At 29.2% G+C, this 57,671-nt stretch carries 58 protein-coding genes and 1 pseudogene (1 of these 59 running past the window's edge); 31 read left to right on the top strand and 28 right to left on the bottom strand.

What is annotated here, in order from left to right; all coding sequences use genetic code 11:
• The 3 genes from L8X27_RS00295 to groES all read right to left on the bottom strand — a co-directional run.
• On the bottom strand, positions 1-697 hold the 5' portion of the coding sequence (locus L8X27_RS00295; protein WP_263671272.1) for a DUF262 domain-containing protein. Its footprint begins 893 nt before the window's first position; only the first 697 of its 1,590 coding nucleotides appear in the window; it begins with the start codon at positions 695-697; its stop codon lies off the left edge, out of view.
• A gap of 65 nt (positions 698-762) precedes the next feature.
• Positions 763-2,400, bottom strand: a complete 1,638-nt coding sequence (gene groL / locus L8X27_RS00290; RefSeq protein WP_070256698.1) for a chaperonin GroEL — start codon at positions 2,398-2,400, stop codon at positions 763-765.
• 13 nt (positions 2,401-2,413) lie between these two features.
• A complete protein-coding gene (gene groES / locus L8X27_RS00285) occupies positions 2,414-2,674 on the bottom strand; it encodes a co-chaperone GroES (RefSeq protein WP_039626536.1) in 261 nt (86 codons plus the stop codon).
• A gap of 162 nt (positions 2,675-2,836) precedes the next feature.
• Between groES and L8X27_RS00280 the strand changes: the two genes are divergently transcribed.
• Positions 2,837-5,380, top strand: a complete 2,544-nt coding sequence (locus L8X27_RS00280; protein ID WP_263671271.1) for a hypothetical protein — start codon at positions 2,837-2,839, stop codon at positions 5,378-5,380.
• Between the two features lie 31 nt (positions 5,381-5,411).
• Here the strand turns inward: L8X27_RS00280 and hpf are convergent, their stop codons facing one another.
• The 13 genes from hpf to yajC form a co-directional block, all read right to left on the bottom strand.
• Positions 5,412-5,930, bottom strand: coding sequence for a ribosome hibernation-promoting factor, HPF/YfiA family (hpf, locus tag L8X27_RS00275; RefSeq protein WP_220566860.1), 519 nt, complete (start codon positions 5,928-5,930; stop codon positions 5,412-5,414).
• 78 nt (positions 5,931-6,008) lie between these two features.
• On the bottom strand, positions 6,009-6,689 hold the full coding sequence (locus L8X27_RS00270; RefSeq protein ID WP_263671270.1) for an endonuclease III domain-containing protein: 681 nt from the start codon (positions 6,687-6,689) through the stop codon (positions 6,009-6,011).
• Positions 6,686-9,625, bottom strand: coding sequence for a DEAD/DEAH box helicase (locus L8X27_RS00265; RefSeq protein WP_263671269.1), 2,940 nt, complete (start codon positions 9,623-9,625; stop codon positions 6,686-6,688). Before L8X27_RS00265 ends, L8X27_RS00270 begins: the two co-directional genes overlap by 4 nt.
• Positions 9,615-10,019, bottom strand: a complete 405-nt coding sequence (locus tag L8X27_RS00260; protein WP_263660127.1) for a bactofilin family protein — start codon at positions 10,017-10,019, stop codon at positions 9,615-9,617. Before L8X27_RS00260 ends, L8X27_RS00265 begins: the two co-directional genes overlap by 11 nt.
• A complete protein-coding gene (locus L8X27_RS00255; RefSeq protein ID WP_243705623.1) occupies positions 9,947-10,858 on the bottom strand; it encodes a M23 family metallopeptidase in 912 nt (303 codons plus the stop codon). The genes L8X27_RS00260 and L8X27_RS00255 overlap by 73 nt, the downstream gene beginning before the upstream one ends.
• The gene (locus tag L8X27_RS00250; protein ID WP_263671268.1) at positions 10,845-12,014 is read right to left on the bottom strand and encodes a Mur ligase family protein; all 1,170 of its coding nucleotides are present in this window, start codon (positions 12,012-12,014) and stop codon (positions 10,845-10,847) included. Before L8X27_RS00250 ends, L8X27_RS00255 begins: the two co-directional genes overlap by 14 nt.
• 1 nt (position 12,015) lies before the next feature.
• Complete coding sequence (locus tag L8X27_RS00245; RefSeq protein ID WP_263662498.1) at positions 12,016-13,383, bottom strand: hypothetical protein; 1,368 nt, start codon at positions 13,381-13,383, stop codon at positions 12,016-12,018.
• The gene (gene lptE, locus L8X27_RS00240; RefSeq protein ID WP_263665249.1) at positions 13,384-13,881 is read right to left on the bottom strand and encodes an LPS assembly lipoprotein LptE; all 498 of its coding nucleotides are present in this window, start codon (positions 13,879-13,881) and stop codon (positions 13,384-13,386) included.
• The gene (gene leuS, locus L8X27_RS00235; RefSeq protein ID WP_263661829.1) at positions 13,878-16,307 is read right to left on the bottom strand and encodes a leucine--tRNA ligase; all 2,430 of its coding nucleotides are present in this window, start codon (positions 16,305-16,307) and stop codon (positions 13,878-13,880) included. Before leuS ends, lptE begins: the two co-directional genes overlap by 4 nt.
• Before the next feature lie 8 nt (positions 16,308-16,315).
• Positions 16,316-16,657 (bottom strand): DUF6394 family protein, encoded by a 342-nt coding sequence (locus tag L8X27_RS00230; protein WP_133318707.1) that lies wholly within the window; start codon positions 16,655-16,657, stop codon positions 16,316-16,318.
• A gap of 2 nt (positions 16,658-16,659) precedes the next feature.
• Positions 16,660-17,631, bottom strand: coding sequence for a protein translocase subunit SecF (secF, locus tag L8X27_RS00225; protein WP_133318706.1), 972 nt, complete (start codon positions 17,629-17,631; stop codon positions 16,660-16,662).
• Positions 17,631-19,211: a protein translocase subunit SecD gene (gene secD / locus L8X27_RS00220; protein WP_039628546.1), complete on the bottom strand. Its 1,581-nt coding sequence runs from the start codon at positions 19,209-19,211 to the stop codon at positions 17,631-17,633. The genes secF and secD overlap by 1 nt, the downstream gene beginning before the upstream one ends.
• Positions 19,204-19,479: a preprotein translocase subunit YajC gene (gene yajC / locus L8X27_RS00215; protein ID WP_039618686.1), complete on the bottom strand. Its 276-nt coding sequence runs from the start codon at positions 19,477-19,479 to the stop codon at positions 19,204-19,206. Before yajC ends, secD begins: the two co-directional genes overlap by 8 nt.
• Here yajC and L8X27_RS00210 point away from each other — a divergent pair.
• Positions 19,449-20,771, top strand: coding sequence for an apolipoprotein N-acyltransferase (locus tag L8X27_RS00210; RefSeq protein ID WP_263671266.1), 1,323 nt, complete (start codon positions 19,449-19,451; stop codon positions 20,769-20,771). The genes yajC and L8X27_RS00210 overlap by 31 nt on opposite strands.
• Before the next feature lie 10 nt (positions 20,772-20,781).
• Here the strand turns inward: L8X27_RS00210 and metK are convergent, their stop codons facing one another.
• Complete coding sequence (gene metK, locus L8X27_RS00205) at positions 20,782-21,975, bottom strand: methionine adenosyltransferase (protein ID WP_263665254.1); 1,194 nt, start codon at positions 21,973-21,975, stop codon at positions 20,782-20,784.
• 147 nt (positions 21,976-22,122) lie between these two features.
• Here metK and sstT point away from each other — a divergent pair, with 147 nt between their 5' ends.
• From sstT to L8X27_RS00115, 18 genes are all read left to right on the top strand, one after another.
• Positions 22,123-23,349 (top strand): serine/threonine transporter SstT, encoded by a 1,227-nt coding sequence (gene sstT / locus L8X27_RS00200; RefSeq protein WP_263671265.1) that lies wholly within the window; start codon positions 22,123-22,125, stop codon positions 23,347-23,349.
• A 9-nt stretch (positions 23,350-23,358) separates the two neighbouring features.
• Positions 23,359-24,237 (top strand): aspartate carbamoyltransferase catalytic subunit, encoded by an 879-nt coding sequence (locus tag L8X27_RS00195; protein ID WP_263671264.1) that lies wholly within the window; start codon positions 23,359-23,361, stop codon positions 24,235-24,237.
• 4 nt (positions 24,238-24,241) lie between these two features.
• A complete protein-coding gene (locus L8X27_RS00190; protein WP_263671262.1) occupies positions 24,242-25,963 on the top strand; it encodes a M3 family oligoendopeptidase in 1,722 nt (573 codons plus the stop codon).
• Positions 25,956-26,402, top strand: coding sequence for a hypothetical protein (locus L8X27_RS00185; protein ID WP_133318700.1), 447 nt, complete (start codon positions 25,956-25,958; stop codon positions 26,400-26,402). The genes L8X27_RS00190 and L8X27_RS00185 overlap by 8 nt, the downstream gene beginning before the upstream one ends.
• The gene (locus L8X27_RS00180) at positions 26,399-28,462 is read left to right on the top strand and encodes an ATP-dependent helicase (RefSeq protein ID WP_263671261.1); all 2,064 of its coding nucleotides are present in this window, start codon (positions 26,399-26,401) and stop codon (positions 28,460-28,462) included. The genes L8X27_RS00185 and L8X27_RS00180 overlap by 4 nt, the downstream gene beginning before the upstream one ends.
• Positions 28,459-29,277: a tRNA pseudouridine(55) synthase TruB gene (truB, locus tag L8X27_RS00175; protein WP_263671260.1), complete on the top strand. Its 819-nt coding sequence runs from the start codon at positions 28,459-28,461 to the stop codon at positions 29,275-29,277. Before L8X27_RS00180 ends, truB begins: the two co-directional genes overlap by 4 nt.
• Positions 29,271-29,498 (top strand): carbon storage regulator CsrA, encoded by a 228-nt coding sequence (gene csrA, locus L8X27_RS00170; protein WP_012661763.1) that lies wholly within the window; start codon positions 29,271-29,273, stop codon positions 29,496-29,498. Before truB ends, csrA begins: the two co-directional genes overlap by 7 nt.
• On the top strand, positions 29,495-30,250 hold the full coding sequence (locus L8X27_RS00165) for a 4-(cytidine 5'-diphospho)-2-C-methyl-D-erythritol kinase (RefSeq protein WP_263671259.1): 756 nt from the start codon (positions 29,495-29,497) through the stop codon (positions 30,248-30,250). Before csrA ends, L8X27_RS00165 begins: the two co-directional genes overlap by 4 nt.
• The gene (gene smpB, locus L8X27_RS00160) at positions 30,250-30,705 is read left to right on the top strand and encodes an SsrA-binding protein SmpB (RefSeq protein WP_257395547.1); all 456 of its coding nucleotides are present in this window, start codon (positions 30,250-30,252) and stop codon (positions 30,703-30,705) included. The genes L8X27_RS00165 and smpB overlap by 1 nt, the downstream gene beginning before the upstream one ends.
• 12 nt (positions 30,706-30,717) lie before the next feature.
• The gene (locus L8X27_RS00155) at positions 30,718-31,335 is read left to right on the top strand and encodes a TlpA disulfide reductase family protein (protein ID WP_263671257.1); all 618 of its coding nucleotides are present in this window, start codon (positions 30,718-30,720) and stop codon (positions 31,333-31,335) included.
• Positions 31,319-31,612: an ATP-dependent Clp protease adaptor ClpS gene (locus L8X27_RS00150; RefSeq protein ID WP_220566880.1), complete on the top strand. Its 294-nt coding sequence runs from the start codon at positions 31,319-31,321 to the stop codon at positions 31,610-31,612. Before L8X27_RS00155 ends, L8X27_RS00150 begins: the two co-directional genes overlap by 17 nt.
• Positions 31,609-33,738 carry an AAA family ATPase gene (locus tag L8X27_RS00145; protein ID WP_133318694.1) on the top strand — a complete coding sequence of 710 codons (2,130 nt, stop codon included), beginning with the start codon at positions 31,609-31,611 and terminating at the stop codon, positions 33,736-33,738. The genes L8X27_RS00150 and L8X27_RS00145 overlap by 4 nt, the downstream gene beginning before the upstream one ends.
• Entirely contained in the window at positions 33,713-34,354 is a 642-nt protein-coding gene (gene aat / locus L8X27_RS00140; protein ID WP_263671256.1) for a leucyl/phenylalanyl-tRNA--protein transferase, read from the top strand. Before L8X27_RS00145 ends, aat begins: the two co-directional genes overlap by 26 nt.
• Before the next feature lie 92 nt (positions 34,355-34,446).
• Positions 34,447-34,878 (top strand): flagellar basal body rod protein FlgB, encoded by a 432-nt coding sequence (gene flgB / locus L8X27_RS00135; RefSeq protein ID WP_133318692.1) that lies wholly within the window; start codon positions 34,447-34,449, stop codon positions 34,876-34,878.
• Positions 34,879-34,888: 10 nt separating this feature from the next.
• On the top strand, positions 34,889-35,383 hold the full coding sequence (flgC, locus tag L8X27_RS00130; RefSeq protein ID WP_133318691.1) for a flagellar basal body rod protein FlgC: 495 nt from the start codon (positions 34,889-34,891) through the stop codon (positions 35,381-35,383).
• Between the two features lie 3 nt (positions 35,384-35,386).
• Positions 35,387-35,683, top strand: coding sequence for a flagellar hook-basal body complex protein FliE (gene fliE / locus L8X27_RS00125; RefSeq protein ID WP_133318690.1), 297 nt, complete (start codon positions 35,387-35,389; stop codon positions 35,681-35,683).
• Positions 35,684-35,686: 3 nt separating this feature from the next.
• Entirely contained in the window at positions 35,687-37,495 is a 1,809-nt protein-coding gene (locus L8X27_RS00120) for a peptidoglycan D,D-transpeptidase FtsI family protein (RefSeq protein ID WP_263671255.1), read from the top strand.
• 263 nt (positions 37,496-37,758) lie between these two features.
• The gene (locus L8X27_RS00115) at positions 37,759-38,067 is read left to right on the top strand and encodes a BspA family leucine-rich repeat surface protein (RefSeq protein ID WP_318529405.1); all 309 of its coding nucleotides are present in this window, start codon (positions 37,759-37,761) and stop codon (positions 38,065-38,067) included.
• On the opposite strand, the gene hemH is transcribed toward L8X27_RS00115, so the two are convergent.
• Genes hemH through L8X27_RS00100 form a run of 3 tightly spaced genes read right to left on the bottom strand, consistent with a single transcriptional unit; the run spans position 38,042 to position 40,880 of the window.
• Positions 38,042-38,947 (bottom strand): ferrochelatase, encoded by a 906-nt coding sequence (gene hemH / locus L8X27_RS00110; protein WP_263660142.1) that lies wholly within the window; start codon positions 38,945-38,947, stop codon positions 38,042-38,044. The genes L8X27_RS00115 and hemH overlap by 26 nt on opposite strands.
• 2 nt (positions 38,948-38,949) lie before the next feature.
• Positions 38,950-39,807: a Gfo/Idh/MocA family protein gene (locus tag L8X27_RS00105; protein ID WP_263661026.1), complete on the bottom strand. Its 858-nt coding sequence runs from the start codon at positions 39,805-39,807 to the stop codon at positions 38,950-38,952.
• The gene (locus tag L8X27_RS00100) at positions 39,804-40,880 is read right to left on the bottom strand and encodes a DegT/DnrJ/EryC1/StrS family aminotransferase (RefSeq protein WP_263671306.1); all 1,077 of its coding nucleotides are present in this window, start codon (positions 40,878-40,880) and stop codon (positions 39,804-39,806) included. The genes L8X27_RS00105 and L8X27_RS00100 overlap by 4 nt, the downstream gene beginning before the upstream one ends.
• A 108-nt stretch (positions 40,881-40,988) precedes the next feature.
• Between L8X27_RS00100 and alaS the strand changes: the two genes are divergently transcribed.
• From alaS to L8X27_RS00075, 5 genes are all read left to right on the top strand, one after another.
• Entirely contained in the window at positions 40,989-43,526 is a 2,538-nt protein-coding gene (alaS, locus tag L8X27_RS00095) for an alanine--tRNA ligase (RefSeq protein WP_263671254.1), read from the top strand.
• Entirely contained in the window at positions 43,526-44,068 is a 543-nt protein-coding gene (gene maf, locus L8X27_RS00090) for a septum formation inhibitor Maf (protein WP_263680944.1), read from the top strand. The genes alaS and maf overlap by 1 nt, the downstream gene beginning before the upstream one ends.
• A complete protein-coding gene (locus L8X27_RS00085; protein ID WP_263671305.1) occupies positions 44,068-45,999 on the top strand; it encodes a transglycosylase domain-containing protein in 1,932 nt (643 codons plus the stop codon). The genes maf and L8X27_RS00085 overlap by 1 nt, the downstream gene beginning before the upstream one ends.
• An 84-nt stretch (positions 46,000-46,083) precedes the next feature.
• Positions 46,084-46,977 (top strand): protein-methionine-sulfoxide reductase catalytic subunit MsrP, encoded by an 894-nt coding sequence (gene msrP, locus L8X27_RS00080; RefSeq protein ID WP_263671253.1) that lies wholly within the window; start codon positions 46,084-46,086, stop codon positions 46,975-46,977.
• A complete protein-coding gene (locus L8X27_RS00075; protein ID WP_133318682.1) occupies positions 46,977-47,549 on the top strand; it encodes a sulfite oxidase heme-binding subunit YedZ in 573 nt (190 codons plus the stop codon). Before msrP ends, L8X27_RS00075 begins: the two co-directional genes overlap by 1 nt.
• Before the next feature lie 45 nt (positions 47,550-47,594).
• On the opposite strand, the gene L8X27_RS00070 is transcribed toward L8X27_RS00075, so the two are convergent.
• From L8X27_RS00070 to L8X27_RS00055, 4 genes are all read right to left on the bottom strand, one after another.
• Positions 47,595-48,119: a DUF2165 family protein gene (locus L8X27_RS00070; protein ID WP_207920993.1), complete on the bottom strand. Its 525-nt coding sequence runs from the start codon at positions 48,117-48,119 to the stop codon at positions 47,595-47,597.
• A 66-nt stretch (positions 48,120-48,185) separates the two neighbouring features.
• A complete protein-coding gene (locus L8X27_RS00065; protein WP_263671304.1) occupies positions 48,186-50,306 on the bottom strand; it encodes a heavy metal translocating P-type ATPase in 2,121 nt (706 codons plus the stop codon).
• Entirely contained in the window at positions 50,296-50,487 is a 192-nt protein-coding gene (locus L8X27_RS00060) for a cation transporter (RefSeq protein WP_263659023.1), read from the bottom strand. The genes L8X27_RS00065 and L8X27_RS00060 overlap by 11 nt, the downstream gene beginning before the upstream one ends.
• A complete protein-coding gene (locus L8X27_RS00055) occupies positions 50,488-51,033 on the bottom strand; it encodes a GNAT family N-acetyltransferase (protein WP_263671252.1) in 546 nt (181 codons plus the stop codon). It abuts the gene before it with no gap.
• Positions 51,034-51,113: 80 nt separating this feature from the next.
• Between L8X27_RS00055 and L8X27_RS00050 the strand changes: the two genes are divergently transcribed.
• From L8X27_RS00050 to L8X27_RS00025, 6 genes are all read left to right on the top strand, one after another.
• Positions 51,114-51,821, top strand: a complete 708-nt coding sequence (locus L8X27_RS00050) for a YebC/PmpR family DNA-binding transcriptional regulator (RefSeq protein WP_133318678.1) — start codon at positions 51,114-51,116, stop codon at positions 51,819-51,821.
• 10 nt (positions 51,822-51,831) lie between these two features.
• Positions 51,832-52,314, top strand: coding sequence for a peptidylprolyl isomerase (locus tag L8X27_RS00045; RefSeq protein ID WP_263671251.1), 483 nt, complete (start codon positions 51,832-51,834; stop codon positions 52,312-52,314).
• 48 nt (positions 52,315-52,362) lie between these two features.
• Positions 52,363-52,791, top strand: coding sequence for a trehalose-6-phosphate synthase (locus L8X27_RS00040; protein ID WP_263671250.1), 429 nt, complete (start codon positions 52,363-52,365; stop codon positions 52,789-52,791).
• 50 nt (positions 52,792-52,841) lie between these two features.
• Entirely contained in the window at positions 52,842-53,447 is a 606-nt protein-coding gene (locus L8X27_RS00035; RefSeq protein ID WP_263661035.1) for a DedA family protein, read from the top strand.
• Positions 53,448-53,573: 126 nt separating this feature from the next.
• Positions 53,574-54,350, top strand: coding sequence for a threonine/serine ThrE exporter family protein (locus tag L8X27_RS00030; protein ID WP_263671249.1), 777 nt, complete (start codon positions 53,574-53,576; stop codon positions 54,348-54,350).
• Complete coding sequence (locus L8X27_RS00025; RefSeq protein WP_133318673.1) at positions 54,347-54,865, top strand: threonine/serine exporter family protein; 519 nt, start codon at positions 54,347-54,349, stop codon at positions 54,863-54,865. The genes L8X27_RS00030 and L8X27_RS00025 overlap by 4 nt, the downstream gene beginning before the upstream one ends.
• Here the strand turns inward: L8X27_RS00025 and argS are convergent.
• The 4 genes and pseudogenes from argS to L8X27_RS00005 form a co-directional block, all read right to left on the bottom strand.
• Positions 54,862-56,457, bottom strand: coding sequence for an arginine--tRNA ligase (argS, locus tag L8X27_RS00020; protein WP_263671248.1), 1,596 nt, complete (start codon positions 56,455-56,457; stop codon positions 54,862-54,864). The genes L8X27_RS00025 and argS overlap by 4 nt on opposite strands.
• A 9-nt stretch (positions 56,458-56,466) precedes the next feature.
• Complete coding sequence (locus L8X27_RS00015) at positions 56,467-56,706, bottom strand: twin-arginine translocase TatA/TatE family subunit (RefSeq protein WP_263671247.1); 240 nt, start codon at positions 56,704-56,706, stop codon at positions 56,467-56,469.
• A gap of 1 nt (position 56,707) precedes the next feature.
• Positions 56,708-57,322 carry a guanylate kinase gene (gene gmk / locus L8X27_RS00010; RefSeq protein ID WP_263671246.1) on the bottom strand — a complete coding sequence of 205 codons (615 nt, stop codon included), beginning with the start codon at positions 57,320-57,322 and terminating at the stop codon, positions 56,708-56,710.
• Positions 57,319-57,671 (bottom strand): annotated as a pseudogene (locus tag L8X27_RS00005) (highly acidic protein); the annotation flags it as partial. The pseudogene L8X27_RS00005 and the gene gmk, both read right to left, overlap by 4 nt.

The following is a 57,671-nucleotide window of genomic DNA, read 5'->3' as shown; positions in this document are numbered from 1 at the left end:
TTATGAGATTATTATAACTATCTTCTAAATCAAATTTTTTATTTTCATCATAGACTTTAGCATTCATTATTTCAAATAATGTTAAATCTTTTCCCGTTGTATTAATTCTTGTAAAAATTTCGGTTATTCTTTCTATAGAAGTATCATCAATCTCTATAGTTGAAAATTCATACGATTTTATCCAATCTCTTATTTTTTCTATTTTATGTATTTTATCTAAGTCTTTATTAAAATTATTTACCAAATCCACAATAGAAGCATTCATTAAATCATAAAAACTTATATAATTTCCCTTGCCTTTTTCTATACTGCAAATTTCTTCATTTGTTTCAAGTTTATCTAAATTAATATAGAGTTCTTTGTAATCTTCTTTTTCTATTTGAACGCCATTTATGGCAAGATATAACGAAGTCATTCTTTGTTGGCCATCTAAAACATATAAAACAAAATCACCTTCTTTTATATCATTTAGAAAATAATTACCAATTTTTTTTAATGATCTTAACCTTTCTTTGGTTTTCCACAAAATAAAACTTCCTATAGGAAATCCCTTGATTAAGCTATCAATTAATTTAGCAACTTGCTCTTTTTTCCATACAAAATCCCTTTGAAATTTTGGAATTTGATAAAAACCTTCATTTATATTTCTAATTATATCTTCATACTTTCTTGTAATAGGTTTTGGTTGAATAAGCATTTTAACCTCAGAAATAATACAAATAAAGCAAGGAAAATCCTTGCTTTTAAAAAATTAAGAATGGGTTACATCATACCACCCATGCCTCCCATACCGCCCATACCACTCATATCAGGCATAGCAGGTTTATCTTCTTTAATTTCGCTAATTGTAGCTTCAGTTGTTAAAAGCATGCTAGCTACTGATACCGCATTAAGTAAGGCTACTCTTTCTACTTTAACAGGATCGATAATACCGCTTTCAAGCATATTTACATATTCACCTTTTGCAGCATCAAAACCAGTATTTTCTTCTTTACTATTTTCTACTGTATTTACAACTACACCAGCATCAAATCCAGCATTTTCAGCAATTTGTCTTAAAGGTGCTCTTAATGCTCTTTCTACAATAGCTGCACCAATAGCCTCATCGCCTTGCAAATTCAAGCTGATTTTTGATTTTGCTTTGATTAATGCTGCGCCACCACCTATTACTATACCTTCTTCAACTGCAGCTTTTGTAGCACTTAATGCATCATCAACTCTATCTTTTTTCTCTTTCATTTCAGTTTCAGTAGCCGCACCAACTTTAATCACCGCTACACCACCGCTTAATTTAGCTAATCTTTCTTGTAATTTTTCTCTATCATAATCTGAACTTGTTTCAGCAATTTGAGCTTTGATTTGGTTAATTCTTGCATCAATATTTGCTTTTTCGCCTGCACCATTTACAATAGTTGTATTGTCTTTATCAATAATCACGCTTGAAGCTTGACCTAAATCTTGAATACTAGCACTTTCTAAAGTTCTTCCAAGCTCTTCAGAAATCACTTCACCACCTGTTAAAATAGCAATATCTTCAAGCATAGCTTTTCTTCTATCGCCAAAGCCAGGAGCTTTAACTGCTGAAATATTTAAAACACCTCTTAATTTATTTACAACTAAAGTTGCCAAAGCTTCGCCTTCAATATCTTCAGCTATAATTAAAAGTGGTTTTCCTGTTTTTTGAATTTGTTCTAAAATTGGTAATAAATCTTTTAAGTTGGCAATTTTTTTATCAAATAACAAAATAAAAGGATTTTGCAATTCAGCTGTCATTTTTTCAGTATTTGTAATGAAATATGGGCTTAAATAACCTCTATCAAATTGCATACCTTCAACTACATTTAATTCATCATTGATTGATTTTGCTTCTTCAACAGTGATAACACCATCTTTTCCAACTTTTTCCATAGCATCAGCGATTAAATTTCCGATTTTCTCGTCTGAATTTGCAGAAATTGTCGCAACTTGAGCTATTTCTTTTTTATCTTTAACTTCACGAGAAAGTTTTTTAAGTTCAGCTACTATAGCTTCGCAAGCTTTATCCATACCTCTTTTAACTTCGATAGGATTAGCACCTGCTGTAATATTTCTCAAACCTTCTTTAAAAATAGCATGCGCTAAAACTGTTGCTGTTGTTGTTCCATCGCCTGCTTGATCAGCTGTTTTACTAGCTACTTCTCTAACTAAAGAAGCACCCATATTTTCTAAAGAATCTTTTAATTCCACTTCTTTAGCTACACTCACACCATCTTTTGTGATAGTTGGAGCACCAAAACTTTTTTGGATTAATACATTACGACCGCGTGGCCCCATAGTGACTTTTACAGCATCATTAAGTTTTTTAACACCTTCATAAAGTTTATTTCTTGCTTCATCTGAAAAAAATATTTCTTTTGCCATTTTTTATCCTTTTTTATTTAATAATCCCTAAAACATCTTCAACATTAAGAACTAAATACTCTTCATTATCAAGTTTAATTTCAGTTCCACCGTATTTTGCAAACATTACTTTATCATTTACCTTAATATCTTCTATTTCTTTGCTTACTGCAACAACTTCACCATTTAATGGTTTTTCTTTAGCATTATCTGGTATAATAATCCCAGAAGCAGTAGTTTTCATTTCTTCTAAGCGTTTTACTAAAATACGCTTTCCTAGAGGTTGAAAATTCATTTTTTATCCTTTCTAAAATGTGCCATTTTTAGCACTCTTTGTTTTTGAGTGATAGAATTATACATTAAAGAAAGTTAATTGTCAATAAATTAAGTAAAATATATCATATAAGTTTAGTCTATATCACTAAATTTATATGATATATCATTATAAAGGTTTCTCATGAAAAAAATTCTTTACATTCTTTTAGGTGTAGTGTGTATAGCATTTCTAGCTATATATACATTATTATTTACAAGCATGGGTAATGGTTTTTTAAAGCCAAGAATCGAAACGATTATTGCTCAAAAAAGCGGTATGAATGTTAAATTTGAAAATTTTAAAATTAGTTTTTCACAACTTGACATTAAAGCAAATATTGATGATAAATTTTTTGCTAACATAGAAGGTGGTATATCACCTTTAAGACTAGGATTTGATTTAAACTATCTTTTAGGACTCAAACAAAATTATATTCAAGAACTTGGCTTAAAAAGCGATAAAGATTTTACATTTAAAGGTAGTGCTGTAGGTAAAAGTAGTAATTTTTCAGTAAAAGGCAATGGATTTTTGTTTGATTCTAATCTTAGCTTAGATGCAAAAATTGTTGATTTTTCTCCTATAAATCTTGAATTTATTGGCAAAAATATAGATTTGGCTCAAATTTTAGATTTTGCTAATCTACCAAGATATGCTCAAGGAAAAATTAGTATTATAAGCGATATACAAGCTAAAAATTTAAAACCAAATGGTAATGCTTTGATTAATTTTTACACAAGTTCTATCAACAATACTCTAATTGAAAAAGATTTCAATCTAAGCTTACCAAAACAAAGCTATATAAAAGGTGAAATAAGATCTTTAATCCAAAGCAATGAAGTTATTTCTAAAAGTGAAATTTTAAGTAACTTCTTCAAACTTTATACACAAAAAAGTATTTATGATATAGCAAAACAAAGCTTAACTAGTGATTTTGATATCAAAATAGATGATTTTAATCAATTTTCATCTCTAGCCAAAATGAAACTCCAAGGTAAAAGTCAAATTCAAGGTAATTTACTTTTTGCAAACAATCAATTGCAAAAATTAGATGCTAACTTACTTGGATTTGGTGGTAGCTTAAAAGCTGTTTTAGAAAATAATAATCTTAATATCAATACAACTAATATAGAAGTAGCAGAACTTTTAAAAACCATATCCATACCTGCTTTTATTAATTCTAAATTAGTTTTAGATTTAAAAACACAAGGGCTTGATTTTAAAAATTTCAATCTAAACACTAGGTTAAACAATGCAAATATAAATGTTATGGAATTTAAAAAACTAAGCAATCTTGATTTTCCAAAAACAAATTTTAACTTACAAGCTAAAGCAAATGCGAAAAATTCTTTGATTGATTATGAAGCTTTACTTGATTCAAACATAGCAAAAATACCTCAACTAAAAGGTTCATATAACCTTACAAACAAAGATTTAAACGTACAAATTAGTGCTTTTATAGATAATCTTAACAAATTAAAACCTTTAACCAAACAAGATCTCAATGGACCTTTAAATTTAGATGCCAAAGTTGATCTTAAGTCAAATCAAATTCAAAATCTTGATGCTAATATTAAAATCATGCAAGGGCTTATCAATGCAAAATCCAATGGAAAAAATTTACAAGCGAAAGTTGATAATATAAAATTAGAACAACTTTTTCCTTTGATAGGACAAAAAGTTTTAGCATTTGGTGATGTAAATGCAGATATTGACTTAAAGTCACTTGATTTTAACAATATTAATGGTGATTTTAAAGCAAATATTAATTCTTCTTTTAATGAAGTAGAATTATCCAAGCTTTTAGAGAAAAAATTTCCAAAGAATACTTCAGCAAAAATCAATCTTGATGGAAAAATTTCTAAATCAATCATTGATTTTAACGCTAAAGTTCTAAGTTCATTTGCAAATATTAATTCATTAAAAGGTAAATTTGATCTTAATCAAATGGCTCTAGCAAGCACTTATAATATATCATTGCAAGATTTTTCTAAGCTAGGATTTTTAGTTGATAGAAACTTAAAAGGCAAGGCTGATTTTGAAGGAAAATTTGATTTTAAAAACGCTTTAATAGATGCAAGTATTAATAGTAAAAATATATTTAACGGCTCATTAAATGCCACTTTAAAAAATAATATTTTTAACGCTAAAATGCAAAATACCGATCTTTCAAATTTAACTCAAAGCTTAGATTTACCTGATTATTACCAAGCAAAATCAAATTTAAGCATTGATTATAATCTTTTAAAAGAAAGTGGTGTAGTGCTAATGAATTTAGCCGATGGGCAACTTAAGAAAAATCTTATCACAGGTGCTTTAATGTTACTTTTACAAAAAGATATCACTCAAGATGTATATCGCAACGGTGAAGCCAAAATAAACATCAACAAAAATCTTATAGATTTAAATTTAAACCTAGTGGCTGATAGAAGCAATATAAATATTAGCAAAGGTAAGGTTGATACAAAAAGTACCAAATTAAATATTCCTTTTAATATCGTCATTGATAGAGCAAACTTCAAAGGTACTATAAAAGGAACAACACAAGATCCTAAAGTAAGTCTTAATACAAAAAGTGTTGTAAATTCCATTGTTAATACAATAGGCGGAAATGCTAGTGATGGTGCTAAAAATACAGGTAAAAAAGTAGATCAAGCAATAGATAAAATTTTTAACAAACTCTTCTAATAAACCTAGCCTTTAAAAAAGGCTAGGTTTTTTAAAATAAACCAAATTTACCATCTTTTTTCTTATATAACACCCTCATTTTTGCATCTATGTCATTAAAAACTAAAAATATATCTTTACTTGCTTTTAATTTTTCCAATGCTTCTTCAATTTCCAAAGGCTTATATAGCTCAAGTTCTGTTGGAACTATCTCATCTTCCTCAATCAAGCTCGGTAATACTAAATTTTCTTTTATCTCATCTTGATGTTTATGGGTAATATTTTTATCATGCAATCTTCTTAAAACCTTAGAAATTCTATCAGTAGCTAAATCTATAGCAGCATATAAGTCTTTATCTTTTTGCTTTACAACCACTGTATTAATACCGGCTAGATTAATGCTAAATTCAGCCCAAAATCCTTTCTTTCCATGCCTTTCATCAGCACTTATAACACAACGCGCAGAAATCACATCTAAGCCATATTTACTTAAAGCATCAAAGCTTTTTTCCACATACTCTTTTATAGACTCAGTTAGCTCAAATTGCTTTCCAACTATACTTGTATTCATTACTTCTCCTTTTTATGAAGTTAAATACATTATAGCACTTTAATCGTAAAAAAATAACTTTTTAAATAAAAAATAAATTTAAAATTTTAAAGGATCTAGAATAAGCACACCATCCTCTGAAAGTTTTTTACCTTGAAAATGTGTTTTACAAAAAGAAACAATTAAAGCATGAAAAATTTGATAAAGCTCATATAATTTACATTCTTTTTTTAATAAAACACACAATTCTTGTTGATTTTTAGCTATGTCTTTTTTTAAAAAATCTGCCAACTCATCATAACTTTGACACTCATAGCCTAAATAATTAGCTATTTTTGCACTATAAGCATCAACTACTAAAACTTCTTTTTTGCATATATAATTTAAAATTCCATCAGCACTTTCTTGACCAAAACCCTTAATATCCAAAAGCCATTCTCTATCAACTTCTTCTTTAAAAAGCTCAAAAGAATTAAAATATTGAAAATATTTTTGAGTAAAATTTTTAATATATTTTGCCTTAGTATTATAAAATCCACTTGGCTTTATTAAAAACGCTAAATCTTGAGTATTTAAATTTGATAAATCTTCTATCTTAGTAATATTTGCTTGTTTTAAATTTATCAAAACTTTCAATACATTTTTCCAATTTGTATTTTGAGTTAAAACTACAGAAATTAAAATTTCAAACTCACTTAAAGTATTATTTTCTAGCCATTCAAAATCTTTATAAACAATATTTGCATTAACTAAAGCTTTAAAAATTTCATATCCACTCATGCTTTTTCACTCTTTCTTAAATGCATCAAAATAGCCTCAATTACATCATCATCGTCTTTACTTTTTGCCTTAATGACTTCTTTACTCTCATCATCTTTTACAAAACAAATATTTTGCTCATAATTGCTCACTAATTTATAATATTTGCTAGCTAAAATTTTTATGATGATTAAATCCAAAAACTGCTTTGTGAAGATATCAGGTCTTCCAAAACGATCATTCATCTCACTTTCTATCTCATAAACTTCATTAACACTCATACACTTACTAAGTCTTCTGTAAAGTTCTAATCTCAAACGATCTTCACTAATATACTCACTATTTAAAAAAGCATTGATATTAAGCTTTAGATCTATTTTTTTCTCTTTAATTTCTTCTTTTTTACTTAATTTATTAATTTCATCTTCTAACATTTTAAGATACAAACTATAACCAATTTGTTCTATATGTCCGCTTTGATCCACACCTAATAAATTTCCACCACCACGAATTTCTAAATCATGATAAGCAAGCACGCTTCCTGAGCCTAAATAAGAATTACTCTCTAAACTCGTAAGTCTTTTTAAAGAATCTTTTGTGATTTTTTCCTTATTTTCAATAAGAAAATAACAATATCCTTGCTTAGCACTACGCCCTACTCTTCCTCTAAGTTGGTGCAAATCAGCCATACCAAAGCGATCTGAATTTTCTACTATGATAGTGTTTGCATTTGCCAAATCAATACCACTTTCAACTATAGAAGTACAAAGCAATAAATCATATTCTTTATTTTCGAATTTAATCATTTCTTCTTCAGTAATTTTTGCATCAATTTTAGAATGCAAGATTAAAATTTTTAAATTTGGAAACAAATCTAAAAGATATTTTTTACACCCATCAATACTTGCTATATGATTGTGTATATAAAAAATCTGTCCTGCTCTTCTTAATTCTCTTGAAATAGCTTCTTTAATCAAAGCATCACTACTTTCTCTAACAAAGGTACGCACATCCAAACGATCCTCAGGTGGAGTTTGTAAAACACTATATGACTTTAAAGAGCTAAGAGCTTGATTTAAACTTCTTGGTATAGGTGTTGCCGACATAGATAGAATATGTGAATTTTTACTTAGTTCCTTGAGTTTTTCTTTTTGTTTTACACCAAATTTATGTTCCTCATCTATCACGACTAAACCCAAATTTTCACACTCAACCCCTAAAAGAGAATGCGTTCCAACCACTACACAAGGCTTATTTTCTTTTAAAAATGCTAAAACTTGTTTTTTTTCTTTAGCACTAGTAAAACGATCTAGCTTAAAAACCTCTATATCAAAAGAATCAAATCTTCGTTTTAAGGTTTTAAAATGCTGGGCTGAAAGCAAAGTAGTTGGCACAAAAAATAAAGCCGTATAACCACTTTTTACACAAGTAAATATAGCGTTCATAGCAACTTCTGTTTTACCAAAACCCACATCGCCACTTAAAAGCCTATCCATCACCTGCATACTTTTTAAATCTTGAGTGATTTCTTGACAAACTTGACTTTGATCTTTAGTGTAAAAAAATCCTGCCTTATTGATAAATTCATCTTGTAATTCTTGAGAAATTTTTAATTCTTTTGCTTTTATCAAAGCTCTAGCCGCTGCTAAAGAAACTATATTTGAAGCAATGGCAAATAATTTTTCTTTTAATCTTTCCTTGATTTTTAAAAAACTTCCTTTTCCAAGCTTATCAAGTAAAGGCACGCCACCACTTGCACCGATATATTTATCAATCATATATAAATTTTCAACAGGCAATAAAAGCTTATCGTTATTTAAATACCCAAGAGCGACAAATTCTTTTTTTGCTCCTGCTATTGCAATAATCTCAAGACCTAAAAATTTAGCTACACCATAATCTTCATGCACAACAAAATCCCCAACTCTAAGTTCATCTATTACCAAACTTGCTTTTCTAACTCTTTTGTTTTTTTCTTTTTTATTTAAAGATATGATAAGCTCATCTTGAGTACTTAAATTAATTCTTTCTTGGGATATTTTTAATTTAATATTTGAAAATTCTTGTAAATTTAAAGCTTTAAACAAAGCTTCATTTTTTGCCAAAATAGTAATTTTTTTATCTTTGTGAAAAGTGAAAAAATCATAATTATAAGAACTTACCAAATCTTTATAAAATTTTGGTTCAGGTAAAATATTTTGATTGATTTTACTAATATCTTCTTCAAAATCATTTACATCAAATTTTTTTATGCTTACAAAATTTAAATCTAAATAATCACAAAAATCATCAACACACCAAAAACCTAAAGAATTAACATCGTTTATAATACTTTGGCTTTGGAAATTTTGAATTTTTTCTTGTAAATTTTCATATTGTTCTTGACTAAAAGCACTCAAAAAAGGACAAATTTCTATATTAGAGAGTTCAGCAGGGATTGATTTTTGCGTATGTATATCAAAATATCTTATACTTTCTATCTCATCTGAAAAAAGTAAAATTCTAAAAGGTTGTTCTTCGTTAATCGCAAAAATATCTATAATATCCCCGCGCATTGAAATTTCACCCTTATCTTGAACTATATCTACAAACTCATATCCACTATGTAAAATTTCTTCTTTAAATTTCTCTAAAGCAAGAAGTGAATTTCTTTTAAGAATAATGTTTTTTAGATGCTTTTTACCTGGTAACTTTTGCAAAATTGTTTTTATAGGAGATATTAAAATTTTATTTTCATTTTCTTTATGATAAGCATTTAATACTTTACAAATTTCAAAAAGTTCTTTAGAAAAAGAGCGTAAATCGCTACCAAATTCTGCTCTAAAATCAGGTAAAATAAAAGTTTTTAATTTTAAAAATAAGCAAACTTGAGCTAATTCATCTGCTTCTTTATCATTCTCACAAATTATTAACTCAGTTTTATTACTTAATAAATATTCATATAATTTAGCTTGCATTTTCTGAATTTTCTATACTCACATCAATAGTTGCAAGCTCTTCTTCTTTTTCAATTATTTTACTACTTCCGTTAAATTTCCCACCATTTTCAATACTTAATTGTTTAACTATGATATTACCATTAAGCACACCGCCAGATAAAATTTCTAAAGAATCAACTTGCATTTCTCCCTCAAAAACTCCATTGATTACTATCTTACTTGCCTTAACTTGTCCTTTTAAAACACCACTTTTACCTATCACTATCACATTAGAAGAATTAATTACTCCTGTAATTTCTCCATCTAAATGAAGCATAGAATCAAAATAAAATTTTCCTTCTATTTTTGCTCCGTTTGAAATGACTGTAGTTTCGGATACTGCAGCAATAGAGCCTTTATTAAAGATTGCCATGGCACTCTCCTTTCTTTTTCAAAAATTTGTTCATAGTTTTTTCGGTTTAAATCTATAAAAATCTTAGGATCTAAAAGTTTATTAATAAATCTAACCTCATAATGCAAATGCGGCCCCGTAGAAAGACCTGTATTTCCCGTATAACCCAACAAATCACCTTTTTTTACAAATTGCCCTGCTTTGACAACATCCTGACGCGTCATATGCGCATAAACCGTTTTAAAACCAAAATTATGGATCAAAATCACTGAGTAACCATAACCATTATTGCTATATGCAGCGTATTCAACCACTCCATTTGCAGGCGCATAAATAGGAGTTTTTAAAGCTGCTCTTAAATCAATACCTGGATGAAACTCTTTTTTATTTAATATAGGATGATGACGCCATCCAAAATTACCTGTGACTCCATTATCTTCTATCACATGACCATTTGGAATTTGTGTTAAAAATAAATAAGCTTGATCATTAGTAAGTTTGACTTTTTCTAATCTTTCTGGTATATCTAAACTTTCATCTTGCTTTAAGCCTAAATTATCCTCAATATCTGCAAGTTGGGTTTGGAGTTCATCATATAAGGCTGTTTTTTCTTCTAAACTTTTTTGCATACTCTCATTTTGAGAAAACAATTTAGTATTCTTTGAAGATAATATTTCTTGTTCTTTTAAAAGCTCTGAACGCTTATCTGCTAGATAATTAATATATAAAGCACCTAAAACTATAACAACAAAAACAAAAGTAGTAAAATAAATTATTACTTTTTTTATAATCTGACTTAATAAAAAATGTCTAGAACCATTTACATCTGTAATAGTTAGCGTAAATTTATCTTTCATTATAGCCTCTTAAAAATTTTTCTACCAATACAAAAGAACCAAAAACTAAATATAACTCATCTTTTTTTATTTGTTCAAATTTTTGATAAACAATATCTAATTTTTCTAAATTTTCTAGCAAAACAGAACCCGCCAAAGGTCTATCTTTACTTTCATAATCATAAATTTCAACTATTTTTATTATAGGTTTTAAAACCTTTAAAATTTTATAAGAATCTTTATCTAAAAAGCAATTATAAACTAAATGAACTTTTTTTTCCTTGAAAATTTCAACTAAAGCTAAAGCCGCCATTTCATTATGTCCTACATCAATAAAAATATTTTGACTTATTTGCTCGCACCTTCCTTTTAAATCAAGTTTTGGTAGATTTTTGATACTTTGAATTAATTCTTTTTCATTTTTAGCACAAATTTTAGAAAAAGCTTCTAAAGCTAAAAAAAGATTATCTTTTAAAAAAGTTGCAAAATTGTGCTTTTGAATATATTCTTGCACATAAGGATAAATAAAATTATTTTTTTCTAGCAAACTGATACTTAAACTAGCTCGTTTTAAATTTGCTATTTTTTGAGCCAAATTTAATACTTTTGCTTCTTGCTTATGATTAATTAAAGCTTTGGCACTCATGGCTTTTAATTTTGTTCTTGCTATTTCTTCTAAATTTTTACCTAATAAATCTTGATGATCAAATCCTATTTTAGTAAAAATACTAAAATCTATTTCAAAAACACTTGTCGCATCATACTCCCCACCTACTCCGGCTTCTAAAATCACATAATCACAATCTTTAAAAATAAAAAAAGCTAAAAAAGTAGCGTATTCAAAATAACTAAGTTTTTTCACATCTTCCAAAAAAACACTTTCTAGTTTTTCATGCGCTTTTTCTAAAAGTTCATTGCTTGCAATTTTGCCATTTAACCAAAATCTTTCATTAAATTCAAAAATATGTGGACTTGTATAATGACCTACTTTATATCCTTGCTCTAAAAGTAAAAGCGCTAAAAATCTACCCGTACTTCCTTTACCATTAGTGCCAATAATTTGGATATTTTTAGTTTTTGGAATAAATTTTTTATACTTCTCATACATGCTAAACATAAAAAATCTACTAATTTTTTGCACATACATAGTTTTTTGTGAAAGTGTTTGTTGAAATTTCATGCTAAGCTTTTTGGATTAATTCTTTTAAAATATCACCATCTGGAAATTCTTTTTTTTCTATGCAAGAAGATGATAAAATAAGTTTAACTACTTCTTCTTTATAAATAAATTTATAATCATCTATAAGCTTTAAGGCTTTTTCTATAAAAATCTGAGCACTTTCTAAATTTTTACCCGGAAGTATAACCAAATAAGAACTTTCATCTAAAATCCAAATTTCACCCATATCTTTACATAAATCTTTAAGTATCTTTTTAAACTTTCCACTAATTGCCTTAAAACTATCAACACCATAGACATTAATAACATGCTCTATATTATTAATTTTAAAAAAACATAATGCATAATTAACAGCATAAAGCTTATAGTTTTCATCAAGTTTTTTAAGTTCTTGAGCAAGACTCCACTGCTCTCTTTGCTCATCATCACTTGTAGCTTGAATTTGAGTTTTAATTTGCGCTATTTGCTCGTTTGCATATAAAAGTTTATCTTTTAGTGTATCAAAATTAATTTGAACATTACCATTTTCATCTTTAGTTAAAGCATTAATAAATTTCACATCTTCTTGGCTGTTATCATAAAGCTTTGATACCATTTCATTTAAGCTTTCTAAGTGCTGATTAAAAAAAGAAAGGTTTTTTTGTATATAATATTTATCTGTTGCTTCTTTTTTTTGCAACATTAAATAATACTCATGTGCAAATTCTTTCCTGGCAATTAATTTAGGATTTTCTTTTAAATTTTGTTTAAACTGCTCAAGCTCTTTACTTGCTCCAAACAAAGACTCCAAAGAAGCTAGTAAAAGTTCAGCCTGCTTCTCATAAGATCTCTCCTTTAACATAACAATGAGTTTTTCAACTAAAGTGTGAAAATCCAAAAACGCTCGAATATTAAATTCTTCTAATTTTTTTAAAAGCTCATAATCCTCATAAGATTTTTCAAGCTCTCTCCATTTAGCCCTTAAAAGATATATGGTTTCTAAATCCATAGCTTGAGATAATCTGTGTTGAGTAATTTTTGCTAATTCTTTGATTTTTTTATCTTTGCTAATACTAAGCTGTTGCACAATCAAATCAAGCAAAGCATAAACATCTTCATATTTTCTACTTACTTGCCTATTAAGCCTAGAAACTAAAAACATCAAAAACTCATCAATAGTTCGAATGCTTTTTCCTTTTAGCTCTTGCTTATAAATATCATCTAAAAGATTAGTATATTTTTCTATCCTTGCTTTATTAAAACTCATCACTCCCGCTTTTTTAGCACATTCTTCAAATACCTCACTATAATTTTCAGGAGTTGGATGCAACTTACGCTCTTTTAATTTTATCAATGTTTCTTTTGCAATCTCATTGATATGACTTGCCATTTATTTATAACCCCTAATAGCTATGATAGAAACAAATTCATCAAAAGCTTCACTTGATGCATTTTTAATTGCTTCAAATCTAGCTTGATCGCTAATAATAGAATTTGGATTAATATCAAAATTATAACTTCCCTTGGTATTTACAACTTCTTCTTTACCATTTTTATAACGCATAAGAAATTCCAAGTAAAGCTCTGCTTTATAATTAACTACATAACCATTTCTATCATACACTATAGGATGAAATTCTAACTTTTTCATCGTAACTATAATAGAACTATCTGCATTATGCTCATCTGTGACTTTTCTGCCAAGCTTATTAAGCATAGCTTCTCTTAAAATATCTGTTATATAAACACTATTTTCGGGATCTTGTTTACTAATATTGATTTTCAAAAATACATTTTCACCCAAAACCCTACTTGCCATTTGAGATGATGGGATATATCCACAAGATATAATAAAAAAAGCAAAAAAAGATATTAAATATTTTTTCATTTAACCACCAAATTTACCAATTTCTTATCAATATAAATTTCTTTTACAATGGTTTTTCCTTCTAGCCATTTTGCAACATTTTCTTTAGCCAAAGCTAAAATCTCATCTTCTTTAGCCTCTGAATTTATTTCAATCTGTGCTCTTTTTTTACCATTAACACTAATAGCTATATTAAAACTATCTTTTACAAAAACTTCTTCTTTTATTTTTAATACTTTAAAATTTTCACATTTAAACAAATGCTCGCTAAGCTCAAAACAAACATGAGGGATAATAGGCTCTAAAATATTTAAAATAATATAAAAAGCTTCTTTTAAAACTTCTTTATGATTTATAGCATTTAAGGCATTTAAAGCTTCCATACATGCAGCTATTAAGGTATTAAAGGCAAAACTTTCTTCATAAACTTCAAAAGATTTTTTCAAAGCTTCATATACTTTTAATCTAGCATATTTTTCTTCTTTATTTAAACTTTGATGATCAATTTCTTGTAATTTTCCACATTCTAAACTCATAGCCTTTTCATAAAGCCTATTGATAAATTTAAACGCACCCTCTAGCGCACTATCGTTCCATTCAAGTTCTTTAGCAGGTGGTGCAGCAAACAATATAAACAATCTTGCACTATCTGCTCCATATTTTTCTATAATATAATCAGGATCAACTACATTACCCTTAGATTTACTCATCTTAGCACCATCTTTAGTGACCATTCCTTGGGTTAAAAGTCTATTAAAAGGCTCATCATCTTTTAAATAACCCAAATCTCTAAGTGCTTTTTGGAAAAATCTAGCATAGAGTAAATGCAATATCGCATGTTCAATCCCGCCAATATATTCATCAACATTCATCCAATAATTAACACTTTTTTCATCCACCGCTTTTTCTTGCCATGTTTTATCATCACTTGCAAAACGCGCAAAATACCAAGAACTTTCAAAGAAAGTATCTAAAGTATCGCTTTCTTTTTGTGCTTTTTTACCACATTTTGGACAAATGCACTCTTTCCATATTTCATGCTTATCAAGTGGATTTCCCTCTCCATTTATAATCACATCTTCAGGCAAGGTAATAGGTAAATTTTCTATTTTTTGAGGAACTATGCCACAAGAATTACACTTAATCATTGGTATAGGAGCACCCCAATATCTTTGTCTAGAAACACCCCAATCACGAATTTTAAAATTGGTAACCTTTTTACCAATACCCAAAGATTCAATTTTTAAACTAATTTTTTCTCTAGCATCATTACATTCTAATTGATCAAATTCGCCACTATTAGTTAAAACACCTTCTTTTAAAGTGTAGCATTGTGCATCATTTTCATCTTTATAAATTACTTTTTTTATAGCTAAATTATAAGTTTTTGCAAACTCATAATCTCTTTCATCATGAGCAGGCACACTCATAACAGCCCCACTACCATAATCACTTAAAACAAAATTAGCTACCCATAAAGGAATTTTTTCTTTACTTAGTGGATGGATTACATGAAGATTTAAAAAATATCCTTCTTTTGGCGCAGCTTGTCTTTGGCGGGGTGTTTGATTTTGTATATTTTGAATTTTTATAATAGTATCTTGATCTAGTAATTTTTTATCAATTAATTCGTTTACTATTTCATGATCAGGTGCTAAAGCAATATAAGACACTCCATAAATAGTCTCAGCTCTTGTTGTAAAAACATTGATCTTTTTTGCGCTGATTTTATCATTTTCTTCTATATCAAAATCAAAACTAAGCCCTGTGCTTTTACCTATCCAATTTTCTTGCATAGTCAAAACCTGACTTGGCCATTTTCCTTCTAATTTTTTAAGATCTTGCAATAATTCATCTGCATAAGCGGTAATTTTTACATAATATCCTGGCATTTTTTTTCTAATGACTTCATGTCCGCAACGCCAACATTTGCCATCTTCAACTTGCTCATTTGCCAAGACTGTTTTATCATTCTCACACCAATTAACTTCAGCTTCTTTAGTATAAACAAGTCCTTTTTCATACATTTTAATGAAAAATTCTTGCTCAAATTTAGTATATAAAGGATCAGAAGTAGCAAACATTCTTTTTTTAGAAAAGGAAAAGCCCAAAGAAGCAAGTTCATTTTGCATATAATCAATATTTTCATAAGTCCATTTCTTAGGATGAATACCGTGTTTTATCGCAGCATTTTCAGCAGGCATACCAAAACTATCAAAACCTATAGGATGTAAGACATTAAAACCTTTTTTTCTATAATATCTAGCCATAGCATCACCTATGCTATAGTTTCTCACATGCCCCATATGAATTCTACCACTTGGATATGGAAACATAGATAAAATGTATTTTTTTGGTAAAGAAAAATCATCTTTTGGCTCAAAATATTCTTTTTCTTGCCAAATTTTTTGCCATTTTTTTTCTATTTTACCTGCCTCATATGCCATTTTAACTCCTAATTTTCTTCTTGACTTTTTACTGAATCAACTATAACTAAAATCATTGAAAAGATATTAGCTATCAAAGCACCAATTGCTAAAGTATAAACCATAACATTAGCCTCTGGATTAATTTGTATTAAAGCAAAAGCTGGAATTAAATGCAAATCAGCCACTAAAGAACTAGCAAATAATTCAGCTGCTAAGAAATTTCTAACTCCGATTTTCAATAAAGTAGAAATTAAATTCACACAAGCTGCAATAAATAATGCAACTTCATTTTGATCATATAAAAATCCTGCGGTTGTAGTTAAGCTCATTAGAGCAAAAAAGATATAAATAACCTTACCCCAATTCATTTTTACACCGTTCCTTTTTCATACATCGCTCTTAATTTCTCTTTTTCTTGTTTTTTCTTTACTTTTTCTAATTCTTTTTGACGATACTGCGTAACACTAAATTTAAACCATAAAAGTGCTGGACTTGCTACAAATATAGAACTTGCAGTACCTGCTACAATACCCACTATCATAGTTAGAGCAAAACCTTCTATCATAGATCCACCAAAGAAATAAAGCACTACAACAGTAATCAAAGTTAATCCCGTTGTTAAGGTAGTTCTTGATAAAGTTGCAGAAACTGATTCATTGATAATTAAATCAAGTTTTGAATTTTTACTTGTTTTAACACCTTCTCTAATCCTATCAAAAATAATAATCGTATCATTTAAAGAATATCCAAGCACGGTTAAAACAGCCGCCAAAATATCTAAATTTACATCTATTTCAAATAATGCAATAGCGCCTAAAGTAATGACTATATCATGAATTTCACACACAATAGAAGCCATAGCAAAACGCCATTCAAATCTCACTGCTAAATAAATCAAAATAGCAATCAAAGAAATTCCAACCGCCATAAGACCTTTATTACGCAGTTCATCTCCTACTTTTGGACCTACTACATCCACACGGCGCACTTCAAATTTACCTGTATCTTTTAATAAATTTGCAATACTTACTCCAATGTCACTTCCCAAGCTATCGCTACTTCCTGAAAAACGAATAATCACTTCATTAGCACTACCAAATTCAGTAACGCTAGCACCTTTTAAATTTTCATTGATAGCTAAAGCTTTGCGAATTTCAGCCAAAGGAGCTTTTTGCTCGTATTGAAGTTGTACTAAAGTTCCACCGGTAAAATCAATACCAAAATTCAAACCCTTAGTAAAAAGGATAAAAATAGAACCAAAAAATAAAATAAAAGACAAAGAGATGGCTGCAAATCTCATTCTCATAAAATCATAAACATGTTTTTGACTAAAAAATTGCATTAAGGTCTCCTATATCCAAACCATAATCTTGTATTATTGCTTTTTTCCATACGGTTCATGAACATTTCAAACATACCATGAGTTCCAACAATAGAAGTAATCATCGAAACTAAAATCCCAATACTCAAAGTCACCGCAAAACCTTTTACCGCACCTGTTCCATAAGCATAAAGTACCACTGAAGTAATAAGCGAAGTAATGTTAGAATCTAAAATCGCGCTCATTGCATGCTTATAACCATTTTCAACACTTTGCCTTATGCTAGCACCTTCTCGCAATAACTCCCTAATTCTTTCATTAATAATAACATTAGAATCTACTGCCATACCCACAGTCAGTACAAGTCCTGCCATACCAGGTAAAGTTAAAGTTGCACCAAACATAGCCATTACAGCAATAATCACTAAAATATTTGCCACTAAAGCAATATTAGCAAAAATTCCTGCTATACCATAATACATCACCATAAATGCAATAACTAATATAGAAGCACCTGCTAGGGCTATCATACTCATTTTAATACTATCAGCACCCAAAGATGGTCCAACACTTCTTTTTTCAAGCATTTTAACCGGTGCTAAAAGCGCTCCACTTCTTAAAGCAATGGCCACATCATGAGCTTCTTCTACAGTAAAGCTACCACTAATTTGGCCACTACCTCCACCTATTCTTTCATTAATTCTTGGAGCTGAATATACTTTATTATCTAAAACTATAGCTAAGCGTTTACCTACATTATTTCCTGTATAGTCTCCAAATTTTTTAGCACCTTCTGAATTTAAGGTAAAATTAATAACAGGAAGATTATTACTTTGTGCAAAACCTACTTTTGCATCTGTTAGCATAGAACCATCAAGAATAGGTATAGATTTTACTAGATATTTAATTTGAGGATTTTTTGCATCTTCAAAAATTAAATCTCCATATTCAGCAGCTTGAGCTGGAGTAAGATTATTTACCTGATCCATTCTAACATCATCTACTTCCATTAATTGCAAATGTGCAGCTTTTGCAATAAGTTCTCTAGCTCTAGCCTCATCTGCAGCAGTTTTAATACCTGGAAGTTCGACTAAAATTTTATCCTCACCTGATCTTGCTACATTTGGCTCTGCAAGACCAAATTGATCAAGTCTATTTCTAATTGTTTCTACAGCTTGCAAAATAGCTTGTTCATGAGTTAATTTAATTTCTTCTTGGGTTAAAGAAAGTGTGTAGTGTAAATTTTCGTGTGTAATAGCCAAGCCTTTAATGTCTTTTAACAACAAATCAACCTTAGCTACATCATTTTCATCCAATAAACTAAATTCAATACTAGTATCATTTACTTTGATTTTATCAACAATAATATCTTCTTTATTGATAGAATAACTAAGAGAAGAGGCTATGGATTTAACCTTTGACTTAACTGCCTCTTCCACTTCTACACCTAATAACATATGCAAACCACCTTGCAAATCAAGTCCTAGGTTAATCTTAGCACCACTTTGGGTTTGCATAAAAGAAGGTATAGAAAAAACAAGCCCTATAAGAAAAACTACAAAGAAAATAATACTTCTATAAGTAATTTTTCCACTACGCATCAATTTTCTTTGCTATAAAATCTCTAGAAATTTTTACAACTACATTTTCATCATTAAGCTTAACTTTGATAAAATCCTCTTCTGGTTTTACCACCTCGCAAATTATCCCACCATTTGTGATGATTTTATCTCCTTTTTCTAAAGATGAAACCATCAATTTATGGTCTTTTGCTTGTTTTTGTTGTGGTCTAATAACCAAAAAATAAAAAATCGCAAAAAGCACAATGAGAGGCAACAATGAAGTCCAAATATTTCCGTTTTCTGCCATTTCTTCCCCTTTTTTTTAAGTTCATAAATTCTAATTCTACCACTTTTAAAATAATAAAAGCCTTTTTTTCTGCACTTTTATTGTCAAATTTTATTTATTTTTCTTTTTTTGAAAATTTACTTTTCGAATTTATCTCACCATTTTTAAGCATATATGGTTTAATTTTATTACTAAGAAACAAAAGTAAAGCAGGATATTTTTACACCGGTTTTTTTATAGGAATTTTATGGTTTTGGTGGATAGGTTTATCATCAATTTATTTTAATTTAGCTTATTTAATTCCTTTAGAAATTATCTTAATTGGATTAATTTATGGATTTTTGTTTTTTATATGTTTTTTTCTTAAATATGATTTTTTAAGGCTTTGTGGAATTTTTTTACTTTGTTTTATTCATCCTTTTGGCTTTGATTGGCTAAATTGGGGTGTTTTAAGTGTATATGGAATCTTTGATGCAAGTTACCAAGGTATTATAGCTATGTTTTTGATTGCTTATTTTTATTATGAAAAATATATTTCAAGATATTATAAAATAGCAATTATTCTAATCCTTATTCTAATCGGAGCTCAATATAATCAAAAACAATCACAAACACTAAAATTAGACTATAAATTAATCCAAACTAATATCTCCCAAGATCAAAAATTCATACAAGAAAATTTACAAACTCATTCTAAAGATATATTTTATCAAATCAACAAGGCTATAAAAGAAGGTAAAGAAGCAATTATTTTTCCTGAAACTGCTTTTGCTTTTGCATTAAATAAAGCACCAAGTTATTTACAAGCCTTAAAAGATTTATCAAAACAAATCATCATCATCACAGGTGCTATAAGCACTACACCTAATCATCTATACAATAGTACTTATGTATTTAATAATGGCAACATACAAGTTTTTAACAAACATTATCTTGTACCTTTTGGAGAAGAAATTCCTATATTTAAAAACTTTTTTAAAAAATATCTTTTAAATATTGATGAATTTTCAAAAGGAAAAGAATTAAATCAATACACTCTAAATAACCAGCTCATCACTAATGCTATCTGCTTTGAAGCTACAAAAGAAAAACTTTACAAACACTCAAAAATCATCATCGCTATTTCAAACAATGCTTGGTTTAATTTTTCAAGTGAGTATAAATTACAAAATTTTCTAATGCGTTTTTATGCAAATAATTATAATGTAAGTATATATCATGCAGTTAATGGAAAAGAAAATGCGGTAATTAAGCCAAAAGAAGTATTGATTTTAAAGATAAAAGAAAAACTTTTAAAGCAAAATGAAGCTTAAAAGCTTCATTTTATAATGCCTTAAATTCATCAAGTGCGTCTAATTTTTCCCAAGGATAATCAGCTTGACCCACTTGACCACGAGCAGCTACATCAGCATACATGAAAGTATCTTTACTTGGTTTATCAAGATTGAATTTATTTTTAATCCAATTTGGAGTTAATGGGAAAGTTTTCATCACAAAATCACTTAAAATATCATCATCTAATCTTGTATTTGTTCCCATGCAATCCACGCTTACAGAAGTTGGTTTAGCCACACCTATAGCATAAGAAAGTTGCACTATACATTTTTTAGCAAGCCCTGCTGCTACGATATTTTTAGCAAGCCATCTTGCAGCATAAAGTCCACTTCTATCAACCTTAGTATAGTCTTTAGAAGATTGTGCACCACCTCCTATTGGAGCATAGCCACCAAAGCTATCTACTATGAGTTTTCTTCCTGTTAAACCACTATCATGTAATGAGCTGTGATTTACATATTTTCCCGTTGGGTTGATTAAAATTCTTGTTTTTTCTGGGCAAAAAAGCTCTTTTGGTAAATTTGAATCCAAAATCAAATCCATCACCAAAGCTCTTAAATCTTCTATTTTCATACTTTCAACACAAGGAGCTGAAACTACAATAGTATGGATACTTTGAGGTTTGCAATTTTCAAAATTTTCTTTATTTGCATAATCAATTGTAACTTGAGTTTTAATATCTACTCCAAGTTTATCAGGATTGTTTTTTGCAAACTCATATACTTTATCACAAAGCATTCTAGCATAAGAAATAGCTGCTGGCATATATTCTTTTGCTTCATTGCTTGCAAAACCAAACATTATACCTTGATCACCTGCTCCAATCTCTCCATCTTCTTGATCAACACCTTGATTGATATCAGGACTTTGCTCATTTAAAAATACCATTACATCTAAATCATCAGGGTGTAAACATTGTTTTTTGCTAAAATGCGGATTTCCATTGTAACCAATATCTGCTAGAGCTTTTTTTACAATATTTTCATAATCTTGTTTTTCTAATTTATATTTTGATTTAATCTCACCACCAATTACTACTTTATTTCCTGCTACAAAAACCTCACTAGCAACCCTTGAGTCTTTATCATGAGTTAAAAAAGCATCCACTATAGAATCAGCTATAATATCAGCACATTTATCAGGATGTCCTGCGCTAACAACTTCAGAAGTAAATAAATACATATTTTATATTCCTTGCATCATCTTTTTCGTTAAATTAAAAATTTTCTAAAATATAATAACATAAGCTAACTTAAAAATCAAAAAGCTTATTTAAGCTTTACTTTGCTAGAATAAATTTAAATTTATCACTACAAAAAAAGGTAAGAAATGAATTTATTTTCTTATGCAATCAAACGCTATAAAGATGGAAATCTTATTTTACAAATTTGCATAGGTATTGTTTTAGGAATTTTAGTAGGTATTTTTTCTAAAGATTTAGCTATTTTTGCAAATATTTTTGGTGCTTTATTTACAGGAGCGTTAAAAGCTATAGCGCCAATTTTAGTTTTTATTTTAATTTTAACAACCATTTGCACAAAAGAATTTAATCATGGAAGTGAGAAAATAAAACACATTATTTTCTTGTATATTTTTGGAACCTTTTTAGCTTCTTTAAGCGCAGTTAGTATAAGTTTTATCTTTCCTGTAGAATTAGTATTAACCGATATTGAAAAAGCTTCCACTACAAGCCCTGCGCATATAGGCGAAGTATTTAAAACCTTACTTTTTCAAGTAGTAGATAATCCTATCCACGCTTTATCTTCAGGAAATTATTTAAGCATATTAGCTTGGGCTATTGGTGGAGGTTTTGCTCTAAGACATTGCTCTAATGATGCAAAACAACTTTTTACTGATATAAACGAGGGTGTATTAAAAATCGTTAAATTTATAGTCAAGCTTGCTCCTTTTGGAATTTTTGGACTTGTGGCTAATTCAGTTGCTCAAACAGGAGCAGCAGGACTTTTAAGTTATATTAAATTATTAATCATTTTAGTTTTAACCATGTTTTTTGTAGCCTTTGTAATTAATGCTTTAATTGTCTTTGCTTATACGAAGAAAAATCCTTATCCTTTGATTTTTATTTGCTTAAAACATAGTGCTGTTTTTGCATTTTTTACAAGAAGTTCTGCAGCAAACATCCCTGTAAATATGGCACTTTGCTCTAAATTAAATATCAACAATAATCTATATAGCATTTCTATTCCACTAGGAGCTACGATTAATATGGCAGGGGCAGCTGTAACTATAGCTATACTAAGTCTTGCAGCAGCTCATACAGTAGGTATTGAAATAAATTTTTTACAAGCTATGCTTTTGAGTGTATTAGCTGCATTTGCAGCTTGTGGAGCTAGTGGGGTTGCCGGAGGTTCGCTTTTACTCATACCGCTTGCTTGCTCTTTGTTTAATATCGATTATGATATAGCTATGCAAGTAGTTGCGGTTGGATTTATCATAGGGGTTATTCAAGATAGCGTTGAAACAGCTTTAAATAGCTCAACAGATGTTTTATTTAGTGCTATTTGTTCAGATAATGAACTTAATTTAAAAATTTAAGGAGGACTTATGAGGCATTTAATTACTACAAAAGATTTTAACAATGATGAAATCTTGACTTTATTTAAAGAAGCAAAAGAATTTTTAGATGAAAAACCGCGTACATTTTTAGAAGGAAAAAGTGTCACAACAATTTTCTTTGAAAATTCAACACGCACTCAATCAAGCTTTGAAACAGCCGCAAGAAGACTAGGTGCTAAAGTTTTAAAATTAGATGTTTCAAGAAGTAGTTCAAGCAAAGGTGAAACACTTTTTGATACTGCTGCGAATTTAGATGCAATGGCACCAAGTGCTATTGTAGTTAGACACAAAAACTCAGGCGTACCTCATACTTTAGCAAATTATACTCATTGTCCTATAGTTAATGGGGGTGATGGCAAGCATGCTCATCCTACCCAAGCTTTACTTGATCTTTTTACCATAATGGAGCATTTTGATTATAATGTTAAAGGTAAAAAAATAGCAATAGTAGGAGATATTAAAAACTCACGCGTTGCTGCTTCAAATTTAGAATTATTACCTCGTTTTGGTATAGACATTACCCTAGTGGCCCCGCCTCATTTTATGCCAAATTATCCTATTAAAAAAACAAATAAACTAAAAGAAGTTATTGATGATGTAGATATTATCATGAGTCTTAGAACACAAACTGAAAGACACAATATTCCAACCTATGCATCGCTTAAAGATTATGCAAATGATTTTTGTATTAGCAAAGATTTAATAAAAGATAAAAATCTCATTATCTTACATCCTGGTCCTGTACATAGAAATATCGATATTAGCGATGAAGTAATGGCTGATAAAAGATGTAAGGTTTTAACTCAAGTTAAAAATGGTGTTGCCATTAGAATGGCTGTATTAAAAAAACTCATTTTAGAAAGCTAAAATCATGCAAAATTGGAACTTAAGTACATTATTTAAAGATGAGCAAGAATTAAATCTTTTTTTGCAGAAAACCCAAGATGAAGCTTGTGAATTTAAAAAACAACATGAAAATAATCTTCATAGTTTAAGCAATGAGCAATTCTTGCAAGCTTTAAAAAACTATGAAGAATTAATCTTAAAACTTTCTCACATACTAACCTATGTGTATTTAAATTTTGCTCAAGATACTACCAAAGGTGCTTTTTATGCAAAATATGAAAATTTAAGTAAAAAAATAGAAGAAAATCTTTTATTTTTTGAACTTGAATTTTGTGAGTTAAAAGAAGAAAAAAGTAAAACTTTCATCACATTTTGCAAAGATTATGAGTTTTATTTAAATAATCTTATCAAACACAAAAAACACAATCTTTCTAAAAAAGAAGAAAGAGTTATCCTAACTCTATCAAGTACAGGTTCAAATGCATTTGCAAGATTATTTGATGAAACCTTTAGTGCTTTAAAATTTAATTTTGAAGGACAAAAATTAAGCGAGGAAGAAATTCTAAGCAAGCTTTATGATAAAGATAGAAGCATTAGAAAAAAAGCTTCAAAATGCTTTAGTAAAACCTTAAAAAAACAAAACAAGCTTTTAGTATATATTTTTAATATGATTAAAAGCGAACTTGCTAGTATTTGTGAGTTAAGATCTTATGAAAACCCAGAAACTCCAAGGCATATAAGAAATCAAATTTCTAAAAAAAGTGTTGATGCGCTTATTAGTGCTAGCGAGAATAGCTTTGATATTGTTTCTAAATTTTATAATGCAAAGAAAAAAATTCTAGGGTATAAAAAGCTAAAAGATTATGATCGTTATGCACCTATTGGAAAAGAAATGCAAGTTGATTTTGATCAAGGAAAGGATATAGTTTTAAAAGCCTTTGAAAAATTTTCTAAAGATTTTTACATGATAGCAAAAGAAGCTTTTGAGAATAATTGGATCGATGTTTATCCTAAAGAATTTAAACAAAGTGGAGCATTTTCTCACTCAAGCACGCCGCTAAGCCATCCTTTCATACTTTTAAACTATACCAACCAAAGACGCGATCTTTTTACCCTAGCTCATGAGCTAGGCCACACTATACATCAAAAACTTTCTTATAAAGTAAGTTTTTTAAATCAAGATACACCTCTAACTACAGCAGAAACTGCTTCAGTGTTTGCAGAAATGTTGATTTTTGATTACATTAAAGAAAATTTAGACAAAGAGGAGCTTTTATCTTTATATGCAGCAAAAATCGAAGATATTTTTGCTACTCTTTATAGACAGATTAATTTTACTACTTTTGAACGCAGATTTCATGCTAAAAAAGAAGAACTAAGCGCTCAAGAACTAAGTGAAATTTGGCTTGAAGAATCAAGAAAAATGTTTCAAGATAGTGTAGTTTTAACCAAAAACTATGGCCTTTGGTATTCTTATATACCACATTTTATACACTCTCCATTTTACTGCTATGCTTATGCTTATGCACAACTTTTAGTTTTAGCACTTTATGGTCTATATAAAAGTGGCAAATGCTCTAATTTTACTTCAATTTATATTGAGTTTTTAAGTAGTGGGGGAAGCAAAAGCCCAAAAGAACTTGTAGCTATGTTTGGCTTTGATATAGAAAGTGATAAATTTTGGAATATAGGCTTAGAGCAAGTTAGGATACTAGTAGATGAATTTTTAAGGCTAAGCAATGATTGATAAAATTTTAAATAATAAAAATTTTATAACTTTAATGCAAAAAAGCATTTATGAATGTTTGCAAATTTTAATCCAAGAAGATATTGAGTTTAATATCATTGTAAATACTAAATTTGTTACACTCGAACCTCCTTTACCACCAGAATTAGATGTAGTGAGCAAAAATCCTTATTGTCTTTTTGCACTTGGTGGTTATACTTTTAAATCCATAGTTTTAACAAATGAGCATATAGAATTTCACGCAGGTTTTGGACCTGATGATTTTGCAACCTTTGTGAAAGTGGATTTAGGGGCAATTACTCAAATTCAAGTTGAAGATAATATCATTTTTGTCAATTTTTCAAACTATTTTAAAAAGCAAAATGATCAAAAGTTAAAAGAAAAATCCATGAATGCTTTTTTAAACAATCCCAACAATAAAGATTTATTTAAAAAATGAGTTTTTTTGAAGGTTTAAATGATAGCCAAAAAGAAGCTATCATGCATATTGATGGAGCTATGCTAATACTAGCAGGTGCAGGTAGTGGAAAGACTAAAACCATTACCACTAGACTTGCCTATTTAATCGATCATGTAGGTATTCCTGCGCAAAATACCCTCACGCTAACCTTTACAAATAAAGCTGCTAATGTAATGAAAACAAGAGCCTTAGCACTTTTACAAGATCAAAATTTACATAATCCCCTTTTATGTACTTTTCATAAATTTGGTTTGTTATTTTTAAGACTTTATAGCGAAAGAATTAATAGAGCAAATAATTTTGTCATTATTGATACAGATGATAAAAAGAAAATACTAAAAGATTTAGCTAGCGAAAATTTGCAAAGCTCTTTAGCAAGCATAGGTGCTTATATTTCAAATTTTAAAAATCAAAGCAAAAGCGCTCAAGAAATACGCAAAGAATTAGAATTTTTAAAAGATGAAAAAAACAAAAATTACGAAGAAATCATTCATTTATATGAGCAATATGAGCATTTTTTAATCCAAAATAATTTCATGGATTTTGATGATTTACTCATGCTAACTAATAAAATTTTAGAAGATGAACAATTTGCACAAGAGCAAAGTCAAAAATATACTTATATAACAGTAGATGAGTATCAAGATACTAATGCCTTACAATATCAAATTCTAAAAAAACTTTGCACGTCTCATGAAAATATTTGTGTGGTGGGTGATGATGATCAAAGTATTTATGGTTGGCGCGGGGCTAAAATAGAAAATATCTTAAATTTCAAAGAACAATTTAACAATGTAAAATTAGTCAAATTAGAGCAAAATTATCGCTCAACTAGCGCTATTTTACAAGCTGCAAATGAGCTTATAGAGCATAATAGAAAAAGACTAGGAAAAACTTTGATTTGTACCAAAGATGAGGGCGAAGAAATTACAATTTTACAAAATGATGATGAAAAAATTGAAAGTTTTAAGGTTGCAAGAGAAGTTTCAAAACTTTTAAACTCGGGGATTAATCCTAGTGAAATAGCCATACTTTATAGAGTAAATGCCCTATCTCGTGCTCTTGAAGAAGCTTTTAGCAAAGAAAAAATTCCTTTTAAATTGCTAAGTGGAATTCGTTTTTATGAAAGAGCTGAAATTAAAGATATTATTTCTTATTTAAGATTACTTTCAAATTTAAATGATGATTATTCTTTTAAACGCATTATCAACCGCCCTAAAAGAAACTTTGGTAATGCAAGTTTAGAAAAGCTAGAAAATTATGCCAAAGAAAATCATTTGTCTTTATTTGAAAGTCTATGTGCTTTGCAAGGAAGTGGTTTTTTTAGTAAAAAAACAGACAAAGAGTTAGAAAAATTCATACTAAGCATACACAAAATCAAAGAAAAAGATGATTTGCTTGCAATGATTTTAGCCTTAGAAGAAGAATTTAAAATCAAAGAATTTTACAAAGATAATCCAGAGGGTGAAGATAAACTTTTAAATATAGATGAACTTTATGCTAATTTAAAAGATAAAATTACTCATGGAAATTATAATGGCTTAGATGATATTTTAAATGAAATTTCTTTACTTAATGAGCAAGATGGACTTGATAAAGAAAGTATTTGTATTATGAGTATTCATGCAAGCAAAGGACTTGAGTTTGATTATGTTTTTATCATAGGTTTAGAAGAAGGATTTTTCCCACTCACTAGCGAATCAAGCAATATAGAAGAAGAAAGAAGACTTGCCTATGTAGCAATCACTAGAGCCAAGAAAAAACTTTATTTAAGTTATGCTAATTCTAGATTTTATAAGGGAAGTCGCACAAGATTAGAAAAAAGTAGATTTTTTGGCGAGAGCAATGTAATCAAAAAAGAATTAACACTAGATCATCAAAAAAATTGCTACAAAAAAGGCGATTTAATCAAACATAAAATTTTTGGCATAGGCAGAGTCACTGGGGTAAGTAAAATAGGTGCTGAAGAAAAACTCACGATTAATTTTGGAGGCATAGAAAGAATAATAATGTCAAGTTTTGTGGAAAAAGTAATATGAATAAACTTTTTGTAGCTTATAAACCAAGCGGTATGAGTTCTAATGCTTTTTTAGGCAAACTCAAGAAAAAATATAAAAATAAAAAAGCAGGTTTTTCAGGGACACTTGATCCTTTTGCAAAAGGTGTTTTACTCATAGCCTTTGATCAATACACAAAACTTTTTCGTTTTTTTGATAAAAATCCAAAAGTTTATAAAGCAACACTTTGGCTAGGCGCGCATTCACTAAGCCTTGATAATCAAAATATCAAAGAAATCAATCTTATAAATGCTTTTGAAGAGAAAGTTTTAGAGCAAATTAAAAATGAACTTTTAGGTAAAATCACCTACACCCCACCCGCATTTTGTGCAAAAAAAATAGATGGGGTGCGCTCTTATGAACTTGCAAAAAGAGGTTTTGAAGTCAATTTAAAGCCTTGTGTTATGGATATTTTTTATACTAAAATTTTACACTATAACCACCCCTTTTTAACCATAGAAATAGCAGTTAGTGAGGGTTCTTATATACGCTCTTATTGTGAATTATTTGCTAGAAAACTTGGTATTAAAGCTACACTAAGCTCATTAGAGCGTTTAAGTGAGGGAGGGTTTTTTTATGAGAATGAAAAAGAGTTAAATCCTTTAGCTTATTTAAATCTTAGAAAAAATACGATAAAATATCCCCAAAAATTACACAATGGACAAAAAATATTTTTGGACGATTTGGAAATTCAAGAAGAAGGTAGCTATATTTTAGAAGAAAAAGATTTTTTTTCTATCATTTCTATCCAAGATAATCAAGTGCAATATTATTTAAATAAGGTATTAAAATGTTAATTTTATCAAGAAAAGAAAATGAAAGTATAAAAATCGGAGATGATATAGAAATCAAAGTAGTTCAAACAGGCAAAGGCTATGCTAAAATAGGCATCGAAGCTCCAAAGTCTTTAATGATACTACGCAAAGAGCTTATCGAGCAAGTAAAAAGTGAAAATTTACATGCAATTAGTGATGAAACGATAAAACTTGACGATCTGAGTAAAAAGCTTAAAAAATGAAAGCTTACGCAAAAGCTAATATTTTTTTAAAAATCATAGGAATTGACTCAAGATCTTATCATTTATTACAATCACGCTTTGTTTTATTAAAAGATATTTTTGATGAGTTAAGCTTTAGTGATGAAAAAACCAAAGAAGGATTTGAAATTATTGGAAATTTTACCCAAGATACCATCATACACAAAGCTTATAAAGAATTAGAAAATTTAGGTTTTTCTAATGAATTAAATGAATTTTTTAAAGACAAAAGTTTAAAGCTTATCAAAAACATTCCCATAGGTGGAGGCCTTGGTGGAAGCAGTACCGATGCGGTTGTATTTTTATTAATGATCAACGAAGCTTTAAATTTAAAACTCAACCAACAACAACTTGAACAAATCTGCCAAAAACTTGGCTCTGATTTAATCTTTTTTTTAAGCGGATATGATAGTGCAAATGTTAGCGGGTGTGGCGAGATTGTAGAATATTTTGAAGATGATTTTACCCAACTTGATTTTACTTTTCCAGCTATTGAATGCTCAAGTGCAAAAGTATATAAAGCATTTGATGAAAGTTCATATGATTTAACAGCGAATTTAAATTTAGCCAAAACACTCAAAACACTCAAAACAAGTGAAATTTTAGAGTATAAAAATACTGATTTAAACGACTTATTTGCTCCTTGTGTAAAAATTTATCCTAAAATGCAAACTTTTCTTAATGAGGCTTATTTTTTAAGTGGAAGTGGAAGTGGAGTTTTTAAGGCTAAATGATGAAAAAAACTATAGTAAAAAACAAAAAAGCTTTTTTTGATTATGAAATTTTGGAAAAATTTGAAGCAGGTATTGTTTTAAAAGGTTCTGAAGTAGTGGCATTAAGAGCTAGTAGAGCAAATTTGAAAGATTCTTTTGTGCGTATTATCAAAGGTGAAATTTTCTTACTTAATGCTCATATTTCTCATCTTAGCACTACACATTCTTTTTATAAGCATGATGAAAAAGGTGTGCGAAAACTTTTAATGCATAAAAAGCAAATCGATAGGCTTTTTGGTAAAATTAGCACCCAAGGCTTTACTATAGTGCCATTAGAACTTTATTTTAATGAAAAAAATAAAGCAAAAGTCTTAATAGCCTTAGCCAAAGGAAAAAACTTACACGATAAAAGAGAAAGCTTAAAGAAAAAACAAGCAGATCTTGAAGCAAGAGCTGCTATGAAAAATCATTATTAAAAAAGGATTTTGATGAAAAAATTTACTTATTTGTTTTTTACATTTGCTTTTGCATTTTTAATAAATGCTTGCTCAAGTGAAGAAAAAATCGAAAATGAATTTGCATTTGCTGAGTATAAAATGGGTGATGAAATTCTTTTAAAAAGTGTCAATGGTGGCGAGAAAACCCTAGTAAGAACACAAAATGGTTTTGTAGTAAAAGGTGAAGAGGGTAAAATTTTAATGTTTGATTTTTTTGGAACCTTTTGCACACCTTGTCAAGAAGAAGCCGCTCATCTAACAAGTTTGTGGCAAAAAAATGCTGACAATTTTATCATCATAGGACTAAGTCATTTTGAAAATGTTAGCGATCAAGCTGTAAAAGATTTTGCCATTAAATATGGGGCGTATTATTTCTTAAGCAATTCTAAAGAAAATGATAGAATTGTTGCACAAGCATTAAAAGATATCAACTATCAAAGCATGGAACAACTTCCTTTTAAAGTAGTTTTAAAAGATGGAAATTATCAAGATCTAACAGATTTTTGGAATAAAGACTCAAAAAGTTATGTGAAATATTATCTTGGAAAAGTTTCTACTGAGATTATGCAAGAAGATATTACTAGGATATTAAATGAGTCTAAAAAATGAAATTTTAGAACAACAAAAACTAGCAGAACCTAAAATGTTTAAGGTTTTGCTTTTAAATGATGATATTACCACCATGGATTTTGTAATTGAAATTTTAATGAATATTTTTCATCATGATTTTGAAAAAGCAAGCGCAATTATGCTTGAAATCCATCATCAAGGAAGCGGAGTTTGTGGTATATACACAGAAGAAATTGCACTTAGCAAAAAACAGCAAGTTGACATGGCGGCAAAAAATAATGATTTTCCACTCCAAACAAGGATAGAAGAACAATGAAATATAAAGAATTGATTGACTCATTTATACCAAATGCAAGACATTTAAGCTTTATCAATCATCATGAATTTATCACTTGTGAGCATTTGCTTTTTGCTTTAGTTAAGCTTAGCAATGATTTTAAAAATCTACTTGAAGAAATCGGAGATGGTGATTTACAAGGCTTTGAAAATGAATTAAAAAATTATCTAGCTAAAAATAATGAAATTTTAAAAAAAGAAATAGAACCTATTTTTTCTGTGATCTTGGAAAATATATTACACAAGCTAAATGCAAAAAATCAAACAAGTGTGATTGATTTTATCATTGCACTTTGCAAAGAAGAAAAAGCTTATTCTTATAATATCTTAAAAAAACACCTAATAGAAGAAGAAAAAATAAAAGAATTGTTACAAAATGCTGAATTTGAAAATTTAAAAACCCATACCATAGAGCTAGTTGAGCTTGCAAAAAAAGGCAAAATAGATCCTGTTATAGGTAGGAAATTTGAACTTGAAAGAATGATGCAAATTCTAAGCCGTCGTAAGAAAAATAATCCTATTTTAGTTGGTGAACCAGGTGTTGGTAAAAGTGCCATTATAGATGGGCTAGCACTAGCCATAGCTGAAGAAAAAGTGCCAAAACATTTAAAAAACTCAAAAATTTATAGCCTTGATATGACAAGCTTGCTTTCGGGGACAAAATATAGGGGTGATTTTGAAAAAAGGTTAAAAGATATCATTAAAGAATTAGAAAATATCCCTAATGCTATTTTATTTATAGATGAAATTCACACCATAGTAGGAACCGGTGCAAGCAATGAAAGTCATGCAGATATGTCAAATTTATTAAAACCTGCATTAAGTAATGGCAACATCAAATGCATAGGTGCAACTACTTTCATAGAATACAAAAATACCTTTGATAAAAACAAAGCTCTAAGTAGAAGATTTGCAAAAATTGATATAGATGAGCCAAGCGAAGAAGAGTGTTTTTTGATCTTGCAAGGCTTAAAAAGCAAATATGAAAATTTTCACAAAATCAAAATCAGTGATGAAATTTTACAAACAAGTATAAAACTAGCAAAACAATTTTTACATGATAAATTTTTACCCGATAGTGCAATTGATTTAATTGATGAACTTGGCGCAAGCTTTGCTTTAGAAGATAAAAAAAGTAAAAAAATAGTAAAAATAAAAGATTTAGAAAATACTTTAGCAAGAATGACACATTCTCATAAAATTTATGAAAGTGATCAAGGTAAAATCTTAAAAAATTTAGAGCAAAACTTAAAGCAAAATATTTTTGGACAAGATGAAGCCATTAAAGCTTTGTGTTCTATTTTAAAACAAAGCTATGCGGGGTTAAAAGGCAAAAATACCCCAAAAGGCGTGTTTTTATTTACCGGTTCAAGTGGAGTTGGTAAAACCGAACTTGCAAAAAATTTAGCACAAATTTTAAACCTTAATCTTGAAAGATTTGACATGAGTGAATACTCGCAAAAACATGATGTGAGCAAACTCATAGGAACTTCAGCAGGTTATGTGGGCTATGAAGATGGCGGCTTGCTTAGTAACAGCATTAGAAAAAATCCATTTAGCGTAGTCTTATTTGATGAGATAGAAAAAGCTCATCCTGATTTAACTAATACCTTTTTACAAATTTTTGATAATGCAAGTTTAACAGATAATAGTGGATTAAAAGCTGATTTTAAAAATACTATTATCATTATGACTTCAAATTTAGGTCTCAAAGAAAGTAATGAACTTGGTTTTTTAAGCAGTGATAAAGAAAAAAGTAATAAAGCCATAAAAGATTTCTTCGCACCTGAATTTATCAACCGTATAGATAAAATCATTCATTTTAATGACTTAAGTCAAGAAATTTTAGAACAAATCGTTCAAAAAGAACTAGATTTAATGGCAAAAAATTTAAACAACATCACCATGGAAGCTGATAAAAAAGTAAAAGAATTTCTTGCTAAAAAAACTAATAATAAAGAATTTGGAGTAAGATTATTAAAACGCATTATTGCCGAAGAATTAGGCGAGAGATTAAGTGATGAAATTTTATTTGGAAAATTAAAAAATGGTGGTAAATTAAAACTCAAACTTTCCAAAAATGAAAAAATTGAATTTGTATTCTAAACTTTTAAAAAGCCCTGATGATGCGCCTGTTTTTATTAGTGAAAAACTAGAAGTAAATTTTATACCTCATGCTTATAGCTTAGGACTTTTTCCATGGACTAGCAATCCTGTTACTTGGTGGTGTCCTTCTCCTAGAATGGTACTTTTACCTGATGAAGTGCGCATACAAAAAAGCATAAAAAAAGCTTTAAGAACTTATGAAATAAGACTTAATTTTGATTTTAACTCGCTTATCAAACATTGCGCAAAAAGAAAAAAAACTTGGATAAGTCAAGAATTTATACAAGTTTATACAAAGCTTTTTGAGCAAAATTTAGCTCATAGTGTTGAAGTTTATGAAAATGATGTTTTAATCGGCGGTTTATACGGACTTATAATAGGTAAAATATTTTTTGGTGAAAGTATGATAAGTCTTAAAAAAGATGCCTCAAAAGTAGCCCTAATAAGACTTTGTGAGCTTTTAAAACCATATGATTTTTTAATAGATTGTCAAGTGCCTAATGAACATTTAAAATTTATGGGTGCTAAAGAAATGACAAAAAAAGATTTTTTGAAAACACTAGAAAAAAAAGTTTCACTTGAAAGTGGCTTTAAAAATTTCAAAAATTTACTATAAAAAGATATACTTATACATAAATAAAATTGCATAAATATTTTGGAATGATTTTTGCTTTTAGTCTATAAAAGCTTTATTTTAAAGGAAAAATTATGATAAGCCCTTTTAAGTCAAAAGAACTTATTGTTGATGCTTTAGCAGGAAGAAACCTAAGAAGTCAAATGATTAATTCTAACCTTGCAAATGTTGATACTCCTTTTTATAAAGCAAGAGATATAGAATTTGAAACTGCTTTAGTTAATAGAGCAAATGAAATTTTCAAAAAAAAAGATACTAAAGAGCTTGAATTAGCAAGCACAAATACAAATCATCAAAAACCTTGGAAATTTCCAGACCCTAATAAATCAACTATTTATTTAAGAGATGGGCATTTGGCAAGAAATGATGCAAATACAGTAGATCTTGATGTAGAAACTACTGAAATGAGCAAAAATACTATGATGATTTCTGCTTTAGATGGTGTTTTAAGAAGACAAAGTAATATTTTTTCAACCATCATAGAAACAAGCTCTAAATTAGGCTAGGAGAAAAATAATGGCTTATTTAAGTGATTTTGATATTAGTGGATATGGACTTAGTGCTCAACGCTTTAGAATGAATGTAATTAGCTCAAATATAGCTAATGCTAATACTACTAGAACAGCAGAAGGTGGTCCATATAGAAGAAGAGAAGTGATTTTTAAAGCAACTGATTTTAACGAATTGCTAAACAAGCAAATAGCTAAAGATAATAATTTTTTAGAATATGAAAATCCTTTAAACGATCCTGCTTCACAAAAAGATGCAAAACCTGCTATAATGAGCGTAGTAGTTGATAAAGTTGTAAGAGATGATAAAGATTTTCGTATGAAATTTGACCCATCTCATCCAGATGCGAATGAACAAGGTTATGTTGCTTATCCAAATATAAATCCTGTTATTGAAATGGCCGATTTAATAGAAGCAACAAGAGCTTATCAAGCTAATGTAAGTGCCTTTACTAGCACCAAAACTATAGCACAAAGTGCGATAGATTTACTAAGAGGTTAATAAATGAACACTATTAATGGTATAAATCAATTTAACAATGTTAATAACAAAAACAATAATAACAACACAAGCAACATAGGAGATGAGTTTTCGAGTTTATTAAAAAATTCCATCAACGATCTTAATAAAACTCAAGAAACCGCCGAAGCTGCTATGGTAGACATTGCAACAGGTGAAGTCAAAGACTTACATCAAGCTGCAATTGCGATTAGCAAAGCTGAATCAAGTATGAAATTTATGCTTGAAGTTAGAAATAAGGCTATAAACGCATATAAAGAAATTTCAAGAACCCAAATTTAATATATGCTTTCAAACACCATTAGAAATAGGGTTTCAAAAGTAGCTTTTGCTTTTTGTATGGCTCTGTTTTTTATGGCCTTATTTTTACTTTCTACTTTTTTTCTAACCTCAAAACGCCATATACCAAACACTCAAAAAGAACAATATTTTTCCGCTCTTAGAGGCAATATCATCACAAGCGATAATTTTACCGTAACTTCTAGTAGGCAAATTTATAGAGCTGAAATTGATCTAAGGAGCTTAAATCCCGATAAAAAGGATTTATTTTTAACTCTTTTTCAAATTTATAGTGGCGCAAGTGATGAACAAATGCAAGATATAAAAAAAAGAATGCTTGCAAAGAAAAAAAGAAGTTATAATTTTATTTTACTCCAAGATATTAACTCAAAAGATGCAAGTTATTTAAAAGAACTAGCTAAAAAACTTTATACTCAAGGTTTTTTTAAATCCTTCACAAATAATAATGGCAGAGTGGAGACAAGAGGGCTTGATATTATAGAACACAAAGAAGATCGTGTATATATGCCAAAAGATTCACTTACTCCAATCATAGGCTACACAAGAACTTATATGGATGAGCAAAGTGAAATTTTTAAAAATGTCGGCATAAAAGGTTTGGAAAAATACTATAATGAATGTTTAAATCCTTTGCAAAATGCTAAAATTCAAGGTTTAAGAGATATAGGTGGTAATATTATCTTAAATTTGCATTCTTATGAACAACGCAAAATAGATGGTTGTAATTTATACTTAAATATTTCCTTAAAACTTCAAAAAGGTTTAGAAAAAGCTATCGATAAAAGAAATGAAGATCTAAAAGCCAATGAAATTATAGTTGCCATCATGGAAAGCAAAAGCGGAAAAATTCTAGCACTTGCTAGCTCAAGAAGATATGATCCGCAAAATCGCGGAAAAGATCTATCTGTGCTCAATGCAAGCGCCATAGAATATGGCTATGAAGCAGGATCTGTTATAAAACCTTTTATATTTACCACTGCATTAATGCTTGATAAAATCAAAGTTGATGAAATCATTGATACTCAAGGTGGACAATACAAACTTGGTCGTTTTACCATACGCGACGATCACAAAAAAAATAAAATGAGCATGGAAGAAGTTATTACTTACTCTTCAAATGTCGGTATGATTAAAATTGCCCAAAGATTAAGTAATCTTGAAATCATCTCAGGACTTAGAATTTTTCGTTTTGGAGAAAAAAGCGGTATTGATCTTCCTTATGAGCAAAAAGGAGAAATACCAAATCCAAAAAGATTAAGAGAAGTTGAAAAATCTGTATTAAGTTATGGTTATGGCTTGAAAACAACTTTTATACAACTTTTAGCTGCTTATAATGTATTTAACAATGATGGAATTTACATCACCCCACAAATTGCAAATAAAATTTATCAAGATGGGCGTTTAATAAAACTTGATGATGAAGTTAAAAAAGAAAAAATTCTTTCAAGCAAAGCTGCCAAAGAAATGCAACAAATTTTAATTAATGTTATTGAAAAAGGAACCGGTAAAAAAGCACGAACTCGAGGTATCATTATAGGTGGAAAAACGGGTACAGCTAGGATTGCTGAAAGAAAAGGCTATACTTCAAATCGCTATAATGCCTCGTTTTTTGGCTTTGCAAATGATGAGAAAAATACCTATACCATTGGAGTTTTAGTAAGACATCCTACCAAAGCTTATAGTTATTATGCCGCACAAAGTGCTTTACCTATGTTTAAAGATACAGTAAATCTTTTGATTAAGGAAAGTTATTTAAAACCCATAGAAAGCAAAAACAATGACATTAAAAAATAAAATTACAATAATAATCTTTTTTTATATTGATTTTTTGTTTCGCTTATTTAAAACATTGGGTTTTATTATTTATAACTTTACTTGTGTTTTTAGTTATATTGTATTTACTCAAACTGCAATCAAAAAATATAATACACAAACCAAAAACAAAAGAAACTCTTAAATATTTGATACTACCAGATATTCCGCTTAAAAATATAGATACAAGCAATGTTGACAATATTGAAGGAGTGTTTTAGGATATAAGATCCAACAAGCTCTAAATAACTACAACAAAAAAGCTTAAAATTCATTGCTGGGATGTTTCAAATGTATTATGGATGGAATATGCATTTTTTTGTGAATCTATTTTCAAAATTCCTTTTTCAAAAACTCCAAAATTTAATCAAGATTTAAACAATTGGAATATTGATAGTGTTATAAGCACACAAAGTATGTTTAGTGGATGTATAAATTTCAATCAAAAACTATCAAACTGGAATTTAGAAAATATCCCGAGAAAAAAAATATATGTTTTTAATACCGCTATAAAAATTAATATAAAAACTATATTTTTACTTGATTTAAAATAAACTCTATAAACTCATCGCTATCATTAGGACATTTAATAAGCTCATAATCGCTTTTTGCTAAGTGCCTATATTCAACTCCAAGCTCAAAAATCGTTTCAGAGCAATCTATACAAAAAGATACAGGATAAATCAAAGCTTTTTGATCTAAACTTTCTAAAATATCACTTGTATTAGGCTCAAGCCATTTAACTGGGCCTAGTTTTGATTGATATGATAAAATGATTTGGTCAAATTTATTTTTAAGTTTTTCTTTTAAAATATCCACATGCTCTTGCACATGTTTTTCATACAAATCACCTTTTTTAATCACTGAAAGCGGTAAAGAATGCGCAGAAAAAATCAAAATTTTATAATCGTATTCTCTCTTTTTTTCTAAAATATGCTTTATAATCATTTCATTATAAAGTTCATCTTTATAAAAAACATCAATGATTTTTACATTAGCTTGGTTTTGGATATTTCTTAGCTCATTTTCCACTACTTCTAAAGAACTAGTTACAGTGGTTTTAGAATGATGAGGATACAGAGGAAATAAAATAATTTCGTCATTTTGCTTAAAATCATATTTTGAAAAAACCTCATTTGCAAAAGGTGGTACATAAAGACTAATAAAATCAAATTTATATTCTCTAGTTTTAGAATTTAATTTATCACATAAACTTTGTGTGATTTGAGTAAGCGGGGATTTCCCACCCATTTTTTCATAGTTTTGTTTCATAGCTTTTAATCTTGATTTTCTTATCATAAAAGCTACAAATTTTCTTAAAAAAACATTTTTTATCCCTAAAATATAAGGATCATTAAACATATTTTTTAAAAAAACTTCACATTCGTCAAGTTTATTCACTCCACCCATATTTAAAAAAAAGACATATTTCACTATCAAACACCTTCTAAAATTTCTTGTACTCTCAAAGCATCTTCAATGCTAGCCAAATTTTCACAAACCCCATTTTGTAAAAACTCAAAAAAAGCCTCATGCTCAGCATATAAAGGAGAATTTTTATATAAATTTGGAATTTTTTGCATATTAATAAAAAGTTCAAAATTTTTAAGATCAAGTTCATAAGTATGTTTTTTACCTAAAAGTGTGATCTTTCTTATAATGCATTGTCCATTCCAACTATCATGGATATTTGCTAAAATATTTTCCAATTTTAAACCTATCATTACCTCATCTTCAAATTTATCATGATGAAAGCTTTTATAAATATTTGCTTTTAAAATTTGTTCTTGACTTAAAAATCTAACTAAGTCAATATCATGCACACTAAGATCACTTAAAACACCCACATCATTTATTCTTTGTGGATAAGGAGAAATTCTTTGTATGTTAATACTTATAATATCATCTTCTAAAAGTTTTTCTTTTAAAGTTAAAATAGCCGGATTAAATCTCTCACAAAAGCCCACCCCTACTCTGACTTTATTTTCTCTAGCTTTTTGCTCTAAAATTAAAATTTCATCTACATTTAATGCCAAAGGCTTTTCTATTAAAACATTTTTTATTTTAGGAAAAACCTTTAAAGCTATATCTAAATGCGTATGAGTAGGCGTAGCAATGATAACACCATCAAGATTTTGTGCTAAAAAATCATCAAAATTTTTATGAAAAAAGTGTTTAAATTTATCTTTACAGAAAGGATCATAAAGATGAATTTCTTTTACTTTTAAATTACGCTCGAGTTCTCTTAAATGGTTTTTACCCATTTTACCAAGGCCTATAAGCCCTATTTTCATTTAAAAGCCTCAATCACTCTAATTTGGTGTTCTTCTTTTAAAAACGCACTCATAGGTAAGGATAAAATTTCATCACTTAATAGCTCTGTATTTGGCAAATTACCTTTTTTATAAGCAAGATAATCGAAAGCTTCTTGCAAATGAAGCCCCAAAGGATAATGCACCGCAGTAGGTATACCTTGCTCTTGTAATTTTTGCATGAATTTTTCTCTATTCTTTACACGCACGCTATATTGAGCCCAAGCACTCACAAAATCATCTTTTCTTGGCGGCAAAATACAATTTTTTAAATTTTCATCATAAACTTTTGCTATTACTTCTCTTTTTTTAATCTCTTCATCTAAGTATTTTAATTTCACATTTAAAACAGCTGCTTGGATGGTATCAAGCCTTCCATTAATACCGATGTATTTATGCTTATATCTTTGCACTTGTCCATGATTTAAATAAATTTTTATTTTTTGCGCTAATTCATCATCTTGGGTAAAAATCGCCCCGCCATCTCCATAAGCACCTAAAGGCTTAGACGGAAAAAAGCTTGTGCAAGATATATCAGCTATAACACATGATTTTACACCCTTTTGACTAGCTCCAAAACTTTGTGCGCTATCTTCTATCAAAGCGATGTTTTGACTTTTACAAAGTTCTTTTAAAGCAAACATATCAGGCATAAGCCCAAAAATACTCACAGCAATTACAGCTTTAGTTTTAGGCGTGATAGCGCTTTGAACTTTTTCTAAACTAAGATTATAATCTTTAAAATCAATATCTACAAAAACAGGCTTAGCACCGATTAGAGCAACCATTTCAGCCGTAGCTATAAAGGTAAAACTTGGCACTATTACCTCATCATCCCTACCCACACCCAAAGCCATCAAGGCTAAAAATAACGCGCTTGTGCCACTTGAACAGCCTATTGCATATTTAACACCTACATATTTAGCCAAATTATTTTCAAATTCTTCTAATTTTGCGCCACCTATAAAAGAGGTGCTTTGTAAAACTTCACCAATAGCCTCATCGATTTCATTTTTATAAGCATTATATTGAGCATTTAAGTCTATAAAAGGAATTTTCATTATATTAACCTTATAAATTTAAAATCATGATTATAAGATAGTTTTACTTAATTTAAAGTATTTTTGGTATTATTTTAAGCAAAAAACTAGCTAGGAAAATCTATGGATATAAGAAAAGAATATTTAGAATTTTTTAAATCAAAAGGACATGAAATCACTCCTTCAAGCCCTTTGATGCCTGATGATGCAACTTTACTTTTTACTAATGCAGGTATGGTACCTTTTAAAAGCATATTTACTGGAGAAGTACCACGCCCTAATCCTCCGCGTAAAACAAGCTGTCAAACTTGTATAAGAGCCGGTGGAAAACATAATGACTTAGACAATGTAGGCTATACGGCAAGACATCATACTTTCTTTGAAATGCTTGGGAATTTTAGTTTTGGAGATTATTTTAAAGAACAAGCTATTGCTTATGCTTGGGAATTTGTAACTGAGGTTTTAAAATTACCTAAAGAAAGATTATATGTAACCGTTCATGAAAGTGATGATGAAGCATATGAGCTTTGGCAAAAACATATAGAAAAAGAAAGAATTTATAAATTTGGCGATAAAGATAATTTCTGGCAAATGGGCGATACTGGACCATGTGGACCTTGTAGTGAAATTTTTTATGATCAAGGCGCTGAGCATTTTAATTCTAGCGAAGATTATATGGGTGGAGATGGAGATAGGTTCTTAGAAATTTGGAACCTGGTTTTTATGCAATATGAAAGAAGTGCTGATGGCACGCTTACTCCATTACCAAAACCAAGTATTGATACAGGCATGGGGCTTGAAAGAGTTAGTGCTATAAAAGAAGGAAAATTTAGTAATTTTGATAGTTCTTTGTTTATGCCTATTATTGAGAGTATTGCAAAACTTTGCGGTAAAACTTATACCTATGAAAGCGGAGCTAGTTATAGAGTAATTGCTGATCATATAAGATCAAGTGTATTTTTACTTGCTCAAGGAGTTGGCTTTGATAAAGAAGGCAGGGGTTATGTTTTAAGAAGAATTATGCGTCGTGCCTTAAGACATGGATATTTGTTAGGTCTTAAAAGAGCTTTTATGTATGAGCTTGTAGATGTAGTTTGTGAGTTAATGGGTGGGCATTATACTTACTTAAATGAAAAAAAAGAATTTATTAAAGAACAAATCAAACTAGAAGAAGAAAGATTTTTAAGCACTATTGAAAATGGTATAGAAATTTTTAATGAAGAACTTAAAAAAACTAAAGATATTTTTAGCGGTGAAGTGGCTTTTAAACTTTATGATACTTATGGTTTTCCGCTTGATTTAACCCAAGATATGCTAAGAGAAAAAAATCTTAGTATAGATGAGGCTAAATTCAATGAGCTTATGCAAGAACAAAAAGATAGAGCTAAGGCTTCTTGGAAAGGAAGCGGGGATAAAGCAGTTAGTGGGGACTTTAAAGTTTTATTAGAAAAATTTGGCAAAAATACTTTTAGTGGCTATGAAAATTATGAAGAAAAAACTAAAATCATAGCCATTTTAGATGAAAATTTTAAAATCATAACCGAAGCTAAGGCAGGAGATATAGCGTGGTTAATGCTTGAAAAAACTCCATTTTACGCAACAAGTGGAGGACAAAGTGCTGATATAGGCTTTATCAATGAAAATGAGGTTTTAGATACACAAAAATTCTTTGATATTAATCTTAGTCAAGTAAAATTAAAACAAGATCTTAAAACAAATGATGAAGTGTTAGCTTGCATAGATACTAAAAAAAGAGAACAAATCGCAAGACATCATAGTGCGACACATTTACTGCACCACGCTTTAAGAGAAATTCTTGGCTCACACATTAGCCAAGCAGGCTCTTTGGTAGAACATAATAAATTAAGATTTGACTTTACTCATCCAAAAGCTCTAAATAAAGAAGAATTAAAGCAAATAGAAGCTTTGGTAAATACCTACATCATGCAAGCAAATGAAGCTAAAATTGAAATTTTAGCTTTAGACGAAGCTAAAAAAAGCGGTGCTATAGCTTTATTTAGTGAAAAATATCAAGAAAAAGTAAGAGTTTTAACCCTAGGAGCTAGTAAAGAGCTTTGCGGTGGTACCCATGTGAAAAATAGCTCTGAAATAGGAAGTTTTTACATCATCAAAGAAAGTGGTGTTAGTGCTGGAGTTAGAAGAATAGAAGCAGTGGTAAGCAAAGCTGCGCTTGATTATGTTAGTGAAAATTTAAAAGAGCTTAATCAAGCCAAAGAAGAATTAAAAACTCAAGATATTTTAGGCTATGTAGCAAAATTAAAAAATGAAATAGCTAGTTTAAAAAATGAATTAAAAAATTCAAGCAAAGCAGAATTAAACTCTAAAGAACTAAATGGCATTCAATATTGTGTACAAAAAATAGATAGTGGTGATATAAAAACTATGATAGATGAGTTTAAAAACAAATTTAACAAAGCTGTAATTTTACTTTTACAAGAAAAAGAAGGTAAGATTATCATAGCAGCAGGTGTTAAAGACACTTCGTTAAAAGCTGGTGTTTTGGTAAAAGAAATTGCACAAATGCTTGGTGGAAACGGTGGCGGTAGAGATGATTTTGCAACAGCTGGCGGTAAAGATACAAGTAAAATAGAACAAGCACTTGATCATGCTAAAAAAATCATAGAAGAAAGTCTTGCTTAATGCTTTATTTAGCTTCAAGTTCGCCCTCACGCGTTGCTTTGCTAAAAGAAGCAAATATCGCTTTTGAGCAAATTATTATCGATTATGATGAGAGTTTAATAAAAAAAGATAATCCAAGCTCTTATGTGCAAAAAATTGTTTTAGAAAAAGAAAGACAATTTTTTACAAAATATCCTGACTTAAAAAATGTTTTATTTGCTGATAGCATAGTTTGTGCTCAAAATATCATTCTTACTAAAGCTAAAAGCGACAATGAGGCTTTTAATATACTCAATTTACAAAGTGGTAAAAGTATTAGCGTTTTAAGCGCGATGATTTTAGTTTTAGAAGATAAAAAGATTTTTAATCTTAGCAAATGTGATTTGATCTTAGATAAATTTGATTTAAAAGATATGCAAGAATACATTGATTCAAAACTTTATCAAGGTAAAGCCGGTGCTGTGATGTGTGAGGGATTTCATAAAAAATATATTAAAAAAATCATAGGCCATCAAAGTACAGCACTAGGGCTTAATATAGAACTTTTGAAAGCATTTTTATGATAAAAATTTTAAAAATATTTCTTTCTTTTTGTATAGTATGTATGGTTGGAGTTTTTATATTTATTGCATATTTGTTTTCTGATTCTGATTTAAATCAATACACCTTTAAAGATTACAAACCGCCTCTTACAACACAAATTTTTGATAAAAATGGAAAATTAGTTGCAAATGTTTTTGAGCAACACCGCTTTTATGCTCCTTATGAAGAACTTCCACCAAGACTTATAGAAGCTTTGGTAGCCATTGAAGATACTAGCTTTTTTGAACATGGTGGGGTCAATATAGATGCAATTTTTAGAGCAACTATTAAAATCATAAGAAGCGGTGGAAAAACTATGGAAGGAGCTTCCACTCTTACTCAACAATTCATAAAAAATACAGAATTAACTCCTGAGCGTACTTTGAGCAGAAAGCTAAAAGAAGCTTTGCTTGCATATAAGATAGAAAACACTTTAACTAAAGAGCAAATTTTAGAAAGATATTTAAATTTCATCTTCTTTGGACATGGATATTATGGAGTAAAAACTGCTGCGCTTGGGTATTTTAGAAAAAATTTAGATGAGCTTAGCTTAAAAGAAATTGCCATTTTAGTAGGTATGCCAAAGGCTCCAAGTACTTATGATCCTACCAGACATTTAGATCTTTCTTTAGCTAGAGCAAACAGCGTAGTACAAAGAATGCATAATCTTGGTTGGATTTCTAAAGAAGAGTATGAAAATGCCTTAAAAGAAATTCCAAAAGTATATGATGATACTTTAACACAAAATACAGCCCCTTATGTTACTCAAGAAGTTTTAAAACAACTAAGCGGGATTAAAGACTTAAAAAGTGGTGGCTATAAAATAGAACTTGCTATCGATCTTGATGTGCAAAATATTGCAAGAGAAGCCTTAAAATTTGGCTATGATGAAATAGTTAAAAGAGATAAAGATGCAAATTTAAGCACACTCAATGGAGCTATGATAGTAGCAAATCATCAAAATGGAGACATTTTAGCCTTAGTTGGCGGGGTAAATTACACAAAAAGTAATTTCAACCGCGCCACTCAAAGCTTAAGACAACCGGGGAGTTCTTTTAAGCCTTTCTTATATCAAATTGCCATTGACATGGGCTATTCTCCTATGAGTAAGGTTGCTGATATTTCAAGAATTTTTGAAAGCACTAAAAAAGATGAGAAAGATTGGAAACCTAAAAATTATGGTGGAAAATTTCTAGGACTCATAAGTTTAAAAGAAGCGCTAACTGGCTCAAGAAACCTAGCTACCATAAATTTAGCTCTTGCCCTAGGACTTGATGTAATCCACGATAAACTTCAATTTATGGGCTTTGAAAACATACCAGTTGATTTATCTATAGTTTTGGGTAGCTTTGGAATTTCCATTTATGATTATGCTAAACTTTACACGGTATTTGGAAACTATGGTGTGCAAAAAGACTTATTACTCATTAAAAGAGTAATCGATAAAAATGGTAAAATAGTAGTAGAATTTAATTCCGGAGAAAGAAAAATCAGTGAACCTGAACAAGCTTTTTTAGTCAATGATATGATGCAAAATGTTGTAAAAAAAGGCACTGGGCGTAATGCTAGAGTAGAAGGGATTGAAATAGCTGGAAAAACAGGCACTTCAAATAAAAGCATTGATGCGTGGTTTTGTGGCTTAACTCCTGAAATAGAAGCTATCATTTGGTATGGAAATGATGATAATAAGCCTATGAAACAAATAGAAGGTGGTGCAAGAACTGCCGCTCCAGTTTTTAAAGAATTTTTAACAAAATACTTAGAACTTTATCCTGATAGCGCTAGAAAATTTATCATCCCAAAAGGGGTTTATCAAGGAATTTATGAAAAACAAAGAGAGTACTACACCAATACTTCTCCATTTCCAAAAAACAACCCTGCTCTATCTGAAAATAATGAGGTAATTTTTTAAAAATATTTTTTATAAAATAATAAAAATTATCCTTCTATTTTCCTTTATATGTTTTAATATCACAAAATATATAAAGGATGCTTCATGAATATCACAAACGAACAATTATATAACAAAAGACGCCATTTTTTAAAACTAGGTGCTGGAGCTTTAGTTAGTTCAGCTTTAGTTCAATCTGAATTAATGGCATTAAATTTCTTTCCTGATTCTAACAATGAAAAATTAAATTTAAGTGAAGAAAAAATTGCAACTAATTATGTTAATTTTTATGAATTTTCCACTGATAAAAAAAGAGCTGTTGAGCTTGCAAAAAATTTCAACACAAATGGTTGGAAAATAGAAGTTAGCGGGGAAGTTGAAGAACCTTTGACTTTAACTATGCAAGATTTATTGGCTTTTCCATTAGAAGAGAGAATTTATAGATTTCGCTGTGTTGAAACTTGGTCTATGGTGGTGCCTTGGGTTGGTTTTGAATTGCGTGCTTTAATAGAAAAATGTAAAGTTAAAAGTGAAGCTAAATTTATAAAATTTACCACTCTTTTTGATAAAAATCAATTTGCCGATCAAGCCTCATTTTTTCCAACTCTTGATTATCCTTATGTAGAGGGCTTAAGATTAGATGAGGCTATGCACCCACTAACACTTATGGCTGTGGGTATGTATAAAAAGCCTTTATTAGGACAAAATGGAGCACCGATTCGCCTTGTAGTTCCATGGAAGTATGGCTTTAAAAGTATAAAATCTATTGTAAAAATAGAATTTACCAAAGAACAACCTAAAACCACATGGGAGTTAGCAAACCCTAGAGAATATGGATTTTATGCTAATGTTAATCCAAATGTCTCTCACCCAAGATGGTCTCAAGCAAATGAGCGTCCTTTGGGAGATTTTTTCACTAAGCCTACACAGATGTTTAATGGCTATGAAAAAGAAGTAGCGCATTTGTATAAAGATATGGATTTAAAGGTTAATTTTTAATGAGCAAAAAAGTTTATAATATCAGTGGATTTTTAGCTTTTGTTTTAAGTATTGTTTTTAGTGTTTATCAAATCATGCAAGAATTTGATATTGTAAAATCTGTATATTTTTATAGTGGTGTATTTGGCTTAATCTTTTTTGGATTAAGCCTATTTTTTTCACTTTTAAAGTATAAACACACAAAAGATTACCCTAAATTTTTAGGTTTTTATGCATTTTTTTGGGTTTTGATTCACTTTTTTAATTACTTTGCTTTTAGTAAAAATTTAGATTTAATGCTTTTTTTCAAAGATACTTTTAGTAAAAATTTAGAATTTAGTGGTTTTATAAGCTTTTTTATACTCACACTTATGTTTATAAGCTCATTTAAGCTTTTTAAAAAATTAAGTAAGATAAGAAAACTTGGCTATTTTTGCTTTTTACTAGTATCTTGGCATTATTTTTTATCTGCAAAAATACCGCAAATTCCACATTTTTTAGCACTGAGCCTAGCTTTAATTTTCTTGTTTTTTAAATTATGGAATAATTACAAAAAAAGAAGAAGTAAATATTTACAAGCTCAATCATTATAAAAACATTTTATATTTTCCACAAACCCTCAACAGAGAGTTTGTGATTTAATCATCGTTTTTAATACTAATATAAACTAATGCTAAAAGCATATAGGTTACTAATCTAGTAGCATCAGGCAAACCATTCCAAGTTTTACTCATCCACATGCCAAACCACTCTGCAGCCACCACTTGAAAACCAAAAAACCATAACAAACAACAACAAGTTAAAGCAATGATTCCAAATTTTTTAGCTTCATGGAAAGTTTTTACATCTAAATTTCTTGCTTTAAACATATCTAAAGCACCTTTTAAAGCAGTCAGCATAATAAAAGCTTCAAAACAAATAATAAAGATATAAGCAATATGATGGATCGTAGAATTTGTAATAGCCCTATAAATAATAGCATTACCTAAATAATCAGGCTTAGTATCCATACTCATAACATGTTTTACAAACTGAAAGTTTGAATTATAATCAGTTATATTACCAAAAACAACAATAGCAGCCAAAGAGGCAACGGTAAGCAAGATAATCATTTTAGAATATCTTATTACACTCATCATAGAAAAACTACAATTGCAATTCATTAAATACTCCTTTTTGTTAAAGTTATATTAATATAATACAACAAATATTAAATAAAACTGAAATATCTAACGCAATCTCAAAGAATTGACTACAACCGTTACCGAACTAAAACACATTGCTAAAGCTGCCAAATGCGGACTAAGACTTATAAATGGCACAAGACCTGCCGCAATGGGAATACATAAAGCATTGTAAACAAAAGCCCAAAAAAGATTAAGTTTGATGATATTTTTAGTTCTTTGAGAAAGCTCGAAACAATAAGCTATTAAAGATAAATCATCTTTTATCAAAATCAAATCTCCGCTTTTTTTAGCAAGCTCACTTGCTTTAGAAAAACTTATGCTTGCACTAGCTAAATTTAAAGCAGGAGCATCATTGATACCATCTCCTATAAAAAGAACTTTTTCTTTTTTGATTTTTTCTTTTATGAAATCAAGTTTTTGCTCAGGTTTTAAATCAGAATAATATTCATCAACATTAAGCTCATTTGCTATTTTAGTAACACTTTTTTTATTATCACCACTTAAAATAATACTTTTTATACCTTTTTGTTTTAAATTTGCTATCAAATTTTTAGCTTCGTTTTTAAGTTCATTTTTTAAACAAACCCCGCCAAGACAAATATTATTTTTTGCAAAATACAAACATATAGGTGCTTGATCTTCAAATTCTTGCAAAAATTGCTTGCTTTTTTGTATATCAACACTATTTTCAAGCATTAATTTTTCATTGCCTATTAAATATTTATCATTATTTTCCTCATAAAGCAAACCACTACCCACTAAAACACTTAATTTTCCTTGTAAATTTAAATTTACATTCAATTCTTTAGTAAAAGCCTTTGCAATAGGATGTGAGCTTAAATTTTCAATTTGCGTGAGTTTTTGAAAATTTTCTTGAGTTAGATCATGCTTATAAATACTTAAATCATCTTGACTTAAAGTGCCTGTTTTATCAAAAATAGCAAGTTTTATACTAGCTAAATTCTCTAATACCGCTGGATTTTTTACTAAGATAAAATTTCTTGCACCATTTGCTAAAGCACTAACTATGGCTATAGGGGTTGCTAAGCCCAAAGCGCAAGGACAAGAGATTAAAAGAGTGGCACAAGCATGTAAAAATGCTGCGTTGACTCCTTCTTTAAAATACCAAAAAACAAACACAAAAAGTGATAAAACAATAATACAAGCTACGAAATAAGCTGAAATTTTATTAGCTAAATTTGCTAAAGGTGTTTTGATATTGCCTGCTTTAAAAACAAGATCTTTAATTTGTTCTAATGAGCTTTCAATCGCCTTTTTACTAGCTTTAATCTTTAAGCTTCCATTAATCAACACACTTCCTGCTAGAATTTCATCATTTTGCTTTTTCAAAAGTGGTAAAAATTCTCCTGTTAAAAAACTCACATCAACCTCAGCCTCGCCTGCTATAATTACCCCATCAGCAACAACGCTTTCACCCTCTTTCACTAAAATCACATCATTTTCTTTTACAAAAGCACTAGGTATGCTTTTTATACTTGCATCTTCTAAGATTATATTAGCTTTTTTAATATCTATATTTTTTAATTTGTTTTGATATTCTAAGGATTTAAATTTAGCCTTTTCTTCTAAGTATTTACCTAATAAAACAAAGCTTACAATCATCGCTCCGCCACTAAAATACAAATAACCATCTTTACTAAATACCTCAAAATACACAAAAAAAGAATATATAAAAGAAGTAAAAGCACCTAAGGATATCAAGGTATTCATATCTAAATTTTTATGCCTTAATCCTTTAAGAGCGTGGATAAAAAAACCTTTTCCGCAATAAAAAATCGCTATCATGGATAAAAACATTTGAATTAAAGCAGAAACATTTCCTTGAACAAACATTTCAAAATACATCACAATAGAGCTTAAAATTATACTCACAATAAGCTTTGTTTTCATATTTTTAAGCTCTTTGAGTTTAAATTCGTATAAATTTTGCTCTTCTTGTAATATTTCAAAACCCAAAGCCTTAATTTTTTCTTTGATCTTTGCTTCTAAAGATAAATCTTTAAGCAAAAACACTCCACTAGAATTGACATAAGAAACACTTACATCTTCTACCCCATCAATTTTTGCACAAACTTTTTCTATAGCATTAGAGCAATTAACACAGGTCATATTGCCTATTTTTAGCTTTAACTCATGCTTCATCTGTCTCAAAACCTAAATCTTGCAATTGTTTTTTAAACTCTTCAACTTGCTCTGCTTTTAAATCAATCTCTATGCTTTTATTTTCAACACTTATTTGCATAGCACCAAATTCATCTTCCAATGAAGCTTTGATTAAATTTACACAACTTTGACAATTAATATTTTTAGTTTTTATAATCATTTATTCTCCTTTTTCTCTGTATTCATATTTATGAGTGTGAAAAATTTTATTTTTTATAAATTTAAAACCCATTTTTTCATAAAGCATTTTTGCATTTATATTTTCATCTTCTACGATTAATGAAAGCTTTTTGCCATTTTTCAAAGCTTCATTGAAGGCATATTCAATCAATTTCTTAGCAATACCTTTCCCTCTTGCCTTTTCATCCACGCAAATACTATCTAAATAAAACTCATTATCACATTCTTTTAAAACTTTTTCATTAAATCCTAAAAATTCTAAATGCTCATTTAAAGACTTATCTAGCTCATCTGCCAAAGCCCCATCATAAAAACAAATCACACCTAAAATTTCATTATCTTCTTCATAAACATATATATTTTCATAGCTTAAACGATTATTTTCTTGAGTGAAGAAATTTTCTAAAACCTCTATGGCTTTTTGATGATCATTATAGCCACTAAGTTTATATATAAAATGATCCATTGCCAAAGCAAGCAATTGTATACATTTTTTAACATCATCTTTCCTAGCTTTTCTGATCACTCTTTTGCTCCTTTAAAATCAAATTTAGACTTCTTAGTTTATACTTTTAACTTTAAAACAATATAAGAAAGAGAGAATTTATGGGAAGAGCGTTTGAATATCGCAGAGCCTCTAAAGAAGCAAGATGGGATAAAATGAGCAAACTTTTTCCAAAACTTGCAAAGGCTATACAAGTAGCAGCAAAAGAAGGCGGAGCTGATCCTGATATGAATCCAAAGCTTCGTAGTGCCATAGCTACTGCAAAAGCTAATAATATGCCAAAAGACAATATCGATGCAGCTATTAAAAGAGCAAGTGGAAAAGATAGTGCTGATATTAAAAATATCCACTATGAGGGAAAAGCAGCACATGGAGCTTTAATCATTGTTGAGTGTATGAGTGACAATCCTACACGCACAGTGGCTAATGTAAAAGCAATTTTTAGCAAAAATGGTGGAGAAATTTTACAAAATGGCTCTTTAACTTTTATGTTTTCACATAAAGCTGTTTTTCATCTTGAAAAATATGATGGAGATTTAGAAGAACTTGAACTTGAACTCATTGATGCAGGACTTGAAGAACTTGAACAAAATGATGAAGAATTACTAATTATAGGTGATTACACTGCTTTTGGTGAACTTAGTAACGCCATAGAAAAAAAAGGCTTAGTGCTTAAAAAAGCAGGACTTGAATATCTTGCTAATAACCCCGTAAGCTTTAGTGAAGAGCAACTTCTTGATATTGAAAAATTGCTTGATAAATTAGAAGATGATGATGATGTACAAGCAGTTTATACCAACATAGAATAGGAGCAAAAAAATGCTTAAAAAAATCGACATAAAAGATGCAAAAAAATACAATTTTGCTATCATTAGCACTGAAAAAGGCGATATGAAATTAGAATTATTTCCCGATGAAGCACCACAAACTGTGTGTAATTTTGCCAACTTAGCCAATGAAGGTTTTTATGATGAGCTTATTTTTCACCGCGTGATTCCAAATTTTGTAATACAAGGTGGCTGCCCTTATGGTATAGGTTCAGGTGGCCCTGGTTATGAGATAGAATGTGAATGTGACGATCAAAAACACAAGCACTTAAGAGGTAGCTTATCTATGGCTCATGCTGGTAGAGATACAGGTGGTTCACAATTTTTTATCTGTCATAGCCCACAACCTCATTTAGATGGAGTACATACTATCTTTGGACAAATCAATCCTGAAGACAAAGAAAGTTTAGAAGTACTAGATAGCATTAGAGCAGGAGATAAAATCAAAACTATCCAAATTTTAGAAAAACTTTAATTTTACATCTCCTTAAAATTGTGCTATGATTTTTTAAGGAGATTAGTTATGCATTTTATTTTTATTTGTATTCATCTTATCTGTGCTATATTTTTTATAGCCTATGTATTTTTTGATGTTTGTGTTTATTGCTTTGCTTATAAACACGAAAGCAAAGAAGATTGCGATAAAATTAAAAAAGCCTATACCAAATCAAGTATTTTTATTTTTGCTAGTATTTTTATCTTACTTTTATTGAGTGGTTTTTATCTTTTAAGTTTTTATGAATTTAATTCTTTTTGGGATTTTTTTGCAAGCAATTTTGGAGTATTTTTATTTATCAAGCTTTTGCTACTAATAACAATGTTAGCTTTAACTTGTTATTCTTTGTTTTTTATAAAAATTTTAAAAAGAAGAGATTCTTTAAAATCTCACTTGATTGCATTGATTTTATGTATTTTAATAGTCATTTGTGCAAAAGCCATGCTATATTTTTAAAACATTAAAACTAAATTTATATCATTAGTTTAAAAAATTAAAGGGTGTTTATGCTTGGTGATATTATAGATTTTTTACTTACTCTTGCAAAAGATTGGGGTTATTGGGGGATTATCTTTCTTATGTTTATAGAAAGCTCCTTTTTTCCTTTTCCTAGTGAAGTAGTGATGATACCTGCTGGATATTTAGCTCATCAAAACGAACTTAACTTTTGGCTATGTCTACTTTGTGGGACTTTTGGAGCTCTTTTGGGTGCTTTATTAAATTATTACTTATGTTATTTTTTAGGGCGTAATGTTATTTTAAAAATATGTAAATATTTTGGAGTTAATGAAACAAAATTTGCTCAGTTTGAAGCCTTTTTCAATAAACATGGTGAAATATCAACATTTAGTGGTAGATTAATCCCTGGATTGCGTCAATACATTTCTTTACCTGCTGGACTTGCAAGAATGAATTTGAAAAAATTTATATTTTATACTAGTTTGGGAGCTGGAATTTGGTGTTTGATTTTACTTATATTAGGTTATATTTTAGGTAAAAATGAAGACTTACTTAAAGAATATCTACATTTTGTTATTATTGCTTGTATTATTTTTATAAGTATGCTTTTAGCTATTTATATTTATATACAAAAAAAGAAAAATCGCACTTAATTTTTTTAACTTCCTTAAATTACCTAGTGCATATATTTTTAATATTTTTACAAAAATATTTTAAATTTATAAGATTTTATATTTTAATTTTGATAAAATCTTTAAAAACTATTTTAAAGAATATTTATGCAAAAACCATCAATTCAAAATTTAACTAATTTTTTAATCGAATATATTAGCGTTTTTCTAAGTGCAGGAACTTACACAGCAAGAGTAGCAAAATGCGTTGGAAGGATAGCTAATGCGTATGGTTATGAAATTAATATGAATTTTTTCTTTCATCATACTACGCTAAATATTTTTGATAAAGATGATAACTCTATACAAAGAACCTACATCATACCTAACAAACACAATCATATTAATTTTAAACTTATTTTAGAACTTAGTGCATTAAGTTGGCAAATTCATGATCATAAATACAACCTAGAAGAAGCCAAAATTTCTCTTTTAAAACTCAAACAAACCAAAAAAAATCCTTTTTTAGCTAATTTATTTTTAGTTTCAGCAGCAAATTCGGCCTTTTGTAAGCTATTTGGGGGAGATTTTTATGGATGTTTATTTGTATTTTTAGCTACTTTGGTGGGTTTTAGTTTGAGAGTTTTACTCACTAGAATAAAAATTGATTTAAGAATTCAATATATTTTTTGCTCTTTTTTATCTTCTTTTATTGTGTTTTTTGGAGTGGATTTAAAGCTTATACAAGAAGCAAATATTGCTTTGGGTTCTAGTATCTTGTATTTAATACCTGGAGTTTATTTTATAAACTCAATTATAGATATTTTAAAAGATCACATACTTATGGGTTTTAGTCGTATTATTAGTGTGGCGATATTGGTATGCTGTATTGCTATTGGAATTTATACCACTCTTAGCATTAGTGACTTTGGAATTTTAAGATGATTGATTATTCTTCTATACTTTGGGATATGTTTTTTGCAGCTTTAACAGGATTTGGTTTTGCTTATGTGTGTAATCCGCCCTTTAAAACACTCATACTCTCAGCCATATTGGCCGCCATAGCGCATGGTATGCGTTTTACTCTAATGGGGTATTTTGGCTTTCAAACTTTAGCTATTGCGACCTTTATAGCTTCTTTTAGCATAGGTTGTCTTGGTTTGTTTTTGGCTAAGATTTTTAAAACACCTGCTGAAATTATAGCTTTTCCTGCTCTTATCCCTATGATACCCGGAATTTACGCATACAAAGCTATATTGTATTTGATTTCTTTTATACGCTCAGAGGATATTGGCGAAAAAACTAATTTTTTGATTCATTTTTTTGATTATTTCTTTACAACACTTTCGGTAACATTAGCTCTAGCAGTAGGAGTAAGCATAACCTTGCTTTTATTTTTTGAACAAAGCTTTATGATGACAAGAAGTATTAAAAAAAGCAAAAATCACGATCAAAATTAATCGTGATTCATTTTATTCTTTGCCTCTATTCCCATGAGTGCAAAAGCTGTTTTAATACTCAAGGCACATATGGCAAAAAGTTTTAAAAGCTCATCTTCATTGCTTGAGCCAACAACTTTATTTTCATTATAAAATTTATGAAATAAAGAGGCTAAATTTTTTAAATAATCAGGAATTTTTTGCAAGGCTCTTGATTCGAATGCATCATTAAGTACTGCTTTTAAATTTAAGCTTTCAAACAAAAGATTCATACCATCTTCATTTAAACTCTCAAATTTAGCATATATAACATCATTTACACTCTTACCTGCTTTGGCAAATACTTGATGAATTCTCGCATGAGCATAATTAATATAATACACAGGATTAGAGCTATCTTCTTTTTTAAACTCATCTACATCAAATTCCAAATGCGTATCACATTTTTTGCTGATAAAAATATATCTTAGCACATCACTACCAAGTTCTTCTAAAACATCACCCATTAAAATGAAATTTCCTGCTCTTTTACTCATCTTATAAGGCTCGCCATTTTTTAACAATGAAACCATTTGTGCTAAGATAATTTCAAGATTTTGACTATCATGACCTAAAAATTCCATAGCAGCTTTCATTCTAGCTATATAGCCGTGATGATCAGCCCCCCATATATTGATACACTTATCATAACCACGGCTCATTTTATCTTTATGATAAACTATATCAGCAGCTAAATAAGTTCCTTTTCCATCATCTTTAATAATCACACGATCTTTCTCATCGCCTTTAGCACTTGATGCAAGCCATATTTTACCATCTTGCTCATAAGTTCCACCATGCTCTTTTAAGGCTTTTAAAGTATTTTCTAATTCATTATAATAACTTGTTTCACTCACATAAGCATCAATAAATATCTTAGCATCAGCTAAATTTTTCTTGATAATTTTAAGCATTTTATCTTTAGCCCAAAGTGCTAATTGCGGAATGTTTTCTTCTACAAAGAAATCTTTTTCAAATTCAGCAAAAGCCTCTTTTGCTACATCTACGATATATTCACCTTTATAATACTCATCAGGATATTGAACTTGCTCTTTTAAACAATGCTCTTTCACTGCAAGTAATATAGAAAGACCTAAAAGATAAATTTGATTACCCGCATCATTGACATAATACTCTGTATCAAATTTATATCCTAAATGCCTAGCAACCCTAGTTAAAGTATCGCCAAAAATAGCTCCTCTAGCATGTCCTATGTGTAAAGGCCCTGTTGGATTTGCACTCACATACTCAAGTAAAAAACTCTGCTCTTTTTTATCATCTTTTGCAAAATTCTCACTATCACTCAAAGCTTGTGTAGCTAAAGAATTTAAAAAAGCTCTTGAAAGCTTAAAATTTACATAACCATTTAAAGCCTCTACACTTTCAAAACAATCACAATCTTTTAACTTAGCAACAATATCATTAGCAATTATCATAGGGTTTTGCCTTAATTCTTTGGCTAAAGAAAAAGCCAAAGGTGTAGCAAAGTGAGCTAGATTTTTATTCTTAGGATTTTCTAAGATAAAATCTCTTCCTAGTTTTTCTTTAATTTCTTTATAAACTAAAGTTTTCAATGTTTTGCCTTAAGCTTTTTTTACTTCTTCATTGTTTTCTTTTACAAGCACATCTTTTTCATTGATTTTTTCAATTTTTTGTGCATCTTCTTGAACGATTTTTTTATCATCATCAGTATTCATTTCATCTTTAAAAGTTTTAATACCTTTTCCTAAACCTTTAGCAAGCTCTGGAATTTTTTTTGCACCAAAAAGTAACACCACAATAAGTAATATAATCAACCATTGAGTTCCGCTTGGCATATGCATTTTATTCTCCTTTATTCCATTGAATTTGAATTTGTTTTAAATCATGTTTTGTACTTTTTAATTTTGAAGCTTCAAAAACTGCTTCTAACTCCCTATAGCTTTTTTCAAGATCATCATTTATGATTAAAAAATCATATCGATCTAAATAAGCCATTTCATCACTAGCATTTTCTAATCTTTTGCTAATATCTTCTATTTTATCAGTATTTCGCTTAAGCAATCTTTTTTCAAGTTCTTTTTTATTTTTGGTTGTAATAAAGACAGAAGTAATATATTCAGGCATTTTTTCTTTAGCTATACAAAAACCTTGCACATCAATATCAAAAACGACACTTTTACCCTCTTGCAATGCTTTTTTTACAGGGATTAACGAAGTGCCATAATAATTTTTATGCACCAAAGCCCATTCTAAAAAATCACCTTTTTCTATGCCTTGTTTAAATTCTTCTTCACTGATAAAAAAATAATCTACTCCATTTTTTTCATTTTCCCTAGGAGCTCTTGTTGTGCTTGAAATAGAAAAATAAATATTATCTTTTTCTTTAAAAAGTTTTTGAAGCAAGGTACTCTTACCTGCTCCACTTGGCCCTGAAATAATTAAAATTTGACCGCTCAATGTTTATCCTCATCAAAGCTTATATTGATGTTTATATTCATCTTCATACCTTTCAAGGCTGCCTTTAAAGTATCATCAGTAATACTTGAAGTAATGGTTTGAGCTATACTCTTACTAAGCTCATTTACCATTTCATCTTCTTGTAAATTTTCTATTTTTTCTTGAGTGCTTAATCTATTTTCTTCTTTCTTTTCTACAATAGCTGGAGCAAGCTCTTCGCCTAAAGCTAACATAATATCATTTTCATTTAAATTTGCAAACTCATCTTGTGTATCGTCTAAAATTTCGCTCATATTTTCCTCTATATTTTCCTCTATATTTTCCTCTATATTTTCCTCTATATTTTCCT

It is taken from the genome of Campylobacter sp. CNRCH_2015_1657, from assembly GCF_025772685.1.
Lineage (GTDB): Bacteria > Campylobacterota > Campylobacteria > Campylobacterales > Campylobacteraceae > Campylobacter_D > Campylobacter_D lari_D.
This window is presented reverse-complemented; position numbering and strand designations above follow the sequence as displayed.

What these genes read in the sequence shown, in the direction of transcription:
- lptE (WP_263665249.1), bottom strand. Translation starts at nt 13,881, where the DNA reads ATGAAAAAATATTTAATATCTTTTTTTGCTTTTTTTATTATATCTTGT.
- groL (WP_070256698.1), bottom strand. Translation starts at nt 2,400, where the DNA reads ATGGCAAAAGAAATATTTTTTTCAGATGAAGCAAGAAATAAACTTTAT.
- alaS (WP_263671254.1), top strand. Translation starts at nt 40,989, where the DNA reads ATGGATATAAGAAAAGAATATTTAGAATTTTTTAAATCAAAAGGACAT.
- hpf (WP_220566860.1), bottom strand. Translation starts at nt 5,930, where the DNA reads ATGAATACAAGTATAGTTGGAAAGCAATTTGAGCTAACTGAGTCTATA.
- L8X27_RS00280 (WP_263671271.1), top strand. Translation starts at nt 2,837, where the DNA reads ATGAAAAAAATTCTTTACATTCTTTTAGGTGTAGTGTGTATAGCATTT.
- L8X27_RS00015 (WP_263671247.1), bottom strand. Translation starts at nt 56,706, where the DNA reads ATGCATATGCCAAGCGGAACTCAATGGTTGATTATATTACTTATTGTG.
- L8X27_RS00210 (WP_263671266.1), top strand. Translation starts at nt 19,449, where the DNA reads ATGAAGTCCAAATATTTCCGTTTTCTGCCATTTCTTCCCCTTTTTTTT.
- L8X27_RS00120 (WP_263671255.1), top strand. Translation starts at nt 35,687, where the DNA reads ATGCTTTCAAACACCATTAGAAATAGGGTTTCAAAAGTAGCTTTTGCT.
- leuS (WP_263661829.1), bottom strand. Translation starts at nt 16,307, where the DNA reads ATGGCATATGAGGCAGGTAAAATAGAAAAAAAATGGCAAAAAATTTGG.
- L8X27_RS00040 (WP_263671250.1), top strand. Translation starts at nt 52,363, where the DNA reads ATGCATTTTATTTTTATTTGTATTCATCTTATCTGTGCTATATTTTTT.
- maf (WP_263680944.1), top strand. Translation starts at nt 43,526, where the DNA reads ATGCTTTATTTAGCTTCAAGTTCGCCCTCACGCGTTGCTTTGCTAAAA.
- L8X27_RS00065 (WP_263671304.1), bottom strand. Translation starts at nt 50,306, where the DNA reads ATGAAGCATGAGTTAAAGCTAAAAATAGGCAATATGACCTGTGTTAAT.
- L8X27_RS00070 (WP_207920993.1), bottom strand. Translation starts at nt 48,119, where the DNA reads ATGAATTGCAATTGTAGTTTTTCTATGATGAGTGTAATAAGATATTCT.
- flgB (WP_133318692.1), top strand. Translation starts at nt 34,447, where the DNA reads ATGATAAGCCCTTTTAAGTCAAAAGAACTTATTGTTGATGCTTTAGCA.
- L8X27_RS00030 (WP_263671249.1), top strand. Translation starts at nt 53,574, where the DNA reads ATGCAAAAACCATCAATTCAAAATTTAACTAATTTTTTAATCGAATAT.
- L8X27_RS00105 (WP_263661026.1), bottom strand. Translation starts at nt 39,807, where the DNA reads ATGAAAATAGGGCTTATAGGCCTTGGTAAAATGGGTAAAAACCATTTA.
- L8X27_RS00245 (WP_263662498.1), bottom strand. Translation starts at nt 13,383, where the DNA reads ATGGCAAGTCATATCAATGAGATTGCAAAAGAAACATTGATAAAATTA.
- smpB (WP_257395547.1), top strand. Translation starts at nt 30,250, where the DNA reads ATGAAAAAAACTATAGTAAAAAACAAAAAAGCTTTTTTTGATTATGAA.
- yajC (WP_039618686.1), bottom strand. Translation starts at nt 19,479, where the DNA reads ATGGCAGAAAACGGAAATATTTGGACTTCATTGTTGCCTCTCATTGTG.
- L8X27_RS00050 (WP_133318678.1), top strand. Translation starts at nt 51,114, where the DNA reads ATGGGAAGAGCGTTTGAATATCGCAGAGCCTCTAAAGAAGCAAGATGG.
- aat (WP_263671256.1), top strand. Translation starts at nt 33,713, where the DNA reads ATGAAAAAATTGAATTTGTATTCTAAACTTTTAAAAAGCCCTGATGAT.
- L8X27_RS00180 (WP_263671261.1), top strand. Translation starts at nt 26,399, where the DNA reads ATGAGTTTTTTTGAAGGTTTAAATGATAGCCAAAAAGAAGCTATCATG.
- L8X27_RS00150 (WP_220566880.1), top strand. Translation starts at nt 31,319, where the DNA reads ATGAGTCTAAAAAATGAAATTTTAGAACAACAAAAACTAGCAGAACCT.
- L8X27_RS00060 (WP_263659023.1), bottom strand. Translation starts at nt 50,487, where the DNA reads ATGATTATAAAAACTAAAAATATTAATTGTCAAAGTTGTGTAAATTTA.
- L8X27_RS00035 (WP_263661035.1), top strand. Translation starts at nt 52,842, where the DNA reads ATGCTTGGTGATATTATAGATTTTTTACTTACTCTTGCAAAAGATTGG.
- L8X27_RS00265 (WP_263671269.1), bottom strand. Translation starts at nt 9,625, where the DNA reads ATGCAAGCTAAATTATATGAATATTTATTAAGTAATAAAACTGAGTTA.
- L8X27_RS00230 (WP_133318707.1), bottom strand. Translation starts at nt 16,657, where the DNA reads ATGAATTGGGGTAAGGTTATTTATATCTTTTTTGCTCTAATGAGCTTA.
- L8X27_RS00145 (WP_133318694.1), top strand. Translation starts at nt 31,609, where the DNA reads ATGAAATATAAAGAATTGATTGACTCATTTATACCAAATGCAAGACAT.
- metK (WP_263665254.1), bottom strand. Translation starts at nt 21,975, where the DNA reads ATGTATTTATTTACTTCTGAAGTTGTTAGCGCAGGACATCCTGATAAA.
- sstT (WP_263671265.1), top strand. Translation starts at nt 22,123, where the DNA reads ATGAATTTATTTTCTTATGCAATCAAACGCTATAAAGATGGAAATCTT.
- L8X27_RS00165 (WP_263671259.1), top strand. Translation starts at nt 29,495, where the DNA reads ATGAAAGCTTACGCAAAAGCTAATATTTTTTTAAAAATCATAGGAATT.
- L8X27_RS00250 (WP_263671268.1), bottom strand. Translation starts at nt 12,014, where the DNA reads ATGAAATTTCAACAAACACTTTCACAAAAAACTATGTATGTGCAAAAA.
- L8X27_RS00075 (WP_133318682.1), top strand. Translation starts at nt 46,977, where the DNA reads ATGAGCAAAAAAGTTTATAATATCAGTGGATTTTTAGCTTTTGTTTTA.
- secD (WP_039628546.1), bottom strand. Translation starts at nt 19,211, where the DNA reads ATGCGTAGTGGAAAAATTACTTATAGAAGTATTATTTTCTTTGTAGTT.
- msrP (WP_263671253.1), top strand. Translation starts at nt 46,084, where the DNA reads ATGAATATCACAAACGAACAATTATATAACAAAAGACGCCATTTTTTA.
- L8X27_RS00190 (WP_263671262.1), top strand. Translation starts at nt 24,242, where the DNA reads ATGCAAAATTGGAACTTAAGTACATTATTTAAAGATGAGCAAGAATTA.
- L8X27_RS00195 (WP_263671264.1), top strand. Translation starts at nt 23,359, where the DNA reads ATGAGGCATTTAATTACTACAAAAGATTTTAACAATGATGAAATCTTG.
- L8X27_RS00025 (WP_133318673.1), top strand. Translation starts at nt 54,347, where the DNA reads ATGATTGATTATTCTTCTATACTTTGGGATATGTTTTTTGCAGCTTTA.
- L8X27_RS00270 (WP_263671270.1), bottom strand. Translation starts at nt 6,689, where the DNA reads ATGAGTGGATATGAAATTTTTAAAGCTTTAGTTAATGCAAATATTGTT.
- L8X27_RS00260 (WP_263660127.1), bottom strand. Translation starts at nt 10,019, where the DNA reads ATGGCAATCTTTAATAAAGGCTCTATTGCTGCAGTATCCGAAACTACA.
- L8X27_RS00185 (WP_133318700.1), top strand. Translation starts at nt 25,956, where the DNA reads ATGATTGATAAAATTTTAAATAATAAAAATTTTATAACTTTAATGCAA.
- groES (WP_039626536.1), bottom strand. Translation starts at nt 2,674, where the DNA reads ATGAATTTTCAACCTCTAGGAAAGCGTATTTTAGTAAAACGCTTAGAA.
- truB (WP_263671260.1), top strand. Translation starts at nt 28,459, where the DNA reads ATGAATAAACTTTTTGTAGCTTATAAACCAAGCGGTATGAGTTCTAAT.
- L8X27_RS00045 (WP_263671251.1), top strand. Translation starts at nt 51,832, where the DNA reads ATGCTTAAAAAAATCGACATAAAAGATGCAAAAAAATACAATTTTGCT.
- flgC (WP_133318691.1), top strand. Translation starts at nt 34,889, where the DNA reads ATGGCTTATTTAAGTGATTTTGATATTAGTGGATATGGACTTAGTGCT.
- secF (WP_133318706.1), bottom strand. Translation starts at nt 17,631, where the DNA reads ATGCAATTTTTTAGTCAAAAACATGTTTATGATTTTATGAGAATGAGA.
- csrA (WP_012661763.1), top strand. Translation starts at nt 29,271, where the DNA reads ATGTTAATTTTATCAAGAAAAGAAAATGAAAGTATAAAAATCGGAGAT.
- fliE (WP_133318690.1), top strand. Translation starts at nt 35,387, where the DNA reads ATGAACACTATTAATGGTATAAATCAATTTAACAATGTTAATAACAAA.
- L8X27_RS00155 (WP_263671257.1), top strand. Translation starts at nt 30,718, where the DNA reads ATGAAAAAATTTACTTATTTGTTTTTTACATTTGCTTTTGCATTTTTA.